We start from the raw sequence: 55702 nt of genomic DNA on the forward strand, positions 1-55702 counted from the left end.
GGTTGTTGGCTGTTCGGTATTCCTCTCCCACCCCCTTGTGGATGCGCCGAGGAGCGGAGGGCCAGACGGATCAGGGCAAAAACTTGTTTGAGCGAAGCGAGTTGTTTTTGACCCCGGCTGGACCGAGCACCGCAGGTTGCCCGAAGCGCAGCGAAGGGACGCAGGAACCAGGGTCGCCTTTTCTTTGCTTACTTTCTTTTGGCGAAGCAAAAGAAAGTGAGTTGCATGCCGGGCAACCCCCGGCCAGCAACCCTCAGCAAAGAGCGCTACGACAGCAACAAACTGCTGACCGATCAGCCATTCAGGCAGGAGACCGTTTGCAGACCGGGCAGCGAATGCAGAAGCGTCAGAGCCGCCCCGCACAAACCTCCCGAACACACCCCCGCAGCCACCGATGCCCAGGATCCGCATCCAGCCGCGGATGCCAGAGCAATGACACCGTGATCTCCGGCGTGGAGACCGGCAGCGCAAAACTGTGCATTCCGGCGCGCAGGTTCCCGGTGTGCCGTTCAGGAACCGTGGCGATCAGGTCGGAAGACCGGGCCAGTGCCAGTGCCGCCGCAAAGCCGCCGACGATGGTGGCAATCTCCCTTTCGAGCCCGAATGGGTGCAAGGCTTCATCCACCGGCCCTTTGCCCTGGCCCCGCCGCGAGACGTCGATATGCCTGCCGGCGGCGTAGCGGGCGGGCGTGACCTCGCCCTCGCCCAGCGGGTGTCCCATTCGCACGACGCCGATGAAGCGATCCCGGAACAAGGCCTGCACCCGCAGCTCCGGTGCTGCCGTCTTTCCCACCACGCCTGTTTCCAGGTCGACGGTCCCATCGCGAAGCGGCGTGCTGTCCTTGTCAAGCTTTTGTACGAAGCACAGCCGCACGCCGGGTGCTTCATTCGCAACGCGTGCAATAAGCTCTGGCCCGAAGTTCTCCACAAAACCTTCGCGCGTGCGCAGCGTGAACGTTCGGACCAGCTGTTTGAGCTTGAGCTTTTTGGCGGGGCGCAGCACCGCTTCTGCGTCTTGCACAAGCTGGCTGACGCGCTCACGGAGTTCGACGGCCCGCGGTGTGGGAACAAGGCCGCGCCCAGCCCTGACCAGCAGCGGGTCGCCGGTCGTTTCGCGCAATCGGGCCAGCGCCCGGCTCATCGCTGACGGGCTCAGCCGCAGGCGCCGGGCTGCGCCCGCCACGCTGCCTTCCGCGAGCAGCACATCCAGGGTGACAAGAAGGTTGAAATCAGGCGCAGCCATGCATCGACCATAGCGCAATTTGGCCGTCACATGGCGTTAAACGCACTCATAAAGTGCAAATGGTGCGTCTTCCGCCATGCCAGGTAAAAAACTACGCTCCCAGAGAGCTCCATTTCGGGGAGCCACAACCCCTTTACCTGCTTACCCGCTTGCCATTTTGCTCACTGGACTATCTTGACCACTCCTCTCACACCCACCCGCTTATCAAAAAATGCCAACGCGGAACCGGCGCCGCCGGTCCGATGGGTGCTGGCCAGCCTTTCGCTGTCCATGCTGCTGTCCTCGCTCGGGACCAGCATCGCCAACGTGGGTTTGCCAGCGCTGGCTCAGGCGTTCAACGCCTCTTTTCAGGAAGTGCAATGGGTGGTCCTGGCTTACCTGCTGTCCATCACCGCCCTGATCGTCAGTGCCGGAAGGCTGGGGGACCTGATGGGCCGAAGGCGGTTGCTGCTGGCCGGCATCTTCCTGTTCTCGGTGGCCTCGGTCCTGTGCGCCATCGCGCCTACGCTCTGGTTGCTGGTTGCCGCGCGGGCGGTGCAGGGCCTGGGGGCGGCCGTGATGATGGCGCTCACCATGGCGTTTGTCGGCGAGGCGGTTCCGAAGGCCAGAACCGGCAGCGCCATGGGGCTGCTCGGCACGATGTCCGCGGTCGGCACCGCACTGGGGCCATCGCTGGGCGGTGTCCTGATCGCCGTATCAGGCTGGCAGGCCATATTTTTTGTCAACGTGCCGCTGGGTATCCTGACTTTTTCCCTGGCGCGCCGCTACTTGCCTGCTGACTGTAAGGAACGGAAGAAGGATCGCCCCCATTTTGATCACTTGGGCACACTGCTGCTGGCCCTGACGCTCGCAGCCTACGCCTTGGCCATGACAACAGGGCGCGGCCATTTCGGTCCGCTCAACATGGCGCTGCTGCTGGCGGCTGTTATCGGCGTTGGCTTTTTCGTGCTCGTTGAATCGAAGGCGAAATCCCCTCTGGTCCGGCTCGCGACGTTCCGCGCTCCAGGCTTAAGCGCAAACCTCGCCATGAACACGCTCGTAGCGACGGTGATGATGGCGACGCTTGTCGTTGGCCCGTTTTACCTGTCCCATGGCCTCGGGCTCAACGCCGCGCTGGTCGGCATCGTCATGTCGGTCGGCCCGGTCATTTCCGCATTGAGCGGCGTCCCGGCCGGCCGCATGGTGGACCGCCTGGGTGCGCCGTTCATGGCCGTCGCCGGACTCATCGCCGTGGCTACCGGTGCAGCGGCGCTGGCCGCACTTCCAGCGATGTTCGGTGTTGCGGGCTACGTGGCCGCCATCTTCATCCTGACCCCGGGATATCAGCTGTTCCAGGCCGCCAACAACACGGCTGTCATGACGGATATTCCTTCGGACCAGCGGGGTATCATTTCCGGCATGCTCAACCTGTCGCGCAATCTGGGGCTCATGACCGGTGCCTCCGCGCTGGGGGCCGTGTTCGCGTTCGCCTCGGCGGCGGCGGACATCACGACCGCGGGTGCCGGCGCTGTTGCCACCGGCATGCAGGTCACGTTCGCGGTTGCGGCGGTGCTGGTTGCCATCGCAATCGCCATCGCTGTCGGGGGCCGCTTGCGCGTAAAACCCAGGCTCAGCCGGTAACTTTCTCTTCTTTCGTCACCAGCCAGATCCCATAACAAACCAGCAACAAGGCCAGGCCGTTTTTCCACTCCAGGAAGCGCTCATCCAGAAACACCGCCGACAGCAGTGTCCCAAAAATCGGTATCATGAAATTGAACACGGTGATCATGCTCACGCGGTTGTACTTCAGCAAAATCGTCCACAGCGAAAACGCGGCCGACGACAGCACCACCAGATACACCATCAGCAAAGTGGACTTGAGCGTGAAGCCCGACAGCGTGCCGCCGGTGGCAACACCGATCAGCAGCAGGGCAAGGCCGCCTATGGCCAGTTGCCAGCCCGTCAGCACCACCGAGTCCACGCGCTGCGACACCTTCTTGCCGTAAATGCTGGCGGCCGACAGCACAAAAGCGGCAATCACCACAAAGCCTTCGCCGAGCAGCGTGAAATCGAAAGCCAGCAGGCCTTCGCTGAAGTTCACCACCATGACGCCGGCAAAGCCCACCACGCAACCCAGCACCTTGTTGAAACTGAGCCGGTCATTCTTGTAGATGTAATGCGCCAGCAGCACGCTGAAGAAGGTGCCCGTTGCATTCATGATCGAGCTCTTCACGCCGGTGGCGTACGCCAGGCCGATGTAGAAGAACACGTACTGCAGGCTGGTCTGCGTGAGTCCCACCAGCGCCACCTGTCCGAAGGTGTGGCGGTCCAGCTGGAACACCGGTTTTTTACTGATGGCCGCGAACACCAGCAGCACCAGGCCGGCAAAGATAAAGCGCCAGCCCGCAAACACCAGCTTGGAGGGAATGTCGTTGGCCGCAATATGAAACAGCGCATAGCCGTTCTTGATGGCCGGGTAGGCGCTGCCCCAAAGCAGGCAGCACAGTGAAGCCAGCAGGAAAACCACTTTGCGTTGGGTGAAAAAAGTGGAGCTGTTCAAAACCGGGTCCGTTGAAAGCGAAGGAAGGCACGGCTGGGCGCTGCAGGCACTGAGACGCAGTCGCCCAGAAGACTCAGGGCAAGTGCACGAGATACCGCCCGGTGTGGATCGCCGCTGTTAGCTGTGATGTCCTTTGAGGTGCCTGCATCCATCGCGCTGCCGGTCGGCGGGCAGTAGGTCAAAAATTCTCCGGCACTTCTCTGAACAGGCACATAGGCAGAAAACTGCTGTTCGGCAGAGGCTTGAGCACAGCAAAATATTCCATTGACTCACTCGACTTGCTGCTAGCTACAAGGTACGTGGTCCCGCGATAAAAGAATGGATCCAAATGGGTATAGCGTGCCCGGAAACGAATAGGAGGTTGGCCGAGGGCTGCTGGTACAAAAAAGCCTGCGTCATCAGACTCTTGAGTCAATGGTGGGCACGAGTCAATGTCGTGATGCACTTTGTCCATCTGGCAAGACAGGAGTTGGGAACTTGCGCTGTTCAGTGGTGCAAGAGCGTGGAACTGTTGCCGCGAGTTACCAAGTTGAACCAACAGCACAGATCCATCCATGTAGGTGGATTCCAGGTTGGAGTTAAGAACCCGGTCTGGCTTTCCGTCATTGTTGAAATCAAAAAAACTCTCTTGGGTAAACCTCAGCGGGTATTGCTGCTTAATACTTTTATTGGTTTGAAGAGTTTCTGAGGCATCACTCCAGATAGGTCTTTTGAGTAGGACTCCCTCGGGGAGGGACTCGCTGTTCAGCATGGACGGCAGGGCTTTGGCCACTTCATCGCAAACAGGATGCGTCTTCCGCAAACTCTGTATGGAGCCAACGACAACAGGCTTGACCCCTTTTGGTGGGTATTCAATGGCATCAACCGGAAAACGAGATACCTCAGGGAAGTTGACGCAGGCTTCTGGCAGAGGACTATTTGTCTGCATTTTTTTGGAATCGCCTTCAGCGGGCTCGAAATTTTCCGGCGCCATCGCCTTTTGACACTGTCGAATTCGAGAGCCCCACACAGTTAAGCCAAATGCAGTCCGGCTGGAATCACTCTCCATGCAATGCCCGGCAAAACTGTGGCGTGAAAGGACCTTGCGTTTGTTCACCCAAACGGAGATGAAAACTGCAGGATCACCACCACACATGCCATAGGGGCGAGCAATGCCGGTTCCCACTTTTACCTTCACACGATTTCCCGAAGGATAGATACATTCCGCCGACCGCCCGGAGTTCAGTCGATAAGACACTGATTGAGAGGGAGATGCCCCGCGCGAAAAAGTCTTTGCAGACGCCTCTTCGCCTTGAGCGTCTACCGATGGATTGACAGATACAGATTCGTATTGAAAGGACTTGTAGTCTGAATAGTCACATGTCATCAGCAGTGCGCGAGAAAAATCCTCATCCTCCGCAAATGCGGTAATGCTTGAAAGCGCCACAAGTATCGTGATCAAAAATTTAATATGCTTACTCATCGACTATTCACTTTGCGTAGAAATTGCGACCGAAGGTATTGCTTGATTCCCCGGGCGGCTCTACAGCAGGCGCGCCAGGTACCGCCCGGTGTGGCTGGCCGGGTTGGCGGCGATGTCTTCCGGTGTGCCAACACCCACCACCGTGCCGCCGCCGGCGCCGCCCTCGGGCCCCATGTCGATCAACCAGTCGGCAGTCTTGATGACGTCCAGGTTGTGCTCGATCACCACAATCGTGTTGCCTGCGTCGCGCAGCTGGTGCAATACCTTGAGCAGCAGGTCGATGTCGGCAAAGTGCAGGCCGGTTGTCGGCTCATCAAGGATGTATAGCGTGCGGCCGGTGTCGCGTTTGCTCAGTTCCAGTGCAAGCTTGACGCGCTGTGCCTCGCCGCCCGAGAGCGTGGTCGCGGCCTGGCCCAGCTTGATGTAGGACAGGCCCACGTCGAGCAGCGTGTGCAGTTTGCGCGCAATGGTGGGCACGGCCTTGAAGAACTCGGCTGCCACCTCGACGGTCAGGTCGAGGATCTGCGCGATGTTCTTGCCCTTGTACTGCACTTCCAGCGTTTCGCGGTTGTAGCGCATGCCCTTGCAGACATCGCAGGGCACGTACACGTCGGGCAGAAAGTGCATTTCGACCTTGACCACGCCATCGCCCTGGCAGGCTTCGCAGCGGCCGCCGGCCACATTGAAGCTGAACCTTCCGGCGCCGTAGCCGCGTTCGCGCGCCGTGTTCATCTCGGCCATCAGCTCGCGGATCGGCGTGAAGAGGCCGGTGTAGGTGGCCGGGTTGCTGCGCGGCGTTCGGCCGATGGGCGACTGGTCAACGTTGATGACCTTGTCGAAATGCTCGATGCCTTCAATGGCTTCGTGCGGCGCGGGCTCTTCATGGGCTCGGTACAGCGTGCGCGCCACGGCGGCATACAGCGTGTCGTTGACGAGTGTGGACTTCCCCGAGCCAGAGACGCCGGTCACGCAGGTCAGCAGGCCCACCGGGAATTCAACGCTCACGCCTTTGAGGTTGTGGCCGGTGGCGTTGATGACGCGCAGCGCCTGCATGTCGCCCAGCGTGGCCTGGTGCACGGCCTCGCGCGCTGCGCGTCGTTCGGCGGCCGGACTTTGCGGAAAGCGCGAGACCTTCTTTTTCTCCGCCGCTTCCACCGCTTTGACTGTCGGCAGCCAGGGCGTGCGGCGTTTGGGTATGGCGATCTTCAGTGTTTGCGCCAGGTACTGGCCCGTGAGCGAGTCGGGGTTGTTCTTGACTTCGTCAAATGTGCCTTGCGCCATCACGCGCCCGCCATGAATGCCGGCGCCCGGTCCCATGTCGATGACGTGGTCAGCCGCGCGGATCATGTCCTCGTCGTGCTCGACCACCAGCACGCTGTTGCCGATGTCGCGCAAATGCTTGAGCGTACCGATCAGGCGGTCGTTGTCGCGCTGGTGCAGGCCGATGCTGGGCTCGTCGAGCACATACATCACGCCGGTCAGGCCCGAACCGATCTGCGAGGCCAGGCGTATGCGCTGGGACTCGCCACCCGACAGTGTCTCGGCGCTGCGGTCCAGGCTGAGGTAATTGAGCCCCACGTCGTTGAGGAACTTCAGGCGCAGGCCGATCTCGCGCACTACCTTGGCCGCAATTTCGGCCTTGGCACCCTGCATTTTCAGCGCGTTGAAATACTCGAAACTCTCGCGCAACGTTGAGTGGCTGATTTCATAGATCGCCTTGCGCCCGGGTTTGGTGCCATCGGTCACCGATGCGTCAACGCCGTCTTCAGGCGCGCTCACCAGGTACACGTGGCGTGCCTCGGTACGCAGGCGCGTGCCTTCGCAGTCAGGGCAGGGCTGCACGCTGCGATAGCGGGACAGTTCTTCGCGCACGGCGGCGGAATCGGTTTCGCGGTAACGACGCTCGAAGTTGGTGATGACGCCTTCGAAGGGATGCTTCTTGGCGATCTTCTTGCCGGCAAAGTTGCCCGAATCCATCACATAGCTGAACTTGATTTCTTCCTCGCCCGAGCCATACAGGACAACCTGCCGCACGGTGTCGGGCAGGTTCTCAAAGGCAGTGTCGATGTCGAATTTGTAGTGCTTTGCCAGGCTCTCAAGCATCGAGAAGTAGTAGCCATTGCGCCGGTCCCAGCCCTTGACGGCGCCGCTGGCCAGGCTCAGCGACGGGAAGGCCACCACGCGTGCCGGGTCGAAAAATTCCATATGACCCAGGCCGTCACAGGTGGGGCAGGCGCCGACGGGCGAGTTGAAAGAGAAGAGCCGCGGCTCCATTTCGCTCAGTGAATAGTCGCAGACAGGGCAGGAAAACTTCGCGCTGAAGAGGTGCTCTTTGCCGGTGTCCATTTCCATGGCAATCGCTTTGCCGTCGGCCAGGCGCAGTGCGGCCTCAAAGCTTTCGGCCAGGCGTTGCTGCAGGTCTGCGCGCACCTTGATGCGGTCAATCACCACATCGATGTTGTGTTTTTCGGTTTTCTTGAGCTTGGGCAGGTCGTCAAACTCATAGGCCGTGCCGTCGACGCGAAAGCGCACATAGCCTTGCGACTGCATCTCGGCAAATACGTCCACAAATTCGCCCTTGCGGTCGCGCGCCACCGGCGCCAGGATCATCAGCTTGGTGTCTTCGGGCAGCGCCAGCACCGTGTCGACCATTTCGCTGACGCTTTGGGCCTGCAGCGGCAGGTCATGGTTAGGGCAATAGGGCGTGCCGGCCCGCGCAAACAGCAGGCGCAGGTAATCGTGAATTTCAGTCACCGTACCCACGGTGGAGCGCGGGTTGTGCGAGGTGGCTTTCTGCTCGATGGAGATCGCGGGCGACAGGCCTTCGATCATGTCTACGTCGGGCTTGTCCATGAGCTGCAGGAACTGCCGCGCATAGGTGGAGAGGCTCTCAACGTAGCGGCGCTGGCCTTCGGCGTACAGCGTGTCAAAGGCGAGAGACGACTTGCCCGAACCGCTCAAGCCGGTAATCACCACCAGCTGGTTGCGCGGAATGTCGAGATCGATATTTTTAAGGTTGTGCGTGCGCGCGCCGCGGATGCTGATCCGCTGGGCCGCGAGCACTTTGGCAAGGTATTTGCTGTCGTCAGGAGAGTTCAAGATGTGGCAGCCGCAAAACTCTCCATCATAGACCGAAGCACCGTTTCAAGCACAATAGCCGGTTGGGCAAGCCACGGGCTGCCGTGGGCTTGCCGCTCCCAGTCGGTCAATCCCGGGTTATTGCCCCGTTTTGGAGCTTTTCTAGCTATTTTTTGGCCGCTTTTGCCCTTTTAATCCCCTTGACTGCGCCTACAGCCCCCATGTCGTTTCCCATGACCGCTACCGAGCGGCGCGCCAGCGTTTCGCTGGCTTCGATCTTTGCGCTTCGCATGCTCGGCCTCTTTTTGGTGCTGCCGGTGTTTGCGCTGGAGGCGGCCAAATACCCGGGGGGCGATGACCCGGCCCGGATTGGCCTGGCCATGGGTATTTACGGCCTGACGCAGGGCATCCTGCAAATTCCTTTTGGGATCGCTTCGGACTGGTGGGGGCGCAAGCGTGTCATCGTTTCCGGCCTGGTCATTTTTGCGCTGGGCAGCCTGATCGCCGCCTGGGCGCCCGACCTGAACTGGCTGATCGCCGGCCGGTCGTTGCAGGGGGCGGGTGCCATTTCGGCTGCCGTTACGGCGCTGCTGGCCGATTCCACCCGCGACGAAGTGCGTACCAAGGCCATGGCGCTGGTGGGCGGCAGCATTGCCCTGATGTTTGCGCTTTCGCTGTTGGCCGCGCCTCTGCTCGCCGGCGCTATCGGCCTGCACGGGCTGTTTGCCCTGACTGGCGCACTGGCACTGGGCGGCATTGCCGTGGTCGTCTGGTGGGTGCCACCCGAACCGGTGGAGCACGTCAATCGGCCGCGCGGCAGCGTGGTGGAGGTGCTAAAGGACACCGCGCTGCTGCGGCTGAATTTCGGCGTGTTCGTGCTGCATGCCGTGCAGCTGGCCATGTGGGTGGCGATTCCGGCTTTGCTGGTGAATGCCGGGCTCGACAAGGCCGCGCATTGGCAGGTCTACCTGCCGGCGGTGCTGGCCTCTTTTGGGGTGATGGGGGCTACGCTGTTTCCGCTGGAAAAACGGGGCTACCTGCGCGCCGTGTTCCTGGGGGCTGTCGGCCTGGTCCTGCTGGTTCAGCTGGGCTTGCTCTGGGTGGCGTCGTCTACCTCGGCGCCGGCCAGCCTGGGCATTCTGGCCGTGCTGCTGTTCCTGTTTTTTTGCGGCTTCAACGTCCTGGAAGCCACCCAGCCCAGCCTGGCCTCCCGGGTGGCGCCAGCCCATGCCCGCGGCGCGGCGCTGGGGGTGTACAACACCTTGCAGTCGCTCGGTTTTTTTGCCGGCGGCGCGGTGGGCGGCTGGATCACCAAGGTGCACGGTGCCCAGGGGCTTTTTCTGTTGTGCGGCGGCCTGATGCTGGCCTGGCTGCTGGTGGCCTGGCCCATGCGGGCGCCCGGCCGGCACGGGGCCGCGGCTGTTACAGACGGCCATGGCACCGCATCGGGCCAGCCAGTTAAACTCTAAGTTAGATCAGGAGAACACCCCATGGCATCCGTCAATAAAGTTATCGTCGTCGGCAATCTGGGCCGGGACCCCGAAATGCGCAGCTTCCCCAGCGGTGACCAGGTCGCCAACGTCACCATTGCCACCACTGACAAGTGGAAGGACAAGCAGACGGGTGAAATGAAGGAGGCCACCGAATGGCACCGCGTGGTGTTCAACGGCCGTCTTGCTGAAATCGTCGGCCAGTACCTGCGCAAAGGCTCGCAGGTCTATGTCGAAGGCAGCCTGCGCACGCGCAAGTGGACCGACAAGGACGGCCAGGAAAAGTACACCACCGAAATCCGTGCCGACCAGATGCAGATGCTCGGCAGCCGTCAGGGCATGGGCGGCCCCGGCGGTGATGACGGTGGCGGTTATGAAGCGCCGCGCCAGTCCGCACCTGCTGCACGCCCGCCGGCCGCCGCACCGCGGCCAGCTCCGGCAGCCAAGGCCGCCAGCGGCTTTGACGACATGGACGACGATATCCCGTTCTAAATACAAACAGTCTTTGTCGATGGAGGCCCACTGTTCGAGAGGAGAGTGGGCTTTTTGTTTGCAGGTGCCCGGATGATCAGCTCATCGCCTGACGGACAAGCAGCGTGTCTGTGAATTGCTCAAAGGCCACGACCTTCCCGCCCCGCAGGTGCCAGACATGGGCCACACGGGCCTGCATGTCCTTTCCCGTGGCGCGGTAAGTGCCGTGGTAGCTTCCCACCCCGAGGATGTGGTCACCACCGTCGACGAGGCTTTGCAGTTCGAAGCGATAACCGATCCAGTCCCTGCCCAGCACGGCAAAGACGTTGTCGACAACCGCTTGCGGCCCGACCCAGGTGCCCGCGCAAGGAAAGCCCGCCATCTCGGTCCAGCGTACCTGGGGCGAGACATGGGCCATCATCTCGCCGATGTTTCCCTGGGCCGAGGCCGCGTAGTGGGCACGGACGATGTCGATGTTCGACATCATGGCTTCAACCCCACTTCATCTCGCCCTTGGCGACTTTGGCACCGATTTGCAGCGCCACGCCCATGCCGGCGTTCGGGTAGCGCCGGGTCATGGCCGCGATGAGGGCGCCGCTGTCGGCTGACTTGGCCAGCACTTCCTCGAAAGCCACGAGGTAGTCGCGGGTGTATTGGATCGCGCTTGCGTCCACCGCCGCCGTGACCGCCATGTGGCCGGGGACCACCACGGCGGGTTTGCGCGCAGCCATGGCATCAAGCGTCTTCACCCAAGCCGCACGGGCCTCGGCGCCCTGCGTGTCGGCGGTCCACACGTGAACACCGGAGAACAGCAGCACGCCGCCGAAGATGGCGTTCAGCGAAGGCACCCAGATGTAGCGGCGGTTGGCCAAGCCATCCGCATCGACGATTTCAATGGCATGGCCTTCCAGGGTGAGGCTGCGGCCGTCGAAGGCCTGGGGCATCACGATGTCCGCCAGCGCCTGTGGGCCGTTTTCCTTGAGTTGGGGGCCCCAGGTTGCCAGTTTCTTTTCCACGTTGCCCTTGATGGCCGCGATCGTGGCCGGTGCCGCGATCACCTTGGCGTCGGGAAACGCCGCCTTGATAGGCGCCAGGCTGAAGTAGTAGTCGGGATCGCTCTGGCTGATGTAGATGGTCGTGAGCTTTTTGCCGGTGGCCTTGATGGCCTCGGCCAATGCCTTGCCGTCTGGAAGCGTAAAGCCCCCGTCGATGAGGACAGCCTCGCGTTCGCCGGAGATCAGTACCGGGGCACGGAAGAATCCGTGTTCGCCGGCGGGAAAGTGTTTCCAGGTCAGGTTGGTATTTGCAGCCATAGCGCTTTTCACTCCTAAGATGGCCGTCGCGACAGCCGCGCCGGCTACAGTTTTGATTGCTTCTCTTCGTGTTGTCATGGTTTTTCTTTCTTCTTGAACAGTTAACTGAAATGGGTTGCGGGGGTGGAGGCGGTGCCGGGCTCAAGCAGCCTCGAGCTCGCCTGCCAGCGCGCGCGGGTTGGAATAAAAATCGGCGTTATTCAAGACCCAGCGCTGCGCGCCGGATTCGGCTACCAGCGTAGGCACGCCGTGTGCGCCGAACTCCCGCATCAAGGCCTGTGCGCGATCCATGCGGGCTCGGTTGGCCGAGAGAAGATCTTCATCAGGCTTGTCCACCATTGCGGCAGCCTGCTCAAGCCCCAGCCCTTGCAGAAGGCCGGCCAGCGTTTCCAGTGAGGTCGTGTCCTTGCCATCCACGTAGCGCGCATTCTGGATCGCCTTGAGGGCTTCCAGTTCCCGATCCGGCGCCGTCAATGACACGGTCGTCAGCGCCACCGTGGCGGGGCCGCTGTCAAACAGCCGCTGGCGGTCACCGAGAACCCGCTCGCGATACAGCTCGGTGAAGCGCTGCCCCGTCAGGCGCTCAATGCGCTGGTCGTTGGACCAGGCATAGGCGGCGAATTCAGCATTCATGGGCCTGGCGCCCTGGCCGGAGAACAGCCCGGTCGGCAGCAATCCGATGCTGACAGCTGGAACTTCGCTCAAGGCCGAGAGCGCCGGCATGGCGCCGTAGCACCAGCCGCACAGCGGGTCGAACAGGTAATGGAGGGTCTTGGTCATGGGTTCTTTGCTCACTGGCTGTGATCGTAGGTACTATCCATTGACTGTTAAAGACATCTCTGATAAACACAATGTATGTTTAAAGCAAACAATCAAGATGAAGGTGGCCTCAGCGCGCTGGGAAACCTGAGGCGCCTGGCCTACTTCGCGGCTGTGGTGGAAACCGGCTCCTTCACCGCGGCTGCGGATCGCCTGGGGATCACCAAGGCGGTGGTCAGCCAGCAGGTTGCGCGGCTGGAGCGCGAATTCCGCACGTCGCTCCTTGTGCGCACCACACGCAAGGTGCAGCCCACCGAACTGGGGCAAGCCTTCTACCTGCGTTGCGCGCTGATCCTGCGCGAGGCCGGGGATGCCTTCGACGACCTGGCCGAAACCTCAGCGGAGCCGTCCGGCATGCTGCGGCTGACCGCCCCCTTCGACTATGGTGTCGGCGTGGTGGTGCCGGCTATCGCCGCCTTTACCCGGCGCTACCCCGCGTGCAAGGTCGATGCCGTCCTCACCGACCAGACGCTGGACCTCATGTCGGGCAACATCGAACTGGCGATACGTGTCGGTTGGCTTGCTGAAACCAGCCTGCAGGCGCGAAAAATCGGTTCTTTCCGGCAACTGCTCGTGGCGTCGCCGGCCATGACGCTGCAAGTGGCGCGGCTTACCGCCCCGCAAGACATCGCCGGCCTGCCTTTCATCGCCAACACCGCTCTTCGCGACCACCTGACATGGAATTTCTCGCTCAACGAGGGTGAGCGCCAGACCGTTAGCGTGCAGGCCTCGATTTTTCTCGACGCCACGCTTGCCGTGCGCGAAGCCGTGTTCCAGGGCGCGGGGCTTTCGGTGCTGCCGGACTATGCGGTAGCGGGTGATCTTGCGGCCGGCCGTCTCATCCAGGTCCTGCCGCAGTGGCATCTGCCTTCCGGCGGTATCCATGCCGTGTTTCCGGCCGCGCGCTTTCGTCCCGCGAAGGTCCGTGCCTTTGTCGAATTGCTGGCAGACAGAGAACAACAACGGCAGGCCGTCAGCGCGTCAAATGGAAGCTGACGCCCAGCCTGGCGCTTGGTCGACATGGTGACGATATTCCGCTCCGAGGATTGCTATTATTTTGATAGCTACTCGCGCACACTTGTTGTGCCCTGCAGCTATGTTTCGTTTAAGCCTGCGCTGAAGGCGCGTCGCGGACGACCAGGACGGGCACCGGCGCCAGCCTCAGGATCTGCTCGGCGCCACTGCCCAGCAGCACCCGTCCCAGGCCGCGCCGGCCGTGGGAGCCGACCACGATGAGATCGGCATTCCAGAGCCTGGCCGCCTCGGCCACCGACTCTCCCAGGCGTTTGCCCGGTTCATCGCAAAGCAACTGGCTTGCAGTGACTCCGGCCGACCCGGCGATGGCCGTCGCATCCGTCAGGACTTTGGCGCCGCTTTCGCGCATCATGCCGACCAGATCGGCCGACCAGGTGCCATAGGGGTCGACTCCACCCAGGTAAGCCGCCTCATTGAAGGCGTGCAGCAGCCGTACGCTGGCGCTGGTTTCCCGCGCCATCGCCAGGCCGGCGACAAGGGCCTTGTTGGAGGTGTCGCTGCCGTCCACGGGAATCAGGATTCGCTTGAACATGGTGAATGCCTCATGTGAGTTGAAACGTTATCCATGGTGGCGATTTTGGGGAGCAGCATGTTGATGCGGATCAAATGTGGACAGATTCGCGACGGACGGAAGGGCTTCCGGGCGCAGGTCAATCGATTTGCTGCGTTTCACGCATTGGCCGTAATAACCGGGTCTTGGCCCGTGGTGTCCCCGTGGGGGCTGACCTCTGTACCGGCACGGCCCGCCAGCATCTCCTCGATCTGGGCCAGCGAGCCTATCAAAGCCTTCTTGCCGGTCTTGAGCACAAAGCCGGTGGCAGCCTGTACCTTAGGGCCCATGGAGCCTGCGGGGAAGCTATGGCCCAGCAATTCCTGTGGCCTGATCTTGCCGATGGCGTGCTGTGCGGGCGTTCCCCAGCCCAGGTAGACGGCATCCACGTCGGTGGCGATCACCAGGCAGTCGGCCTCCAGTTCCCGCGCGAGCAGGGCGCCCGTCAGGTCCTTATCGATCACGGCATCGATGCCTTGAAGAGAATGCCCGCCGGCGGTGCGCACCACCGGGATGCCGCCACCCCCCGCGGCGATCACCACTGCCTCATGCTGCAGCAGCCAGCTGATCGGGTCCATGCCCAGCACACGCGTAGGGAGAGGCGAAGCCACGACGCGCCTGAAGCCTGCACCGTCCGGCGCGACATGCCAGTGCATGGCTTGCGCAAGCCGTTCGGCTTCCTCCTTCGTGTAAACAGGTCCTATAGGTTTGGTGGGCTTCCCGAAAGCCGGATCGGCGGGGTCGACTTCCACACGCGTAAGCAGGGTGACCACGGGGCGGCCGGGTGGAAGGTGGTTGGCAAGTTCCTGCTCCAGCAGGTAACCGATCATGCCTTCGGTTTGCGCACCCAATACGTCAAGCGGATAGGGCGCCACTGCCGCGTAGGCCGAGTTCTGCAGCGCCAGCAGGCCTATCTGGGGCCCGTTGCCGTGAGTCACCACCAACTCATGACGAAGCGCGACGCGGGCCAGTTGGGCCGCCACGCTCCGGATGTTTTCCAGCAGGTTCTGCGCGCTGAGCGACTGGCCCCGGCGCAGCAAGGCATTGCCGCCCAGCGCAATCACCAGCTTCATGCGAGCGTGGCCACAAGCACGGCCTTGATGGTGTGCATGCGGTTTTCCGCCTGCGTGAACACGATGGATGCATCGGACTCGAAGACCTCGTCGGTCACCTCTATTTCGCTGAGGCCGTAGCGTTCGTGGATCTGGCGCCCTACCTCGGTGTCCAGGTTGTGGAAAGCCGGCAGGCAATGCATGAAGCGGGTTCGCGGCTTGCCGGTAGCCTTCATCAAGGCGCTGTTGACCTGGAAGGGCAGCAACTGCTCAATCCTGAGCTTCCAGGTGTCGTCGGGCTCACCCATGGACACCCAGACGTCGGTGTAGAGAAAGTCAGCGTCCTTGACAGCCTCGGCCGGATCGTTGCTGAGGGTGATGCGCGCGCCTGTTGTCCTGGCCAGCTCGCGCATTTCGCTCACCAGCCCGGGCGGTGGCATCAGCGCGGCGGGTGCGGCGATGCGCACGTCCATGCCCATCTGCGTGCCGCCCACCAGCAGCGAGCAGCCCATGTTGAAGCGGGCGTCGCCCAGGTAGCAAAAAGACAGTTCATGCAGCGGCTTTTCGCCGAACTCCTGCATGGTCAGCAGGTCGGCCAGCACCTGGGTCGGGTGCGACTCATCTGTGAGCCCGTTCCAGACCGGGACGTGCGAGAAGCGCGCGATTTCTTCCACCACCGTCTGGTGAAAGCCGCGGTACTCGATGCCGTCGTACAGCCGCCCCAGCACCCGCGCCGTGTCCTTGAGAGAGTCCTTGTGCCCCAGCTGTGAGCTGACCGGGTCGATGTAGGTCACGTGGCCGCCCTGGTCGTGCACCGCGACTTCGAAGGCGCAACGCGTTCGGGTGGAAGCTTTCTCGAAAATCAGCGCGATGTTTTTGCCCTTGAGGCGCGCGAGCTCATTGCCCGCGTATTTCGAGCGCTTGAGCTCGGCGGCCAGGTCCAGCAGGAAGCGGATGTCCCGCGGGGAAAAATCCTTGAGGTCCAGAAGACTGCGGTTGTGAAGGTTGAAGCTCATGGGTAGCCGTCTTTCGTGGATGCCTCAATGGCGGGTCAGGCAGCGTCACGCTCAATCGGACAGGACATGCAGTGGCTGCCGCCGCGGCCCCGGCCCAGCTCCCCGCTGGGGATTGTGATGACCTCGACACCGGCCTTGCGCAGAAGGGTGTTGGTGTGGGTGTTGCGGTTGTAGGCCATGACAACGCCGGGCGACAGTGCCAGCACGTTGTTGCCGTCGTCCCACTGTTCGCGCTCGGCTTCATAGGCATTGCCGCCGGTGGCGACAACGCGCAGCTTTGCAATACCCAGCGCCTGGGCGAGCACGTCAAGAAAGGGGCCGGTTTCTGCCCTGACATCCAGCGCGCCGGCTTCGTTGCCGGGTCTGAGGCTGAACACGCGTATGGCCTGCACGATCTCGGGAAACACCGTCACCAGGTCGCGGTCGCAAAAAGTCAGCACCGTGTCCAGGTGCATGGCCCCGCGCGACTTGGGCAGCTGGGCGGCCAGCACCCGGGTCGCGGCGCCGCGGGCAAACAGGCTGCGCGCCAGCTGGCTCACGGCCTGCGGCGAGGTCCGCTCGCCCATGCCGATCAGCACCAGGCCCTGGCCCAGAGGCATGATATCGCCGCCTTCGAGCGAGGCCTGCGCGTGCGGCTGGCCCGGATCACCCCACCACTCGGCGACCTTGCCGGCAAACGCAGGGTGAAAACGGTAGACGGCCGCCATGAGCAGGGTTTCCTGCCGGCGTGCGGGCCAGTACATGGCGCCCAGCACCACACCGTCGCCTATCCAGCAACTGCTGTCGCGCGTGAAGAGGGTATTGGGAAGGGCGGGCAATAACAGGTCGGAGGCGCTCGCGCACGCGGCCGTAAGACCCGGCAACTTGAAGGGCAGGTCCACCGGCGTCAGCCCGCCAATCAGGAACTCGGCCAGGCGGGCCGGCGGCAGTTCTTGCAGCCAGGGTCGCAGCACGGCGGCGGCTTCCAGGTCGATGCCGGTCAGCTTGCGGTCCAGCAGCCAGTCGCGCACCGCTGGGTCGCTGACTGTGACTGCGAGAAGGTCGTGCAATTCCAGCACTTCCACGCCTTGCTCCGTCATGGCGCTGGTGAACGCGTAATGGTCGTTTTTTGCCTGCGCGACCCACATCACATCGTCGAACAGCATGCTTTGGCAGTTCGCGGGCGTCAGGCGCATATGCGCCAGGCCCGGCCTGCAGACCAGTACCTTGCGCAGCCGGCCCGTCTCTGAATGAACGCCGGCCATCACAGGCTCAACTGACCGGTGGCGAGCATCCAGCCGGCCACCGCTGCGAGCGCGAGCACGGCTGCGAGCATGGCTTTCTCGCCAGCGGTAAAGGGCTGTTTGTTGCCCTGCCGTTTGGCGATGAAATACAGGGCCGCGCCGGGGGCGTAGAGCAGAGCGCTCAGCAGGAGGTATTTGGCGCCGGCGGCATACAGCAGCCACAGGCAGTACACCGACGCGAGCGCGGCCACCGGCAGGTCCAGCGACCCGCCGGCGGTGCCTTCCCTCGTTGGGCCCTCACCGCGCAGCAGCACCTTCAGGCCGTAAAGCGCGCTGAACAGGTAGGGCAGCAAAATCATCGCGGTCGACAGCGAGATCAGGGCCAGGTAGGAAGCCTTGGAGACCAGCGTGACGATGAGGAAGATCTGAACCATGGCGCTGCTCAGCCACAGGGCATTGGCCGGCACGCCCTTGCCGCTTTGGCGGCCCAGCCATTCGGGCATCACGCCGCTGTTGGCCGGTGTGAAGAGCGACTCCGCAGCGAGCAATGTCCAGGCCAGGAAGCCACCGCCGACGGAAACGATGAGGCCGACATAAATCAGCACAGCGCCCCAGGTGCCCACGGCTTTCTCAAGCACGCTGGCCATGGAGGGATTCTTCAATCCGGCAAGTTCGGGCTGCGTGAAGATGCCAAGGGACAACAGCGAGACGGCCATCAGCAGTGCCAGGCAGATGAGGAAACCGATCACGGTGGCCTTGCCGACGTCCTTGCGCTGGCGCGCGCGTGCCGAGTAGACGCTGGCGCCTTCGATGCCGATGAACACCCACACCGTCACCAGCATGGTGCTCTTGACCTGGTCAAGTACGGAGCCGAGTTTGGCGCCGCCCCAGAAGTCCAGGCTGAAGGTGGGCGCCTGGAAAGCGGCGGCGGCCAGCACAATGAACAGCAGCAACGGAATGACTTTGGCGACTGTGACAATCGCATTGACCCAGGCAGCGGTGTTGATGCCGCGCAGCACCAGCGCGTGCACGATCCAGAGGACTATCGACGCTCCGGCCACGGCCGCGGGCGTGTTGCCTTCGCCGAAAGCTGGAAAGAAATAACCGAGCGCACCGAAGGCGGCCACCAGATAGCCGACGTTGCCGATCCAGGCGCTGATCCAGTACCCCCAGGCGGAGTTAAAGCCGATGTACTCGCCTGACAGCGCGCGGGCATAGGCATAGACGCCGTTGTCCAGTTCGGGCTTGCGCAGGGCCAGCATCTGGTAGACGCGCGCCAGCACCAGCATGCCCACGCCCGTGACCAGCCAGCCGATCAGGATGGCACCCGCGCCGGCGCCCGCCGCCATGTTTTGCGGCAGGCCGAAAATGCCGCTGCCGATGATGGAGCCCGTCACCAGCGCGACCAGCAGCCCCAGGCCCAAACCGCCCTGCGCCTGGCGTGTGGTGGGAATAGCCCGCGGCGGCGACACGGGGGAGCGGGTATTTGACAGTGTGTTCATGGCAGGCCTTCCGTAAAAGATGATCGGCTACTTGACCAGCAGCACCGGCACGTCAACGTCCGCCACTACCCGCTGGGCAACGCTGCCGAGCAGGGCGCGGCCCAGCAAACCATGGCCATGGGTGCCCATGACCAGCATGTGTACCTTTTCACGTTTCACCGCCTGCGCGATTTGTGTGGCCGGTGTGCCGGCGACCCAGGAGGCCCGGAAAGTGATGTCATGGCGTTTGAGAAAGCGTTCTATAGGCTCCAGCACTTTCTGGGCTTCGTCGCGGTGGTAGGCATGTACCGTGGCGGCGCCCACCATGGACTTGACGCGTGGAGGAACAGCGATCTGTACATTGAGCACGATCAACTCCGCGTCGGGCCCCATCAGGGTTTCGTGCGTGACCAGAAAGGCGAGGGCTTTTTTTGTGAACTTGCTGCCGTCAACGGCCAGAAGGACTTTCATGGTTGTCTCCGGAAAATGGAAAAAAATGAGACGGCGCGCGCTCAGCGCAGGACAAGGACGGGGATGCTGCTGTGCGTGAGCACCTGCTGGGTCTCGCTTCCGAGCAGGATGCGAGAGAGGCCCTTGCGGCCGTGCGAGGCCATGACGATGAGGTCGCACTTGTTCTTTTTGGCTGCGGCCAGGATGGCGGTGGCTACGAGGTCGGACTTGGCGATCACGGATTTGGCCTGGACGCCCGCAGCCTCGGCGGCCTTTTGCGCCGCGTCGGCAATGGCCTGACCCTTACCGGTCCATTCCTTTTCAATGCGCCCGACTTCCTGCGGCGAGATGGAGGCGCCACCTTCGAAGTAGCTCATGGGATAACGCGGAACAACGTTAACCACCACGAGGCCGGCATCCAGAGACACGGCAAGGGCGATGGCGTCCTTGACCGCTTTTCTGGAAAGCGTGGAGCCGTCGGTGGCAACAAGAATGCGCTTGTACATGGTGGGTTCTCCTGTGTTGATTCGTTTGCAGTCTAGGAGCGCCGCGGCGGCCCGGTCTTGATTCATGTCAAGGGCGCGGCAGATGACGTCGGCCCTCCACTGTGGCGCTTCCGGTGAGATCTTTCGATGTGCGCAAAACCGCATCGGCCGGGAAGCTATCCGAAGCAGCTTCAGGGCGCGGCGGAAATCCTCTGCGGCGGCCCGGGCAAGACGAGTCCGACGGGAGCGGTGCGCGGATACCGGTAAATCGTGTCATTCAGGTAGCCTGCCACTTCCACGATATCCGCCTCGTCCCATTGCAGCCCGGTGTTGCCTTGCCAGAGGCGAACCTGCACTTTCAGGCTCTCCCAGTCATGGGCGCGCCGGTTGTTGCGCCAGTGCATCTCCGAGGTGTGGCAAGCAATGCAGTGCGTCGTGTACAACAACTCCCCGCGGGTTTGTACGGGCATCGTCTGGCCATGCGCCGACAGGCCGGCGAACCCGATGGCGGCCAGCACAAGATACCGGCCGGGAAATGCTTTGGTGGAGGGTGATGGCATGGGGTGACTGTGCGCGCAGTATCGGGTGCCGTCTGTTCGCCAGCAGACTTAGACCACGGCCCCAAACAGCGCGCCCACACCCGCGGTAATGCCCATGGCCAGCGCACCCCAGAAAGTCACGCGCCATGCGCCGGGCAGGATCCCCGCGCCGCCCGCGTGGGCGGCCATCGCGCCCAGAAAGGCCAAAAATGCCAGGGAGGTTCCCGACACCCACCAGATCAGTGTGGCGCCGGGCGCTATCGCGGTAACGACCAACGGCAAAAGGGCGCCACATGCAAAGCTGGCCGCCGACGCGAGCGCGGCCTGTATGGGCCGGGCGGCCATGCTGTCGTGAATTCCCAACTCGTCGCGCGCGTGTGAACCCAGGGCGTCATGAGCCATGAGCTGCTCCGCAACCTGCCGCGCAAGCGCATCGTCCAGCCCGCGCGCGACGTAGATGGCGGTCAGTTCGCGGTGTTCGGCCACGGGGTCTTTTTCAAGTTCGGCCCGCTCCCGGGCCAGGTCGGCCTTCTCGGTATCGGACTGCGAATGCACCGACACGTATTCGCCCGCGGCCATCGACATCGCGCCGGCCACCAGGGCTGCCACGCCCGTCATCAGCACATTGCCGTGTGTGGCGCTGGCGGCGGCCACTCCCACTATCAGGCTGGCGGTCGATACGATGCCGTCATTGGCACCCAGAACGGCAGCGCGAAGCCATCCGATGCGTGAAGTCCTGTGCCATTCAATATGTCTCATGCACTCATCCTTCGTTTAGGGGGTAGTTTGAATCAGCGGCGGCCGGGAAGCATGCGAGCCAGCGTGTTGTCACGCAGCCGGTAGTGGTGATACAAGGCCGCCAATGCATGCAAGCCCACCAGGAAATACCCCGCTGTCGCTCCCGCTTCGTGGACTTCCTTGATCCAGCCCGCCGCATCTTTGCTCTCGGCCATCAGCGCGGGCAGTTGCAGCCCAAAAAAAGGAATGGGCTGACCACGGGCGCTGAGTATCAGCCATCCCGCCAGGGGCATCCCTATCATGAGCAGATAAAGCCCCGCCTGCACCAGCCAGGCCAGGCGGCTTTGCCACAGCGGCGGTGCCGGGGCTACGGGTGGGGCGCGATGCCGGAGATTGACCGCCAGGCGAAGCCAGGCCAGCACAAAGACGGACAGGCCCAGCATGTAGTGCCAGGCCCTCAGCCCGTTGCGCATGTCGCTGCCCTTGGGAAAGGCGTCACTGAGCTCCATGCAGAGGTAGACCGCCGCCAGCAAGACAAGCATGAACCAGTGCAAGCCGATGGAGAGCGCACCGGAGCGGTTTTCCGGGTGGGGTTTTGACATCATGGTGTTTCTCCGGCGTCGTCAGGGTGAAGTCTTCACTGCGGGCCGCCGGCCGCGGCGGTTCGCGTTTGCGCATGTCTGCGCCATGCCCGGCTGGCCAGTTTGCGCAATTCGGCGTGCCACAGGACCGTGCTGGCCATGGCGGCGCACAGCAGCCATTGTTCAAACGTAAGGGGCACCGTGCCAAAAGCGTAGTTCAGAAACTCCAGGTTGACCACCGCGATCTGCAGGCCCAACGACAAGCCCAGCGCGGCCCATAGCCATGGGTTGGAGAAAAGGCCGCGAAACGCGGAGGCGGATTCCGAGCGCGCGTTGAAGGCATTGAACAGGTGCGCCAGCACCAGCACGGTGAAGCCGGCGGTGCGGGCGACGGCCAGGTCCTGGTTGCCCTCGATCAGCCCGCCAGGCAACAACATGTCCATGGTCAGGAGCGTCACCACCGCGATGACGGCGCCGGTCTGCAATATCCCCGACCACATGCGGCCATCGATCACGCGCTCATCGCGGGTGCGGGGCTTTCGCGCCATGACGTCGCCGACCGCGGGGTCTATGCCCATGGCCAGCGCCGGCCAGGAGTCGGTGATGAGGTTGAGCCAGAGGATCTGTGTGGCCAGCAGGGGCAGTACCACCGCAACGCCGGGGGCTTGAAGCCCGATGACGCCGGCACCCACCACACCCAGGAACACCGTCAACACCTCCCCCATGTTGGAGGACAGCAGGTAGCGCAGGAATTTCCGGATGTTGTCAAAAATGCCGCGCCCTTCGCGCACCGCCTCCACGATGGTGGCGAAGTTGTCGTCGGCCAGGATCATCCGGGCGGCCTGCCGTGTCACTTCGGTGCCGGTCAGGCCCATCGCGATGCCGATGTCCGCGGACTTCAATGCGGGGGCATCGTTCACGCCGTCGCCTGTCATGGCCACCACCTGGCCGTCGGCCTGCAGCGCATCCACGATGCGCTGCTTGTGCGCCGGCGCGACACGCGCATACACCGACGTCTGGCGAACCGCGGCGGCAAATTCCGCATCCTCCAGACTGTCCATCTCAATGCCGGTCAGCGCGGGCGATTGCGCGCCGCGGATTCCGAGGTCCGCGGCAATGCGCAGCGCCGTGCGCGAGTGGTCGCCCGTGATCATGATGACGCGGATGCCGGCACGCTGGGCCTGGCGTATCGCCACGGCCGCTTCCTCGCGCGGCGGATCCATCAGGCCGGCCGTGCCGACGTAGACCAAGTCTTCTTCCAGTGATGTGGATGCCGGGTCTTCACCGGCGTGCAGTGGACGGAAGGCAACGGCCAGTGTGCGCAAGGCCGCGTCCGAGAGGGTGTCGACGTTGCGGAGCAGGGCGGCCTTGCGGGCGGCATCCATCATCACGGTTGCCGCGCCCACCTTCACATGGGTGCAGCGCTCGATCAGCACGTCCGGCGCGCCTTTGCTGATGAGCATGGCGGCGCCACCTTGGTCATGGTCACGCTCAATCACCGACATCATTTTCCGGTCCGACGTGAACGGAATCTCCCTGATGCGGTCATAGCGGCCGGCGCGTGCCTGGAGTGAAGGGTCGAGCTTGCGCGCGGCGACCAGGAAAGCCGCCTCCGTGGCATCGCCCTGAATCCGCCAGATGCCGGCGGAGTCCTGCCGCAGGCCGGCATTGCCCGCCAGGCTGCCGCCCAGCAGCGCAAACGCCACCTCTTCCCGCAGCGGCCCGGCGGCGAGTTCGCCGCCGGCCTGCTCGACGCGGCCCTCAGGTACATAGCCCACGCCCGTCACCTCCACCATGCCGGATGCCGTTGCAATGCGCGTCAGGGTCATTTCCGCGCGCGTCAGTGTGCCTGTCTTGTCCGTGCAAATGACGGAGGCGCAGCCCAGTGTTTCCACGGACGACAGGTTTTTGATGATCGCCTTGTGCCTGGCCATGCGCTGCACCCCCATGGCCAGCACCACCGACAGGATGGCGGGCAGGCCTTCCGGAACCGCCGCCACCGCCAGCGCCACGCCGAGAAGCAGCACAGCGATGACGTCGCCGGCCGTGCGCAGTTCTGACAGCATCAGGATGGTGGCCACCACCACGGTGGCAATAATGAGCACCGCGATGCCGAGCATCCGGCCCAGCCGGCTTACTTCCCGCGTCAAAGGGGTAGGCGCTTGTGACGTCGCCTCGAGCATGGCGGCAATGGCGCCCATTTCGGTGTTCATGCCGGTAGCCGTGACTACCGCGCGGCCCGTGCCCTGGGTGATGGCCGTGCCCCTGAAGACCATGTTCACGCGGTCGCCCAGCGCGGCCGGGGCCCGCAACGAAGCGGTGCTTTTCAGCACGGCGAAGCTTTCCCCGGTCAGCGAGGCCTCGTGGACACGCAGGGCGGTGGCGGCCGCCAGCCGCGCGTCGGCGCCCACCACGTCCCCCTCATTCAGGACCAGCAGGTCGCCCCGCACCAGCGACGCCAGCGCCACTTTTTGCACGCGGCCGTCCCTCATCAGCGAAGAACTCGCCTGCGTGAGTTTGGCCAGGGCCACCACCGCGCCGCGCGCCTTGGCCTGCTGAACGTAGCCCAGCGCGGCATTGAGCAGGACGACGACGGCAATCACCAGCGCGTCAATCGGCCAGCCTTGCCGCCCGTCCATGGCCCATGCGAGCAGCGAAATGGCAATGGCCGCTAGCAGTAAATAGATCAGGGGGTCCTGGAACTGCGAGAGAATGCGCCGCCACGCACTCACGGGCGGCGCGGCGTTGAGGGTATTGGGCCCTTGCGCGCCAAGCCGCCGTGACGCCTCGCCGGAAGAAAGGCCGCGCAGCAGATCCGCGCCCGTGCTCGCGGCGACGTCCTCGATCTCGCGCACCGACGGGTCGCAGGGTGTTTCGGGCTGCGGGCTTTCTTCAGCGGCGCGGGGAATTTTCATCGTTGTCTTTTTTTATCCGGTTTTGCCCAGGCGGCGGCAAACGGCAAGCCAGCCTGGAGGCTGCACTCGGCAGGTGCCAGTCTGGCGGCTGCGGAAGGTCCGCCGCTTGTCCTGGATCAAGGCGATGCCACTTCGGCAAACCCTGCATTGCTGTTATCGCAAACATCCGCCTATCGGACTGTTCGATAACGTACAGAGAGGCGCCGCACCCGCCCAGGCTTGATCCATATCAAGGGCGCGGCATGCCGTGCTGGCTACCCTTGCGTCATGCAAACCGCCATCGCCCCGGCTTCCGCCGGTCTCTTGCCGCCCGCCGCCGCATGGGCCGTGCTCGACGAGTCGGCCGAATGGGAGGGCTTTAGCCGGCCGGTCGCGGGGCGCGAGGGCTGGTGGGAGTCGTACCTGGCGCTGGAGGGCATGCACTGCGCGGCCTGTGCGCTCACGGTCGAGGAGGTTTTGCGCAAGCTGCCCGGCGTGGATACGGTCCAGGTCAACGGCGTGACTGCCACGGCGCGGCTTCAGTGGCATCCGCAGACCACGCAGCCTTCTTATTGGATTGCGGCATTGCACCAGGCCGGTTACGGCGCCTTGCCGGCAGGCGACCTGCTGCTGGCCGGCCGCAGGGTGCAGGCTCAGCGGGTGATGTTGTGGCGCTGGCTGGTGGCGGGTTTTTGCATGATGCAGGTCATGATGTACGCGGCACCGGCCTATCTGGCGCCGGCGGGCGAGATCACGCCCGACATCCAGGCGCTGCTGGGCTGGGCCTCCTGGGTGCTGACCCTGCCGGTGCTGCTGTTTTCCTGCTGGCCGTTTTTTGCGGCGGCGCTGCGCGATGTGCGCAACCTGCGCATCGGCATGGACGTGCCGGTGGCGCTGGGCGTGCTGATCGCCTTCGGTGCCAGCACGGCCGCGACCTTTGACCCGGCGGGCCCCTGGGGTGACCATGCCTCGTACGACTCGGTGCCCATGTTCGTTTTTTTTCTGCTGTCGGGCCGACTGCTGGAGCAGCGCCTGCGCGACCGCACCGCCGGTGCGCTGGAGGCGCTGATGCGGCGCCTTCCGGACAGCGTGGAGCGGCGGGAAGCCGATGGCAGTTTCCGCGCGGTGGCCGTGCGCCGCCTTGTCGCCGGCGACTTGATTCGGGTGCTGCCTGGTCAGGCTTTCCCCGCTGATGGGGCCGTTGAGGGCGGTGAGAGCCGGGTCGACCAGTCGCTGCTCACCGGCGAATCCAAACCCCTGCTGCGGCGGGTGGGCGATGGTGTCATTGCCGGCAGCCACAACCTCACGGGTGTGCTGCAGGTGCGCGTGCTGCGCGTCGGGCCGGAAACCCGGTACGCCGAAATCGTGGCCCTGATGGAGCAGGCCTCAGTCGAAAAGCCAGGCCTGGTGCAACTGGTGGACCGCGTCGCCAGTCCCTTCCTGGTGGCCGTGCTGCTGGCGAGCGCCGCCGCAGCCGTGTGGTGGTGGCCTTTTGGTCAGGCGCATGCGATGGCGGTCGCGGTCGCGGTGCTCATCGTGACCTGCCCTTGCGCCTTGTCGCTGGCCACGCCGGCGGCCATGCTGGCCGGCGCGGGCGCACTGGCCCGGCGCGGCGTGCTGGTGCGCAAATTGCAGGCGCTGGAAAGCTGCGCTGCCATCGACACCGTGATCTTCGACAAGACCGGCACGTTGACAGAAGACCGCATGCAAGTCGTGATGGCCCATACGCCTGCCGGTGTGAACCGCGACGAGGCGTGTGACTGGGCGGGGGCGCTGGCCAGGCACTCGCTGCATCCGGTCTCGCGCGCCATCGCCGCCCGCTTTCCCGCAGCGGACTGGGTGGCCAGCGAAGTGGAGGAGGTTACCGGACGGGGCCTGCGCGGCAAGGTGGCCCGGTTGGACGGCAGTGAGCCGCATTACCTCAACCTGGGGGAGGCCTTTTTTTGCGGCGTGCCTGTGCCGGGCCGCGATGTGCCGGTGTTGCAGGCCCATCTGTCCGATGGCGAGCACTACCTCGCGGGTTTCGAGCTTGACGAAGCGATGCGGCCAGACGCGGCCCAGGCCGTGGACGCGTTGCTCAAGCTCGGTGTCCGCGTGCAGCTGCTTTCGGGCGATACGGGCCAGGCTGTCGCCCACCTGGCGCGCCGGGCAGGCATTGAGTGGTGCTTTGGCGAATGTACGCCTGAGGTCAAACTGGAACATGTGCGCCGCCTTCAGCGCGAGGGCCATCGCGTCATGATGGTGGGTGACGGCATGAACGACGGGCCGGTACTGGCCGTGGCTGATGCGTCCATGGCCATGGGTCAGGCCGTGCCGGTGGCTCAGGCAAGGTCGGATTTCATCATGACCGGCAACCGGCTGCTCACGGTGCCAGCCCTTGTCGCGCAGGCGCGGCGCACCCGGGCGGTCGTGCGCCAGAACCTGTTGTGGGCAGCGGTTTACAACGCGACCTGCGTACCGCTGGCGGTTTTTGGCTATATGCCCACATGGCTGGCCGGCTTCGGCATGGCGGCCAGCTCGCTGCTGGTGGTGGCCAACTCGGCCAGGCTGGCGCGCACCCCGCCGGAGAACTAGATGGATATCCTGTTCCTCTTGATCCCACTCTCAGTCGTGCTGGCCTTGCTGATCATCGGCGCACTGGGCTGGGCGGTATGGCGAGGTCAGTTCGAGGCGCTTGAGCAGGAAGCCGAGCGCATTCTGCACACTGATTGACCTGCATCAAATGGCGCGACCCGTGCCGCATCGACACTTTGAAGCATCAAGACAAAAGGTGCTTCATGAACGAAGAAACGACACGAGGGATCGCCTATCACGACAAGGTGGTTCGCCAGTTTTCACTGGCAGCTGTGCTCTGGGGTGTGGTCGGCATGGCTGTGGGCCTTTTCATCGCCGCGCAGCTGGCATGGCCTGAACTGAACTTCGGCATTCCCTGGCTGAGCTACGGCCGGCTCAGGCCGCTGCACACCAATGCGGTCATCTTCGCCTTCGGCGGCTGCGCATTGATCGGCAGCAGCTACTACGTGGTCCAGCGCACCAGCAGCGTGCCGCTGTTTGCACCGCGGCTGGCAGCCTTTACCTTCTGGGGCTGGCAACTGGTCATCCTGGGCGCCGCGATCAGCCTGCCGCTGGGTTACACCACCGGCAAGGAGTACGCCGAACTCGAATGGCCCATCGACATCCTGATCACCCTGGTCTGGGTGTCCTATGCCATCGTCTTTTTCGGCACGCTGGGAATCCGCAAGGTCCGGCACATCTACGTGGCCAACTGGTTCTACGGCGCCTTCATTCTTGCGGTGGCGGTGCTGCATGTGGTCAACAGCGCGGAGATTCCGGCCGGCTGGATGAAATCCTATTCCGCTTATGCGGGTGTGCAGGACGCGATGGTGCAGTGGTGGTACGGCCACAACGCCGTGGGTTTCTTCCTCACCGCGGGCTTCCTGGGCATGATGTATTACTTCATCCCCAAGCAGGCGGAGCGGCCGGTCTACAGCTACCGCCTGTCCATCGTCCACTTCTGGGCGCTGATCTTCACCTATATGTGGGCGGGTCCGCACCACCTGCACTACACGGCCTTGCCCGACTGGACGCAGTCAGTGGGTATGGTGTTTTCGCTGATCCTGCTGGCGCCCAGTTGGGGCGGGATGATCAACGGCGTGATGACCCTGTCGGGCGCCTGGCACAAGCTGCGCGAAGACCCCATCCTGCGCTTTTTGATCGTGTCGTTGTCGTTCTATGGCATGAGCACCTTCGAGGGCCCGCTGATGTCCATCAAGACCGTCAATGCGCTGTCGCACTACACGGATTGGACCGTGGGCCACGTGCATTCGGGTGCCCTGGGCTGGGTGGGCCTGATTTCCATGGGCACGCTGTATTACATGATTCCCCGCCTGTTCGGGCAAAAGCAGATGTATTCGGTGCGCGCCATCGAGGTGCATTTCTGGACGGCCACCGTGGGCATCGTGCTCTACATCGCCGCCATGTGGATCGCCGGCGTGATGCAGGGTCTGATGTGGCGCGCCATCAACGCCGACGGAACCCTGACCTACACCTTCGTCGAATCGGTGAAGGCCACCTATCCCTTCTACGTGGTGCGTTTCTTTGGCGGGCTTTTGTACCTTGGCGGCATGGTACTGATGGCCTGGAACGTCTGCATGACGGTGGCCAAGGGCCGCCCCGTCCGGGTGCCGGTGCCGGCGCTGGCTCACGCATAACAAGAGAAGAAAGCACATCCCATGAAAGACGAAACCCCCTCTGCGGCCGGCTTCTCGCACGAGAAGATCGAAACCAACAACTTCCTGATGATCATCCTGATCCTGCTGGTGATCGCCGTGGGCGGCCTGGTGGAAATCGTGCCGCTGTTCTTCCAGAAGTCGACCACCGCACCGCTTGAAGGCGTGAAGCCTTATGGTGCGTTGCAGCTGGCCGGCCGCGACATCTACCTGCGCGAGGGTTGCTACAACTGCCACTCGCAGATGATCCGACCGTTTCGCGCGGAGACGTTGCGCTACGGGCACTACTCGGTGGCCGGCGAATTTGTCTACGACCATCCCTTCCAGTGGGGCAGCAAGCGCACGGGTCCCGACCTGCACCGCGTAGGTGGCAAATACACCGACGAATGGCACCGTATCCACCTGAACAATCCGCGCGACCTGGTCCCTGAATCCAACATGCCGGCCTATAGCTGGCTGGAGAAGAAGCCCGTCGACCCCGCCGACATGGCGCCCCGCATGACAGCACTGCGCAGGGTGGGGGTGCCTTACACCGACGCCGAAATCGCCGAGGCCGCTGGTGTGGTGAAGGGCAAGACGGAAATGGATGCCCTGGTGGCCTATCTGCAAGTTATGGGCAAGGCCCTGAAGTAAAGGAGAGCGACATGGACGTCAACACGCTGCGCATCATCGCTACCCTGCTGTGTTTTGCCACCTTCGTCGGTCTGCTGGTGTGGGCCTATTCCAGCCGTAACCGCACGCGGTTTGAAGAGGACGCAAAGATCCCCTTCCTGCAGGACTAGGGGGTAGCGCCATGCAAGACCTCTTCACCGGTTTTTTATTCACTGCACAACACATCGGGTGTGAGCCATGAGCGATTTCACAGACAACTTCTGGTCCTGGTATGTGGCCGCGCTGACCTTGATCGGCATCCTCGGTGCCCTGGTCCTGCTGTGGGCGACGGCCCGCAAAAAAATACCCCAGAACAGCGACAACACGACGGGCCACGTCTGGGATGAAGACCTGCGCGAGTCCAACAACCCGATGCCGCGCTGGTGGATGTGGCTGTTCGTGATCAGCGTGATCTATTCCTTGCTCTACCTGGTCGCTTACCCGGGCCTTGGTGCTTACCCGGGCGAAATGGGCTGGAGCACGCGTGGCGAATACAACACCGCGATGGACAACGCAGACAAGGAGCTTGCACCGCTGTACGCCGGCTTCACCGCCAAAAGCGCGGACGAGCTCGCCGGCGACGCCAATGCCATGGCGGTGGGCGAGCGCCTCTTCATGAACAACTGCGCCCAGTGCCACGGCTCGGACGCGCGCGGCAGCAAGGGCTTTCCCAACCTCGCCGACACCGACTGGCTGCACGGCGGCTCAACCGAAAAAATCAGGGAGACCCTGACCGTGGGCCGCAAGGGCCAGATGCCGCCCATGGCAGCCGCTGTCGGTACAGCGGATGATGTCAAGAACGTGGCGAATTACGTCCTTAGCCTGTCCGGTGGTCCCCACGATTCACTGCGCGCGCAGCTCGGCAAATCCAAATTCACCGCCTGCGCGGCCTGCCACGGCATGGACGGCAAGGGCAATACCGCGATAGGCGCGCCCAACCTGGCCGACGACATCTGGCTGCACGGCTGGGGAGAGCAGGCCATCGTCGACATTGTGAACAAAGGCAAAACCAACGAAATGCCTGCGCAGGCCGGCAAGCTCACGGAAGCGCAGATCCATGTGTTGACAGCTTACATCTGGGGGCTCTCCAACAAAGCCGCTGCGGCAAAACTTTGAGGCGACAGTGACCCAGCTGCCTTTGCGAAAAATCATTCCCATCGTGCCAGCGGCAGAGCCGGCAGGGGAGTCGCTGTACGAGGCGCAAAAGAAAATCTACCCGCGTTCCGTGAGCGGGCTGTTTGCGCGCTGGCGCTGGGCATTCGTCATCTTGACGCAGCTGTTTTTCTACGGCTTGCCGTGGCTGCAGTGGGGGCAGCGCCAGGCGGTGCTGTTCGACCTGGAGGCGCGGCGCTTTTATCTCTTCGGTTATGTGCTGTACCCGCAGGACTTCATCTACCTGACCGGCCTGCTGGTCGCCAGCGCTTTGTCGCTGTTCCTGTTCACGGCGGTTGCGGGCCGGCTTTGGTGCGGCTTTGCCTGCCCGCAGACGGTGTACACCGAAATCTTCCTCTGGATAGAGCGCAAGGTGGAGGGCGACCGCACGGCCAGGTTGCGGCTGGACGGCGCCCCGTTCTCGCTGGAAAAACTGGTCAAGAAGTGGTTCAAGCACATCCTCTGGATAGGTGTGGCGATGTGGACCGGCTTTACCTTTGTCGCTTATTTCGTGCCGGCCCGCGAGCTGATCCTGCAGTTCTTGCAGACCAAAATGGGCGGCTGGGAAATCTTCTGGGTCTTGTTCTACGGTTTCGCCACTTACGGCAATGCCGGCTTCCTGCGTGAGCAGGTGTGCAAATACATGTGCCCCTATGCGCGCTTCCAGAGCGCGATGTTTGACAAAGACACGTTGATTGTGAGTTACGACCCCGCGCGGGGTGAACCGCGCGGCGCCAGGTCGCGCCATGCCGACGCCGCGGCATTGTCCCTGGGCGCCTGTGTCGATTGCACCCTGTGCGTGCAGGTTTGCCCGACAGGCATAGACATCCGCGAGGGCCTGCAGTATGAGTGCATAGGCTGCGCGGCATGCGTGGATGTGTGTGATGGTGTGATGGACAAAATGGGTTATACGCGGGGTCTGATCCGCTTCACCACCCAGAACGCGCTCGCCGGAAAATGGGGTGCTTCACGCATGCTGCGGCAGGTGCTGCGCCCGCGCGTGCTGGTCTATACGGCGCTGCTCGGCGTACTGTGCCTGACACTTCTCTGGAGCCTGGTGGCGCGCATGCCGTTGAAGGTCGACGTCGTGCGGGACCGTGCCGCGCTTTCGCGCATCGTGGCGGGCGGGCGGCTGGAAAATGTTTACCGGCTGCAGATCATGAACGCCACCGAGCAGCCGCAGCGCTACACGATTGCGGCCGCCGGACTGGAGAGCCTGACGGTCGCCTCTGAGGCTGAAGTCAGCGTGGGCCCCACCGAATCCCGCTGGGTCGCGGTGCGGCTGCAGATTCCCTACGGCTCGGCGTCGGCCGGCTCGCACGCCATCGTGTTCCGTGTCGGCGATGAAAGCGGGCGTGCCCACGTCGAAGAAAAATCCGTGTTCCTTGTTCCGCGATGAATCGCGATGAAAGGCCCCTCATGAATTCCATTCCCACCCAAGCCACTCCATGGTGGAAGCACGGCCATGTCTGGCTGGTGATTTCCGGGCCCGCCGCAGTGGTCGTGGCAGGCGTGGTGACAGCCTTCCTGGCCGTCAAGTATCCGGATGCCGTGATAGGCGGACAGGAGCCGGCGCGGGCCTCGCGCACCAATGCGCTGCATCAACCCAGGGCACTGGCGCCGGCCCTGGAGGGGCGCAATCACGCGGCCACACCCGACAAAACGGCTCGTCCCTGATCGCCTGCAACGCAAAGAGGAGACCCCATGATTTCAGCCAACAAGATACTGGGCATCGCCTGGCCGGCCTTTCTGTCGGCCTGCCTGCTGGAACTGCTGCTCTTCGGACTGTTCGACCCTGAGGAAATGCTGCGTTACGGGCAACCCGCGGGGCTGTCCCGGCTGGCACTGCAGACCGCCGCCTTTTTTGTGTTCTGGCTTGCCTGCGCGGCCTCCAGCGCCTTGACGGTGCTGCTGATGGGGCCTGTGCCGGCTTCCGCAGAAAGGGCCGGGCGGTAAGATCGGGTTCCACTCCCGAAGCTGCCCCATGTCCCTGTTCCCCCACGTCGGTGACGCGGTGCCCAAGCGCCGGCGCTCCATGGCCATCGCACTGGCCGTGATGGCAACCCTGACGCTGCTGGCCGCCGTCCATCTGGCGTCCAGCCCACAATCGCTGCCGGGCCTGCCGCTGGTTGCAGCGCTGGCCGCCGCCACATGCGGCATTGCCTGGCTGCTGGCCGGGCGTGACGCGGCGCGAGACCGTATCGGCAAGCAAGCGCTGGAGGGCGCGGACGCGAGGCTGGCCGGTCTGCTGGATTCGGCCATGGACGCCATCATCACTGTGGACAGCAAGCAGAACGTGCTCTTGTACAACAAGGCGGCCGAGAAGATATTCGGCTGGCCCACGCGCGAGATGCTGGGCCAGCCGCTCACACGGTTGATTCCACAGCGGCACCAGGGGGCACACGGCGAGCAGGTTCGGCGTTTCGGTCAGACCGGCACAACCTCCAGGCGCATGGGAGATGGCACGGTGCTGTATGGGCGGAGGTCCAGCGGCGAGGAGTTTCCGCTGGAAGCTTCCATCTCGCAGCTCGATACCGCGCATGGCAAGCTTTACACCGTGATCCTGCGCGACGTGACTGAGCGGGTCCGCGCGAGCGAGGAACTGAGCGCCTTCGCCTCGGCGGCCCACGCCATCCGTGAAAGCGAAAAAACACGGATCGCGCGCGAGCTGCACGACGAACTCGCGCAGTCATTGACGGCGATCAAGATGGACGCCACCTGGATTCGGGAAGCCTTGCCCCCGGATGCAGGTGCCGTGCGGGCCAAACTGGACGACATGCTCGGCTTGCTGGACACCACGGTGGCCGCCACGCGCCGCATCGCGTCAGATTTGCGGCCGTTGCTGCTGGACGACCTGGGCCTGGTGCCGGCCATCCAGTGGCTCACCCATAATTTCACCCAGCGTCACGGCGTGGTGTGCAAGCTGTCGCTGGACGAGGAGGTTGAGCTGGCCGAACCGTATGCCACGGCGGTGTTCCGCATTGTGCAAGAGTCGCTCGTGAACGTGGCAAAGCACGCGAGTGCGTCGCAAGTCGATGTACGCATAGCGAGGACTGATGCGGCCGTGGTCCTCGACGTGAGCGATGACGGTGCCGGGTTCGCGCCGGACGCCCCGCGCAAGCCCGGCTCGCTGGGCCTGATGGGTCTGCGCGAGCGGGCCCGCCTGCTGCAGGGGACGGTGGACATAGACACCGCGCCTGGCCAGGGAACTCGTATACGGGTCAGCATCCCGGTGCCCGAAACAGGAGACATCACGTGATCAGGATTGTGATTGCCGACGACCATTCCATCGTGCGGGAGGGGCTCAAGCGTATCGTGTCCTCCATCGAGGACATGGAGGTCGCCGGCGAGGCCGGCAACGGGACGGAAGTCATGCAGCGCGTGCGCGAGCTGGCCTTCGACGTGCTGGTGCTGGACCTCTCCATGCCGGGGCGCAGCGGCATGGAGCTCATCAAGCTGATTCGCGGCGAAAAGCCGCAGCTGCGCATCCTGGTCCTGAGCATGCACCAGGAGCTGCAGTACGCCGTGCGCGCCATCAAGAACGGCGCCAGCGGCTACCTGACCAAAGAGAGCGCGCCGGACCAGCTGGAGCAGGCCATACGCAAGGTGGCTTCAGGCGGCGCCTTCATCAGCGCCGAAGTGGCCGAGCAACTCGCGCTGGGTGCGATGCCCGGCAGCCAGGCAGTGCCGCATGAAAGCCTTTCGAATCGCGAGTTTGAAGTGTTGCAATTGCTGGTGGCCGGCGTTTCCCTGACGGACATCGGGACGAAGCTGAACCTGTCGGTCAAGACCGTCAGCACCCACAAGACCAACCTCATGCAGAAAATGGGCTTGCAAAACCAGAGCGAGTTGATCCGTTATGCGCTCAAGCATGGACTGACCGAGCCACTGGACCCCTGAGGCCCACCGGTCTGCTGCGGAAAGCGGCCTTGTGTTGACAACGATCAACACAGCCTCGGGCGCCTCTCCCTACAGTCAGGGTATCCAAACTCTGCACCGGAGGTGTTCCATGAGCAATGAACTCAAACAACTGCTGGTCCATGCCGACGCCTCGCCGCAATTCGCGCAACGCCTTGAATTTTCCTGCCGGCTTGCCGCGCAGTACGGCGCCGGCATCACGGCGCTTTATGCCTCGCCTTCGGCCTCCGAGGCGCTTCCCGTTGCCTCCGGCATGGGGACCGGCCTGGCCGTGAGGCGGGAGAACGTACAGGACACCGAACTGGCGCGGGCGCGCTCGGTGTTCGAACAGATCCGGCCTGCGGGGCTGCCGGCCGCATGGGCTGAAGTCCATGAATTTCCGCTGCTATCGGCCTTTGCCGGGCAGGCGCTCTATGCCGACCTGCTGGTGCTGGGCCAGCACGGCCCGGGCGAGGGTTGGTCCACGCTGATGCCGGCGGATTTTCCGGAGGCTGTGATTGCCCTGAGCGGGCGGCCGGCACTGGTGCTGCCCTACACGTCGGCAAAACCGGGTTTGCCGGGCAATGTGGTGATCGCCTGGAAGCCCACCCGCGGAGCCGCACGCGCGGTGACCGCGGCCCTCCCCATCCTGCGCAACGCAAACTCGGTGCATATCCTGAGCTGGGGCGTTGATGCCGTGGCGGCTACGGGCGCAGGTCCGAATATCGTCTCTTACCTGAAGGCCCACGGTGTCCAGGCCAGCTGGCACCGGGAAAATGTGGAAGGCGCGGAACCCGGGAACCTGGGCGACCTGCTGCTGTCGCGCGCATTCGATCTGCAGGCGGACTTGCTGGTGATGGGCTGCTATGGCCGCGCCCGCGCCTATGAATGGGTATTGGGCGGCGCATCCCGGACCGTGCTTAAAAGCATGACGCTACCCGTGTTGATGGCGCATTAAGCGGGCGCGCTGGTCGGTACAGGCTCGGAAATTTCCGAGTCTGGATCGGAGCGCCGGTGCCGGCGAACCAGCCTTATCCGAGCCGGCCTTTCAGCAAAAGACGATGTCCCTGCCGCGCCGCCTGCGCGACAGTAAGGGCATGCAACACACCGCTTCACCCACCCGGGTCTTTCTGGCCGACGACTCCGCGCTGAGCCGCCGCAGCGTTGCCGAAATGCTTACCGCCCGGGGCGTGGTGGTCGCGGGCCAGGCCGATACGCCGGAGTCTGCGGTCTCGGGCATCCTGGCGACGCAGCCCGATGTGGTGGTGCTTGACGTGCAATTCGAGAAGGGCACGGGCATGCAGGTGCTGCAGTCCATCCTCAAAACCACGCAAGACATTCCTTTCATCATCCTCAGCAACCATGCCGAGGCCGCCTACCGTGCGCGCTACCTGGCTGCGGGCGCTGCCTGTTTTCTCGATAAACACGCCGAGTTTTACCAACTCGGGGACACCGTGGCAATGCTTGCGCAGCCGCGGCGTGTGGATCAGTCCGTTTCTTCCTCCCAATCCAAGGAGTCATCATGCCCATAGCCTGTTCATCCGCCAGCGGCACTTCATCCGTCAGCGGCATTTCATCCGCCGCTATCCTGCCACTGAAGACTCACTGCTCGAACTGCAACCTGCGCGACCTCTGCCTGCCCTGCGGCATGAAGCCCGCCGATGTGGATGGACTGGACGATCTCCACTTCAGCCGGACGAAGGTCAAGGCGGGGCAGACGCTCTACCACGAGGGCCAAGCTTTCCGCAACATTTATGCGGTGCGTATCGGCACCTTCAAATCCAGCCTGACGCTGGCAGATGGCCGTGAGCAGGTCAGCGGCTTCCAGATGGCCGGTGAACTGATGGGCCTGGACGGTATTGCCAACGGCGCGTATGCCAGCAACTCCACTGCACTCGAAGACACTGAAGTCTGCACCATTCCCTACGACCAGATCAGCGGCCTGGCTGCGACCAGTGCCGACATGCAGCAGGCCGTCAGCCGGCTGATGAGCCGGGAAATCGTCAAGGAGCACAGCCTGATGATGCTGTTGGGCAGCATGAATGCCGAAGAGCGGCTGGCTGCCTTCCTGCTCAACCTGTCACAGCGGCTCAAGTTGCGTGGCTACTCAGCCAGCGAATTCCACTTGCGCATGTCGCGCGCCGAAATCGGCAGCTACCTGGGCATGAAGCTGGAGACCGTGAGCCGCACCTTTTCCGCCTTCCTGCAGCAGGGCATCCTGGAAGTCGACAAACGCCACATCCGCATCCTCGACCACGCGGCCCTCAAACACGTCTTCGATACCCAGGTTCACTGAACGACCATCGACTGGGTGGCCGGGGTACCGGAAAAATCCGTCCATTGCCGCCGCTCGAAGTCATAAAGCTTGCAGCGGCGCGCCGTATCGAAGTACCAGTGCCAGGAAAAAGGCTGTACGACGATGTGGCCAGGCAGCCTGGCCTCCAGCATGGCCTGCGCCTGTTTCAGGCGGTACAGCGGCACGCCCATGTCTACGTGATGGGCCGTGTGCTCCATGATGTGGTGCAGCGCCGCGCCGAAAAACGAGTTGAAGGTCAGGTGCACGGTGGTGGAGACAAAGGGGTTGGCGTCCGACCAGCTTTTTTTGTTGTCATACCAGGCGATCTGGGTGTGCGTGTGGTGCACGTAGACCACAAAACCTATCAGGCCGTTCCACACTAACAGCGGCAGGAAAAAGCCAGCGGCCAAAAGCCAGAGCGCCGACTGACCGGTAGACCCTGCCGCGATCACAAGGCCTGCGATCCAGGCTGCGGCAGCGGCAGTGACCAGCAAGCTGTCCGCGACAAAAATGCCGCGCCGCGTAGGCATCATGGCTTTGGACGGGAAGTAAAGCCGCTTCCACCAGATTTCCACGAGGTAGTAGAGCCAGGGCGCCCAGCCGCTGCGGTAGGCGCGCTCCAGCCACTGTTTCCAGACGGGCATGCTTTCATAGGCCTCAAGGGTCGCGGGCTGCCATACGAAATCAAAGCCGCTGAGGTTGGTGTAGCCGTGGTGCACGATGTTGTGCCCGACATCCCACAGGCTGTAGGGCGTGAGCGAGGGCAAAAAAAGCAGGCGGCCCAGCCAGCGGTTGAGTTTGCGGTGTGGGGTGAAGCTCTGGTGGCACGCGTCGTGGCCGAGGATAAACAGCCTCGCGATCATGAAGCCGGCCAAGAGGGCCATGAGCACCTGGAGGGCAGGGTGGCCCGCGAGCACTGCCCCGGCCATGCATGCAGCGAACAGGGCAAAGTCCATCAGGGCCAGCGCCAACGCGAGGCCGGTGTTTTTGGTCGAGACAGGAAGAAGCCAGGAACGCAGGACTTTTCGGTGCGGAAGGACGGTGGCTTGGTTTTCTTGGATTGCTTGTGAGAGGGACATGAGATGAAGGGTTGGCAGCCGGGGCCGTTGACCCAAGGCAATGGGGAAGCCGCCAGCTTACGGCGCGCCCTTCGCGGCGATTTGACGCAGGTCAAGGACGGGGCAAACGCGTCCGGCGGCCGCACCTTGCGCCCTCGTTGATCCACATCAACGCAGCCGGGGCGGAGAGGCGGCACAGTGGAGGCCTCACATTCCTGAACCATCCCATGCCCGCTGTTCTACCCCAGGCCCTTCGCCAGTTCGACATCTCCGGCCCGCGCTACACGTCCTTTCCGACGGCGGACCGTTTTGTCGAGGCCTTTACCGCCGTCGATCACGGCCGCGCGCTGGACGACAGGCGCGCGCGGGCCGAGACCTCGGCGGCACCGCTATCGCTGTATGTGCACATCCCCTTTTGCGAATCGCTGTGCTACTACTGCGCCTGCAACAAGATCATCACCAAGCAGCACAGCCGTGCCACCGCCTACCTGGGCTATCTTGAGCGCGAAGTGGCCCTGTACACGGCGCGCCTGGGGCAGGGACAGCCTGTCAGCCAGCTGCACCTGGGTGGGGGCACGCCGACTTTTTTGTCCGACGCGGAACTCGCACAGCTCATGGACATGCTCAGACGCAACTTCGACATCGCGGCCGGTGCGGAAATGGCCATCGAGGTAGACCCACGCACCGTGGACAACACGCGCCTGGCCGCGCTGGCGGCCCTGGGCTTTAACCGCCTGAGTTTCGGCGTGCAGGATTTCGATGCCGACGTGCAAAAAGCCGTGCACCGCGTCCAGCCCGCCGAACAGGTGTTCGCGCTGGTTGCGCAGGCGCGCGTGCTCGGGTTTGAATCCATCAATGTGGACCTGATCTACGGCCTGCCGCGGCAGACGCAGACGTCTTTCGCGCGCACCATACGCCAGGTCGAGGAACTCAGGCCGGACCGCATTGCCCTCTATGCCTATGCCCATTTGCCGGAGCGCTTCAAGCCGCAGCGGCACATCCCGCCGGCGCTGCTGCCCGCGGCCGAGGACAAGGCCGCCATGCTGGCCGAAGCGATGCAGCGTTTGCAGGGCGCGGGTTACCGCTACATCGGCATGGACCACTTCGCGCTTGAGAACGATGCGCTGGCCGTGGCCAGCCGCGAGGGCCGGCTGCACCGCAACTTCCAGGGCTACAGCACCCAGCCCGACCGCGACCTGGTGGGCCTGGGCGTATCGGCCATTGGCGCGGTCGGCGCCACCTACAGCCAGAATGCCAAAACCCTGGAGGAATACTGCGACTTGCTTGACCAGGGGCGCTTCCCGGTCACGCGCGGCCTGGCACTGAGCCGGGACGACCTGGCGCGCCGCGCGGTGATCATGGCCATCATGTGCCAGGGCCAGGTGTGGTTCGAATCGATAGAGCTCGCCTGGATGCTGGATTTCAAGACCTACTTTGCGGCGGAACTGGAGCGCTTGCGCGAACTGGAGGATGCCGGGCTTGTGCTGCTTTCCAGCACCGGCATCGAGGTGACGGCCGAAGGCCGGTTCGTGTTGCGCGCGGTCGCCATGGTGTTTGACCGCTACCTGCAGTCCGACCTCAACCGCAGTCGTTTCTCGCGCATTATTTGATCGCAGCGCTGCCCATGTCTTACGCCCTCGCCACGACGGCCCTGCTGATGGGCCTTGCCGGAGGACCTCATTGCGCTGTGATGTGCGGCGCGGCCTGTGGCGGCCTGCGGCGCGTGGGCCCGCAGCGGCAGGCGCATTCACCGCTGGTCTTTCAGGCCGGGCGGCTTGTCGGCTATTCAAGTGCGGGCGCGGCGGCAGCGATGGCAGTGCAAAGTTTTGCGTGGATGACAGAACAGGCCGCCGTGGTCAAGCCGCTCTGGGTGCTGTTCCATCTGGCCGTGCTGGGTTGGGGAATGATGCTGATGGTGAAGGCCAGCCAGCCGGCCTGGGCCGACCGCGCAGGCCGCTCCGCGTGGTCCAGGGTGGGTGCCGTGGCCGCATCACGGGGCGGGATGTTCTCGGTGGGCGCGTTATGGGCCTTTATGCCCTGCAGCCTGCTTTATTCGGCGCTGCTGGTGGCGTCCCTGAGTGGCGGGCCGTTGCAAGGCGCGCTGGCCATGGCGGCTTTTGCCGTGGGCAGTGGCGTCTCCCTGCTGCTGGCGCCGCAACTACTGGCCGGGCTGCGGCGCGCCGGCAACGGCCTGGGCGGTCAACTGGGTGTGCGTCTGGCCGGGGGGGTGCTGATGCTGGCCGCGGTGTTCGGCTTGTGGAGCGACATGACGCATCGCATCGCGCAGTGGTGCGGCCTGGCCTGAGGCTGTCCTTGCCGCTGGCTTGTGAATTGCATCAGGTGAGAGAGACCGACTCCAGGTAACAGGGCAGGTGGCATGGCCAGTGCAGTTCGCGTTCGATGCGCTGGCGCATGGCATCGGCTGCGGCCGGCTCGCCGTGGGTGATGAAAGTCTGCTTCGGTACCGACTTGAAGCCGCGCAGCCAACCCATGATTTCGGCGGCATCCGAATGGGCCGACAGGTCGTCCAGCATCGCCACTTCGGCGCGCACCGGCACGTCCTGGCCGTGGATACGCACGGTAGGCGCGCCGCCGGAGATGAGTGCGCCGCGCGTGCCGCCGGGCTGGAAGCCGGCAAACACGATGGTGTTGCGCTTGTCGGGCGCGAAGGCTTTGAGATGGTGGACCACACGTCCGCCGGTAGCCATGCCGCTGGCGGCAATGATGACCATGGGGCCGTGCCTGGCATTGAGCAGGCGCGACTCCTCCGGCGACTCGACGATGTGGGCGGTATGCGCCATGGCCTCGCACTCCGCGGGTGTTAGCCGCAGCTCGGCCTTGTGTTTCAGGTACACCTGCGTGGCATTGGCCGCCATGGGACTGTTGAGGTAGATCGGCAGGTTGCGTTGTATGACACCTTGCGCCTTGAGCACCTGAACGCAGTGCAGCAGGCTTTGCGCGCGCCCCACCGCAAAAGCCGGGATCACCACCACCCCGCCGCGCGCGGCTGTGCGGTTGATTACCTGGCCCAGCGCCGATAGGGGGTCCGAGTCCTTGTGCAGGCGGTCGCCGTAGGTGGACTCCACCACCAGATAATCGGCGCCGTCCATCCGTGTAGGCGGCTTGAGCACCAGGTCGTTGGGGCGGCCTATGTCCCCGGAAAACAGGATGGAGCGCGAGCCGTTGTCCAGTTGCACGAACGACGAGCCCACCATGTGGCCGGAAGGAGTCAGGCTGGCGTTCAGGCTCGGTGCCGGGTGCCAGTTTTTTCCGCTGGGTACCGGGTGCAGCAGCTTGATGCAGCGTAGCGCATCCTCGCGTGTGTACAGGGGCAGCGCCGGTGCGTGCTTCGAAAAGCCGTGGCGATTGGCGTATTCGGCTTCTTCTTCCTGCAGGTGGCCAGCGTCGGGCAGCAGGATGCGGCACAGGTCGGCCGTGGCCGGGGTGCAGAACACCTTGCCCTTGAAGCCCTGGCGCGCCAGCAGTGGCAGGTAGCCGCTATGGTCAATGTGGGCGTGCGTCAGGATCACGGCGTCAATGGAGGCCGGGGCCACAGGTAGCGCGGACCAGTTGCGCAGGCGCAATTGCTTGTAGCCCTGGAACAGCCCGCAGTCGACCAGCACCGTGGACTCCCCGTACCGGATCAGGTATTTGGAACCTGTCACGGTATCTGTGGCACCGAGGAATTGAATCTTCATGCCAGCAGCTTAGATAAAAATGGTGTGCGGGTGTTTGATGTAGCGCAATAGCCTGCACGCTGCAATGCATCGGGAAACCCGGGTCGATGCCGGCTGATGCGAACTCATTTGCTATGAATTTAATAGCTGCTTGCGCTCATCCAGTAATGATTTGAGGCTGTTTTTCTTCCAGAAGGGACGGCCTGACTCCTGCGCCCCGCTGCCTTCGAGTGTGACGAATACAGCACGGCGGTCGCAGGTCTCGCCCTGGCCGCGCGCGCGTCTTGCGCTCGCCGCGGCGCTGAGCGCCAGCGCCGCGAAGCCGCGGGCGGCCACAAAGGCCAGGAAGGCCGTGCCGCCAAGAGGCCGGGCGAGCAAGGCGCTGATGAGGCCCGGGCGGCAGGGCTCCCAGTGCAGCGTCACGCCCTGCGCGGTTCCTGCGGGCTCAATCACCGCGTTCTCATCGGCGCCTAGGCGCACGCGCTGGCCGGCCTCAATGAAATGATCGCCGGAATCATTGTGGCGCGTCAGCCAGAGCCGGCCCCGCAGCACTGTCAATTCACCGCCGCGCCGGGGCAGGCGCAGCGCTTGTCCCGGCGCCAGGCGCCGGGTTCCACCGTGAAATACGGCGCCGTTGGATGTCGCATTCATCATCGACCTCTTGAGGTGTTGCCGCGCCGTCGCCGGGTTCAGAGCCCGGCAAGGGCGTGCAGCGCGGGGTTGTCGATCTGGCCGGCAAGCAGCTTCGCCGCCGCCGCGCTCGCGCCGTCGCCGAGCGCCGCGCGGTGCAGGCAGGCGTGCACCGTCAGTTCGCGCATGCCGCTACGCGCAGCGAGGTCCTGCATTTCGTTGATCCAGGCCGAGGCCTGGGGCATGGCTTGTGCCACAGCGACATCACACAGCGCGTCGAGGGCATATGCCTTGGCCCACAGGTAGGCGTCAGGAAGGCGTACGCAGCGCGTCAGTGCGTCAGCAAGTATTTCAACGGCGCGCTGCGGTTCCCCGCGCGCCATCGCCACACGCCCCAGGCCCCGGCCGGCAATGCCTTCCCAGCACGGGTCACCGAGCTGGCAACCGAGGGCGAAGGCATGCTCGAATCGGCTCGCGGCGGCATCCACGTCGCCGCGCAGCAGGTCGATTTCGGCCCGCAGCGATTGCGGCCACGGCACAAAGGCGGTCCAGCCTTGCCGGGCCAGTGCCACCGAGCGGTCCAGGGCGTCGGCGGCCGCCTCGGGTTCGCCGTGCAGCAGTAGCGCGCGGCCCAGCATGGACAGCGCGTAGGCAAGTTGCCGGCTGTCGCCGACGGCCGCAGCCAGCGCCTCAGCTTCGCGCAGCTGGCTGATGGCGGCCGTGTAATGCGCAGTGTCGCTGAGCGCAGCGCCGTACACGGTGGCGATGCGCGCCTGCTCCGCGTGGTCGCCGGCTGCCAGCGGCGTCGCGCGTTGCAGCCAGGCGAGCGTGCGTTCATAGCGGCCGCGCAGGAATTCGACGTAGCCGAGTTCGCGGCACGCGGCGGCGGCGAGTGCCGGCGAAGCCTCGTGGCCGACCTCCAGTGCTTCGTGAAGCGCAGTGGCGCCTTCTTCGTCGCGTCCGCGGGCGGCATGCACCAGCGCACCGCCCAGGGCCACGCGGGCGCGCGCACGCAGTGCCGCGTCGCCGGTGGCATCGGCTTCCACGATCGCGCGGCGCAGGCATTGCAGGCCGGCATCGAGCGCGCCGGCGCTGATCGCCGCCTCCCCGGCTTCCAGCTGGGCCAGCGCCGCGGCGCGCCCGGTGGCGGGCCGCGCGGTGGGCGCTGCGGTGAGCGTGCGCAGGGCCGCGTCCAGCGTGGCGCCGGGTTGCACGCCGAGTTCGCGCTGGAACAATTCGCGGCAGGCTGCGGCCTGGCGCGCCGCACCCACGCCGTCGCCCGCGGCCGCGAGGCTGCGCACCAGCAAAGCCTGGTAGTTCTCGTCAAGCGGGTTGTGCCGTACCAGCCGGCCGGCCAGTGTGGCTGCTTCTGTCATGGCGCCCGCGGCCATGCGAGCCAGTGCGGCTTCGCGCAGCACGGCTTCGGCGGCGGCCTGCAGATGGCGCCGCTCCGTGGCGAGCCAGACCTCGAAGGCCGGGCTGCCTGAAAAATTCATGCCTTCCAGCAACTCGTGATCCAGGCCGGGCACGCACAGGGCTTGCGCCCAGCTGCCCGACAGCACGGCGCTGAGGTCGACGTAGGTGGCAGGCTCCAGCAAAAGTGCCAGCAGATCGCCGCGCAACTCTGCGGTGCCGAGCAGGCGCCGCAGCTCACTGAGGTTCCAGCGCAGGGCGGCCAGCGGGTCTTCTGCGTCTTCGAACAGCAAGCCCGCCAGATGTTTGCGGCTGACCGGTGCATCACTGCGGACCAGGTAGGCAAGCAGGCCCCAGACCTTGTGCCCGCGCGGCGCCGGCACAGGGCTGCCGCCTCGCTCTATGCGCGGCGGACCAAGCAGGTAGATGGCAAGCCCCGGAGACGGCGGATTGTCGGGGGCTTGCGGATTCACCGGCAGACCTCAGGCTTCAGCGGTGGTGGGGTCGATGACCGTGGTGATCTGCGCGACGGAGTTCGCCGGGAAACCGCCGCGGCGCGCATGTTCCCTCACGAGCTCCTCATTGGCCGCGCGGTAGATGCAGTACATCTTGCCGCCTGTCACATAGCTTTGCACCCACTGCACATCAGGCCCCAGTTCCTGCAGCACACCGCAGGATTTCTGGGAGATGGATTGCAGCTCGGCGGGCTTCAGGGCCCCGAGTCCGGGGATGACACGTTCGATCACGAATTTGGGCATAACAGGCTCCGTTAAGTTGGTGGAGACCCGAAGATAGGCAGTGTACGTGTGAGCCAGCGTGTGAGGAAATCGCCGGGAAAGGATGTCGGCCTAGTCCATATGTGCCTGTTTGCTTACAAGTTGGGCGGCTCAGGCGGTGCCATTCGTGGATAGCATCGGAGTGTCCGCCGCGCTCTTGGCTTCTGTCCGGCTGCGGCGGCCCGTTCAGGTAGCTTCACACAAAAAACCAATGATGAACCACTCGTCCTCGCCACGCAGCCTCTTTCTGGCGTCTACCCTTTTTTTGGGCGGCCTGTGCGCCATGTCGCCGGCCCTGGCGGGCGGCAACACCGAACCACTGACCGACATCCTTTCTTCGCCCGGCAGCGCGGGCCTGGGCCTGGTGACGCGCATTGAACGTTCGCCCTACAAGGATGCAGGCACACGTTACGACCTGCTGCCGCTTTACCTGTATGAGGGCGAGCGGCTTTTCCTGCATGCCAACCGGGGCGGCATCAAGCTGCTCAACGGCACCGAGCGGCGGCTGGACCTTTTTGTGGAGCAGCGCCTGGAGGGCTTCCCGACCGAGCGCCTGCCCGCCAGCCTGGCCGGCATGTCGCCGCGCGACTCGGGCCTGGACCTGGGCCTGGCCTACCGCTGGCGCCAGCCCTGGGGAACGCTGCAGGCCGAGCTGGTGCATGACATCAGCAACACCTACAAGGGCAATGAGTTCCGCCTGGGCTACACCTACGACTGGCGCTCGGGCCCCTGGATGCTGCGGCCCAGCCTGACCGTGGGGGTGCGCGACGCCAGGCTCAACAACTATTACTACGGCGTGCAGGCCAGTGAGGCAACGGCCGGGCGGCCTGCTTATGCGCCGGGCTCGGGCGTGCAGACCTCGATTGGCCTCTACGGCTCTTATGACCTCACCGAGCGCTGGCGCCTGCTGGCCGGTGTGTCGGCCACCTTGCTGGACAACAAGACAAAGAACAGCCCCATTGTGCAAAAGAGCGTGCTGCCTGCCGTGTATATCGGCGCGGCCTATGACTTTGGCGGCCACAAGCGTGAGTGGGCAGAAGACGGCTCGCCCACCTACTTCAAGCTGCTGTACGGCAAGTCAACCGAAGATGGCTGCCATCTGGCCAAGATCATCACGGCGCAGTGCCTGTCGACGGCGAAGGTCAATTCGACCAGCATTACCGGCATCCAGGTCGGCAAGCCCTTCCTGAACAACGTGAACGGCTGGCCGCTCGACTTCATCGGCTATGTGGGCCTCACGCACCACAACGAGCGGGGCCTGCAGGCCAATGGCGTGCAACTGGACCTGTTCATGAAGGCCGTCTACTCGGGCTTCCCATGGAGCGACCGGGTCAAGACGCGGCTCGGTCTGGGCGTGGGCGTGTCCATGGCACAGCGGGCTCCCTACATTGAGTCCTCCAGCCTGGCGGCCAACGGCAAGTCGGCTTCCCGCATGCTCAATTACCTGGATCCGACCATCGACGTGAGCCTGGGCGACCTGATCGGCTACCGGCCGCTCAAGGACACCTTTATAGGCTTTGGTGTGTCGCACCGCTCCGGCATTTTTGGCTCGTCGCGCCTGCTGGGCAATGTCAACGGCGGCTCCAACTACATCTACACCTACGTTGAAACCGCGCTTTGAGTCGTATTTGCTATTGATTTAATAGCTGCTTGCGCAAGTCCATAAAGGCTTGCGGCCTGATTTGAATGAAAATCAGGCGTAGGCTGCCCGGACCGGCACAGCCGGCTGGTTCTGCACATTGCTGGCAGCAATCACGCCGCCACCCAGGCAGACATCGCCCTGGTAGAGCACAGCCGACTGGCCCGGCGTCACCGCCCACTGGGCATCGGCAAACACCAGTTCGCAGGCCGCGCCGGTAGCGCTGCGCAGTTTGCAGGGTGCGTCGGCCTGCCGGTAGCGTGTCTTGGCCGCCATGACACCGGGCGTCGGTGCATGTCCCGCCACCCAGCTGCAGTCCTGTGCCTGGAGCACCGTGGATTGCAGCCAGTGGTGATCATGGCCCTGAACCACCCATAGCGTGTTCGTTTCAAGGTCCTTGCGTGCCACAAACCAGGGTTCGTGCTCGCCCACGCCGCGCAACCCGCGTGCCTGCACGGCCTTGAGCTCGGCTCCCTTGGCCTTCACGCCGCCTATGCCCAGGCCCTGACGCTGTCCCAATGTATAGAAGGACAGGCCCACATGCTCGCCGAGCACGCGGCCCTTGTCGTTCTTGATGGGGCCTGGCTCTTTGGCGATGTAGCGATTCAAGAATTCGCGGAAAGGCCTCTCGCCGATAAAACAGATGCCAGTGGAGTCTTTTTTCTTCGCGTTGGGCAGGCCGATCTCGTCGGCAATGCGCCGGACTTCGGTCTTGCGCAACTCACCCACCGGGAACAGCGTTTTGGAGAGCTGTGCCTGGTTGAGCCGGTGCAAAAAATAGCTTTGGTCTTTGGCTGGATCAAGGCCCTTGAGCAGTTCGTGCAGGCCGGTGGCTTCGTTGTGGCGAACCCTGGCGTAATGCCCGGTCGCGATTTTTTCGGCGCCCAGGCGCATGGCATGGTCCAGAAATGCCTTGAACTTGATTTCGGCGTTGCACAGGATGTCGGGGTTGGGCGTGCGGCCGGCCTGGTATTCGCGCAGGAACTCGGCGAAGACGCGGTCCTTGTAGTCGGCTGCGAAGTTGACGTGCTCGATCTCGATGCCGATCACGTCGGCCACGGCGGCGGCGTCGACAAAATCAATGTTGGACGAGCAGAACTCGCTGTCGTCGTCATCTTCCCAGTTCTTCATGAAGATGCCGATAACCTCGTGGCCCTGCTGTTTGAGCAGGTGCGCCGTCACCGCGGAGTCCACGCCTCCGCTCAGGCCGACGACGATCCGTTTCCGCTTGCCGTCGTGGCTGTATGTGTTGATTTGCGGGTTGCCCATGGCTCTATTGTAAAAAGATGAAAGCGTTTGCGCCTGTCTGGGCTTTTCGGCCCTGTTGGCCGTGCGGCCGGCGGCACAATGGAATGCCCTTTCTTGCAGGAGCTGCCACTTTGCAACGACGTCAATTTCTTTCCCGCACCGGGCAGGCCGTCACGGCCGCCGGCATCGCCACCGGGCTGCCATGGCTTTCGTCACTGGCCCAGGCCGCGGGCCTCAAACCCGTGGGCAAGGCCCAAGCCTTCGACTACGCGATGCTCAAGGGCCAGGCGCGCGACCTGGCCGCCAAACCTTACCGGCCCCGGTCGACGACGTTGCCGTCCGGCATTTCGGACTTGAACTGGGACCAGCACCAGGCCATACGCTTTCGGGACGACCATGCCTTGTGGGGCGATGACAAGCTGCGCTTCGTGGCGAAGTTTTTCCACCTCGGCCTGTACTTCAAGACGCCGGTGCGCATGCACGAAGTGAGCAATGGCCAGGCGCAGGAGCTGGCCTATGACCCGGCCATGTTTGATTATGGGAAAAGCGGCGTGCGGGGCGACAAGCTTCCCGCCGATCTCGGTTTTGCCGGCTTCCGGCTGAATTTCCACACCGATCCGGTGCGTGACGTGGCGGCCTTCCTTGGCGCAAGCTACTTTCGCGCGGTGGGCGGCGAATGGCAGTACGGCCAGTCGGCGCGGGGCCTGGCCATCGACACGGCGCAAACTTTCCCGGAAGAGTTTCCGGATTTCATCGGTTACTGGCTCGAAAAGCCGGACCCGAAAGCGGCCTCGCTGACCGTCTACGCCCTGCTGGACTCGCCGAGCGTCAGCGGCGCCTACCGCTTTGTGATCACGCCGGGCGACACGCAGGTCATGGACCTGGACGTGGCGCTGTATCCGCGCAAAACCATTGACCGCATGGGCATCGCGCCGTGCACCAGCATGTTCCAGACCGGCGAAAACGACAAACGCATGGGCTGGGACTGGCGCGGCGAAATCCACGACACCGACGGCCTGGCCATGCACAGCGGCACGGGCGAATGGCTGTGGCGTCCACTGACCAATCCGGCGCAATTGCAGTTCAACGCCTTTCAGGACGACAACCCGCGCGGTTTTGGCCTGATGCAGCGCGATCGCAACTTTGACCACTACCAGGACGACGGCGTGTTCTATGAAAAACGCCCGAGCCTGTGGGTTGAGCCCAAGGCGGGCTGGGGTGCGGGCGCGATACAGCTGGTGGAAATTCCGACCGCGGACGAAACCTTTGACAACATCGTGGCCTTCTGGAACCCCAGGGACAAGCCGCAGGCAGGGCAGGAGTTGCTGTTTTCCTACCGGCTGCACTGGGGGGGCGAACCGCCCGCCGCGCAAGGGCCGCTGGCGCGCTGTGTGGCCACACGTACCGGCCTCGGCGGCGTGGTCGGGCAAAAGCGCACCGCCTACACGCGGCGTTTTGCCGTCGATTTTGCGGGCGGCGACTTTGCCTTGCTGAACCGCGGGGCCCAGGTCAAAGCCGTGATCACCGCTTCGCGCGGCACGATTGAATTGACGTCGGCCCGGCCGCTGGACGCCATCAAGGGGTGGCGTGCCATGTTCGACCTGCGCCCCGATGGCGACAGCACGGCACCCATCAACCTGCGCATGCATTTGCAGGTCGACGGCCAGTCATTGACGGAGACCTGGTTGTACCAGTGGACGCCGCCGCCGGTGGCGCAACGAATTCTTTATTGAGGATTGCGCTGGCTGTCAGCGGGAAAGCGTTCCCGTTGGCGCCGCCAAATCGTGCATGGCTCGCGGCGCTTCCTACTTCTGGCTCAGCGGTGCATGCACGCTGGCATCCGTGGTCACCAGATCAAGCGGGAAGCGCCTGCCTGCCAGGTAATCTTCCATGCAGGTCAACAAGAGGGGGCTTCGGTGCATGTGAGCGCTCGCTCTTATTTCGTCGGCCGTCAGCCAGACCGTGCGCACAATGCCTTCATCCAGCGCTTGGCCTGCCACGTGCTCGCCCAGTTCGCCGCAGAACGCAAAGCGCAGGTAGGTGATGTCTTCGGATTCTTCCTGCCCGATGAGGGCCCGCTCAAAGCGGGAGAGATAGACCCCCACAATGGCAGTGGGCGTGAAATGGAAGGCGGTTTCTTCCAGTGTTTCGCGCACACAACCCTCAAAGGGACTTTCACCGGGATCCAGGTGGCCGGCGGGGTTGTTGAGCTTCAGGCCGTCCCGCGTTTCCTCTTCGACCAGCAGGAACCTGGAGACACCGTCGATCTTTTTTTCAATCACCGCAGCGACCGTGACGCTGGGTTTCCATCGTTTAATCATGCGCCGGATTATCCGTGGCCTTGATGACCGGGGTCCTGACCGGCCGGCCAGGTGTGTTTGCTAGCCGAAAATCCGGCAGCGAAACTCTCGCGCAAATGTGCCACAAGGCATTGCACCGCCTTGGGCACTTGCTGCGACCAGGGCCTGAGGGCGTAAATGCGCTCGCCGAAAAATCCCTGCACCTGCCACTCAGGCAGCACCTGCACGAGCGGCGATGGCGCCGCGCTGCCACCCGCGGGTGCACTGAAATCCGGCAGCAGGCCGATGCCGAGGCCCGCCACCAGCGCTTCGCGCAGCACTTCGCTGTTGTTGGCCTTCAGTGTGCCCGTGATGTTCACGCCAACCTGCTCGCGGGATTTGCGCTTGCCGCTGCGCACGAAGGTCCAGCTGGCGGTGTTGTGGTTGCCCAGGTAAAGCAGGCAATCGTGCGCGGCCAGGTCTGACGGCTGCGCAGGCACGCCGCGGCGCGCCAGGTAGTCGGGGCTGGCCAGCAGGATGGAGCGCGTTTCGCACAACACCCAGGCCACATGGGTGTCGGGCGGCGCATTCGTGTGTCGTATCGCCAGGTCGAAGCCTTCATTGGCAAGGTTGACAAAGCGGTCGGTGAGTTCCAGTTCGATATGGATCTCGGGATAGCGCTTGAGGAAGGCCGCAACGCAGGGCGCCAGGTGCTGACGCCCCAGCGCGACCGGCGCTGTCACACGGATCAGCCCGCGCGGGGTTTCGACCAGGTCCTTGACGGCGGAATAGCTTTCGCTGATGCGGTTAAACGCCGGCTGCATGTCGTTCACCAATTGCTGGCCGGCCTCCGTCAGGCCTACGGAGCGCGTGGTGCGCCGCACCAGCGTCACGCCGGCGGCGCGCTCCAGCTCACTGATGCGCATGCTGGCCGAGGCCTTGGACATCCCGAGGCGGCGCGCCGCTTCGGTAAAGCTGCGTGTAGCCGCCAGGATGGTCAGCAGGTGAAGATCGGCGACAAGGGGCGATAGCTGGTCGGAAGACATGGAGGTCGAGAGGCCTATTGTTCAAAAATATGAACAATGTAATCACAAAACGGGGCATTATCAATTCGGCTGCGCAGCCCTAGACTGCGGTGAACCCCCAACGGCCAGTACGGCGCCGCCACCTTTCAAGGATTGCAAATGTCTTTATCCCCTGCTGCCTCCGCTTCACAAGCCACCATCGGCCACTACCTGAATGGCCGTGTGGCCGCGCCATCTTCCGGGCGTAGCCAGGAAGTCTTCAACCCTGCAACGGGCGCGGTGTCGGGTTATGTCGCGCTTGCCAGCGGAACGGAGGTCGATGCGGCCGTGGCGTCAGCCCAGGCCGCCTTTCCCGCCTGGGCCGACACGCCGCCGCTGCGCCGCGCACGCGTGATGTTCAAGTTCCTGGAACTGCTCAACCTGAACAAGGACAAGCTGGCCCACATGATCACCGCCGAGCACGGCAAGGTGTTCACCGACGCCCAAGGCGAGGTCTCGCGCGGCATCGACATTGTTGAATTCGCCTGCGGCATTCCGCAGCTGCTCAAGGGCGACTTCACCGACCAGGTTTCCACCGGCATCGACAACTGGACGCTGCGCCAGCCGCTGGGTGTGGTGGCCGGCATCACGCCCTTCAATTTTCCGGTGATGGTGCCGATGTGGATGTTCCCGGTGGCGATTGCCGCCGGCAACTGCTTTGTGCTTAAACCCAGTCCCATCGACCCCAGCCCCAGCCTTTTCATGGCCGACCTGCTCAAGCAAGCCGGCTTGCCCGATGGCGTCTTCAACGTGGTGCAGGGCGATAAAGAGGCGGTCGACGCCCTGCTGGTGCACCCGGACGTGAAGGCCGTGTCCTTTGTTGGCTCCACACCGATCGCGAACTACATCTACGAAACCGGCGCACGCCACGGCAAGCGCGTGCAGGCACTGGGCGGCGCGAAGAACCACATGGTGGTCATGCCCGACGCCGACCTGGAGCAGGCGGTGGACGCATTGATCGGCGCGGGCTACGGCTCGGCCGGCGAACGCTGCATGGCGATCTCTGTGGCTGTGCTGGTGGGCAATGTGGCCGAAAAACTCATTCCCATGCTGGAAGCGCGCGCCAAAACACTGGTGATCAAAAACGGTGTGGAGCTTGACGCTGAAATGGGCCCCATCGTCACATCGGCCGCGCACCAGCGCATTACCGGCTACATCGAGACGGGCGTGAAAGAAGGCGCCAAGCTGCTGGTGGACGGCCGCACCTTCACGGGCGCCAAGGCCGGCCCGGGCTGCGGCAAGGGCTTCTGGATGGGTGGCACGCTGTTTGACCATGTCACGCCCGACATGCGCATCTATAAAGAAGAGATTTTTGGCCCGGTGCTGGGCTGCGTGCGCGTGAAGGACTTCGCCGAAGCGGTGAACCTGATCAATGCCCATGAATTCGGCAACGGCGTGAGCTGCTTCACCCGGGACGGCCACGTGGCCCGCGAATTCAGCCGCCGCATCCAGGTCGGCATGGTCGGCATCAACGTGCCGATCCCGGTGCCCATGGCCTGGCATGGCTTTGGTGGCTGGAAAAAAAGCCTCTTCGGCGACATGCACGCCTATGGCGAAGAGGGCGTACGTTTCTATACCAAACAAAAGTCCATCATGCAGCGCTGGCCAGAGAGCATCGGCAAGGGCGCCGAATTCGTGATGCCGACAGCCAAATAGAAATAGCACGCCAGCCATCAAGGCAAACCGGCCCCAACCGCCATGTATTGGCAGGCGGGGCTTTTTTTATTGCGTGGCTTGACTCGGGTCAAAAACTGTAGACTGCCCTGACAAAAAATTGCAGAAATCTCATGTAAGCTTCATGACAGGTACAAAAAAGCGGATACGCAGACAAAGACACCGAGACAGATCGCGCGCAAGCTCGCCTGCGGGCTGACGTCAATCAAACCAACACCAACGTACTGAGGAGAGACCCATGCTCATTGGGGTACCCGCCGAAATCACGGCCGGAGAAACACGCGTCGCCATCACGCCCGAAACGGCCAAAAAGCTCAAGGCACAAGGGCACACCGTCCGTGTGCAGTCCGGCGCCGGGGTGGCCGCCAGCGTTCCCGATGAGGCCTACACGGCGGTCGGCGCGGAGATCACCGACGCGGCGGGCGCTTACGGCGCTGATATCGTGCTCAAGGTCCGCTGCCCGCTGGACAGCGAAATGCCGCTGGCCAAAGCCGGTGGTGTGCTGGTCGGCATGCTCAACCCCTTTGATGCCGCCGGCCTGCAGCGCCTGGCTACTGCCAAGCTGACGTCCTTCGCGCTGGAGGCCGCGCCGCGCACCAGCCGCGCGCAAAGCATGGACGTGCTCTCGTCGCAAGCCAACATCGCCGGCTACAAGGCCGTGATGATGGCCGCGGCCGAATACCAGCGCTTCTTCCCCATGTTGATGACGGCGGCCGGCACGGTCAAGGCCGCCCGCGTGGTGATTCTGGGCGTCGGCGTAGCCGGCCTTCAGGCCATTGCCACCGCCAAGCGCCTGGGCGCGGTGATTGAAGCCAGCGACGTGCGTCCCAGTGTCAAAGAGCAGGTCGAATCCCTGGGCGGCAAGTTCATCGATGTGCCTTATGAAACCGACGAAGAGCGCGAAGCTGCTGTCGGTGTGGGTGGCTACGCCAAGCCCATGCCGCCAAGCTGGCTCGAACGCCAAAAGGCCGAAGTCGCCAAGCGCGTCGCGCAAGCCGACGTGGTCATCACCACCGCGCTGATCCCGGGCCGCCCTGCGCCCGTGCTGGTCACCGAAGACATGGTCAAGGCCATGAAACCCGGCAGCGTGATCGTCGACCTGGCCGCACCGCAAGGCGGCAACTGCCCGCTGACCGAGCCCGGCAAAACGGTCGTCAAGCACGGCGTGACGCTGATCGGCCAGACCAATGTGCCGGCCCTCGTCGCCGCCGACGCCAGCGCACTCTACGCACGCAACCTGCTCGACTTCCTCAAGCTCATCATCACCAAGGAAGGCACGCTCAATGTCGACCTGGAAGATGACATCGTCGCCGCCTGCCTGATGACGCAGGGCGGCGAGGTCAAGAAGAAGTAACCCATTCGGGACCCATCGGATCAATTGGATTTAATCGGCCAGCCGGGTTCAAGCCGGCGCGGCCCTCACGGAGAAGACCATGGATGCAGTGTCACCCACCATCATCAACCTGATTATTTTTGTACTGGCCATCTACGTGGGTTACCACGTGGTGTGGACTGTCACGCCGGCCCTGCACACGCCGCTGATGGCGGTGACCAATGCGATTTCGGCCATCGTGATCGTGGGCGCCATGCTCGCGGCCGCGCTGACCGAAACGCCGCTGGGCAAAACCATGGGCGTGCTGGCCGTGGCGCTGGCGGCCGTCAACATCTTCGGCGGCTTTCTGGTGACGCGCCGGATGCTGGAGATGTTCCGCAAGAAAGAAAAGAAAGTAGCCGCGCCCGCTGAAGGAGCCGCCAAATGAGCATGAATCTCGTCACGCTGCTGTACCTGGTGGCCTCCGTCTGCTTTATTCAGGCGCTCAAGGGCCTGTCACACCCCACCAGCTCGATCCGCGGCAATCTGTTCGGCATGGTCGGCATGGCCATTGCCATGCTGACGACAGCTGCGCTCATCGTTGAAATTTCAGGCGGCAAAGCCCTGGGCATGGGTTACGTTCTGTTGGGTCTGGTGGTCGGCGGGGGCTATGGTGCCTGGCGCGCCAAGACGGTCGAAATGACCAAGATGCCCGAGCTGGTGGCCTTCTTCCACAGCATGATCGGTTTGGCTGCGGTCTTTATCGCCGTGGCCGCCGTGGCCGAGCCCTACGCTTTCGGCATCGCGCCCAAAGGCAGCCCCATCCCCACCGGCAACCGGCTGGAGCTGTTCCTCGGTGCGGCCATTGGCGCCATCACCTTCAGCGGCTCGGTGATCGCCTTCGGCAAGTTGTCGGGCACCTACAAGTTCCGCCTGTTCCAGGGCGCACCGGTGCAGTTTGCCGGCCAGCACAAGCTGAACCTGGTGCTGGGCCTCATTACCATCGGCCTGGGGCTGGTATTCATGTTCACGGGCAGCTGGCCAGCGTTTTTCGCGATGCTGGCGCTGAGCTTCGTTATGGGTGTGCTGATCATCATCCCTATCGGCGGCGCCGACATGCCGGTCGTGGTGTCCATGCTCAATAGCTACTCGGGCTGGGCGGCGGCCGGTATCGGTTTTTCGCTCAACAACTCCATGCTGATCATTGCCGGCTCGCTGGTCGGTTCGTCGGGCGCCATCCTTTCGTACATCATGTGCAAGGCGATGAACCGCTCCTTCTTCAACGTGATTTTGGGCGGCTTCGGCGGTGAGGCCGGCACGGCCGCCACCGGCGCCAAAGAGCAGCGCCCCGTCAAGTCGGGCTCTGCCGACGACGCTGCCTTCATCCTGGGCAATGCAGAGACCGTGATCATCGTGCCGGGCTACGGCCTGGCCGTGGCGCGCGCTCAGCACTCGGTCAAAGAGCTGGCGCAAAAGCTCATCGACAGGGGCGTCAACGTCAAGTACGCGATTCACCCCGTGGCGGGCCGCATGCCCGGCCACATGAACGTCTTGCTGGCCGAGGCCGAAGTGCCTTATGACCAGGTACATGAAATGGAAGACATCAACGCCGAGTTCGGCCAGGCCGACGTCGCCATCATCCTGGGCGCCAACGACGTGGTGAACCCTGCAGCGCACGTCAAGGGCAGCGCCATCTATGGCATGCCCATCCTGGAGGCCTACAAGGCCAAGACGGTCATTGTCAACAAGCGCTCCATGGCGGCTGGCTACGCGGGCCTGGACAACGAACTCTTCTACATGGACAAGACCATGATGGTGTTCGGAGACGCCAAAAAGGTGATCGAAGATATGGGCAAGGCCATCGAGTGATCGCGGGCTGCCGGGTTTTCCCGCGGCGGCGAGCCGCGGGCGCACCCCGATTTAGAGAGGCTTCCCTCCTTATTTCCCGGGCTTCCTAGGGAAAACGCAATAGCCACGAAGAGGGCACGCCATGAGAATCCATGGCAGTAAGCAATACGTAATGGAGAAGACAAACATGAATGCAGCGACCCTTGACCGCCCATGGCTCAAAGCCTATCCGCCGGGCGTTCCTACCGATATCGACGCGTCCCAGTACCCGTCGCTGGTCGCATTGATGGAGGAAAGCTTCAAGAAACACGGCAGCCGCGTCGCCTACAGCTTCATGGGCAAGGACGTGACCTTCGGCCAGACCGACAGCCTGTCGCTCGCCTTCGGTGCCTACCTGCAA

At 63.7% G+C, this 55702-nt stretch carries 53 protein-coding genes (1 of these 53 cut by a window edge); 27 read left to right on the plus strand and 26 right to left on the minus strand.

Going from position 1 to position 55702, the window contains the following annotated elements; genetic code table 11:
- Positions 1–346: 346 nt before the first annotated feature.
- Positions 347–1243, minus strand: a complete 897-nt coding sequence (locus AC1DY9_RS09640; protein WP_477666401.1) for a LysR family transcriptional regulator — start codon at positions 1241–1243, stop codon at positions 347–349.
- A 174-nt stretch (positions 1244–1417) separates the two neighbouring features.
- Here AC1DY9_RS09640 and AC1DY9_RS09645 point away from each other — a divergent pair, with 174 nt between their 5' ends.
- Complete coding sequence (locus AC1DY9_RS09645; RefSeq protein WP_477666402.1) at positions 1418–2863, plus strand: MFS transporter; 1446 nt, start codon at positions 1418–1420, stop codon at positions 2861–2863.
- On the opposite strand, the gene AC1DY9_RS09650 is transcribed toward AC1DY9_RS09645, so the two are convergent.
- The 3 genes from AC1DY9_RS09650 to uvrA all read right to left on the minus strand — a co-directional run bounded on the left by AC1DY9_RS09650 (position 2853) and on the right by uvrA (position 8343).
- Entirely contained in the window at positions 2853–3782 is a 930-nt protein-coding gene (locus tag AC1DY9_RS09650) for a DMT family transporter (protein WP_477666403.1), read from the minus strand. The two genes, AC1DY9_RS09645 and AC1DY9_RS09650, sit on opposite strands and share 11 nt — an antisense overlap.
- Positions 3783–3960: 178 nt before the next feature.
- Positions 3961–5244 carry a hypothetical protein gene (locus AC1DY9_RS09655; protein WP_477666404.1) on the minus strand — a complete coding sequence of 428 codons (1284 nt, stop codon included), beginning with the start codon at positions 5242–5244 and terminating at the stop codon, positions 3961–3963.
- A gap of 60 nt (positions 5245–5304) precedes the next feature.
- Positions 5305–8343, minus strand: a complete 3039-nt coding sequence (gene uvrA / locus AC1DY9_RS09660) for an excinuclease ABC subunit UvrA (RefSeq protein WP_477666405.1) — start codon at positions 8341–8343, stop codon at positions 5305–5307.
- A 212-nt stretch (positions 8344–8555) separates the two neighbouring features.
- On the opposite strand from uvrA, the gene AC1DY9_RS09665 reads away from it, so the two are divergent.
- Complete coding sequence (locus AC1DY9_RS09665; RefSeq protein WP_477666756.1) at positions 8556–9791, plus strand: MFS transporter; 1236 nt, start codon at positions 8556–8558, stop codon at positions 9789–9791.
- Between the two features lie 21 nt (positions 9792–9812).
- Positions 9813–10304, plus strand: coding sequence for a single-stranded DNA-binding protein (gene ssb / locus AC1DY9_RS09670; RefSeq protein ID WP_457281543.1), 492 nt, complete (start codon positions 9813–9815; stop codon positions 10302–10304).
- 76 nt (positions 10305–10380) lie between these two features.
- On the opposite strand, the gene AC1DY9_RS09675 is transcribed toward ssb, so the two are convergent.
- From AC1DY9_RS09675 to AC1DY9_RS09685, 3 genes are all read right to left on the minus strand, one after another.
- Positions 10381–10770, minus strand: a complete 390-nt coding sequence (locus tag AC1DY9_RS09675; protein ID WP_477666406.1) for a nuclear transport factor 2 family protein — start codon at positions 10768–10770, stop codon at positions 10381–10383.
- A gap of 4 nt (positions 10771–10774) precedes the next feature.
- Positions 10775–11674 carry an MBL fold metallo-hydrolase gene (locus tag AC1DY9_RS09680; protein ID WP_477666407.1) on the minus strand — a complete coding sequence of 300 codons (900 nt, stop codon included), beginning with the start codon at positions 11672–11674 and terminating at the stop codon, positions 10775–10777.
- Between the two features lie 63 nt (positions 11675–11737).
- Entirely contained in the window at positions 11738–12376 is a 639-nt protein-coding gene (locus AC1DY9_RS09685; protein ID WP_477666408.1) for a DsbA family protein, read from the minus strand.
- 75 nt (positions 12377–12451) lie between these two features.
- Here AC1DY9_RS09685 and AC1DY9_RS09690 point away from each other — a divergent pair, with 75 nt between their 5' ends.
- The gene (locus tag AC1DY9_RS09690; protein ID WP_477666409.1) at positions 12452–13411 is read left to right on the plus strand and encodes a LysR family transcriptional regulator; all 960 of its coding nucleotides are present in this window, start codon (positions 12452–12454) and stop codon (positions 13409–13411) included.
- Between the two features lie 109 nt (positions 13412–13520).
- Here AC1DY9_RS09690 and AC1DY9_RS09695 read toward each other — a convergent pair whose 3' ends face one another.
- From AC1DY9_RS09695 to AC1DY9_RS09745, 11 genes are all read right to left on the minus strand, one after another.
- Complete coding sequence (locus tag AC1DY9_RS09695; protein WP_477666410.1) at positions 13521–13982, minus strand: universal stress protein; 462 nt, start codon at positions 13980–13982, stop codon at positions 13521–13523.
- A gap of 137 nt (positions 13983–14119) precedes the next feature.
- Positions 14120–15073: a carbamate kinase gene (gene arcC / locus AC1DY9_RS09700; protein ID WP_477666411.1), complete on the minus strand. Its 954-nt coding sequence runs from the start codon at positions 15071–15073 to the stop codon at positions 14120–14122.
- Positions 15070–16068, minus strand: a complete 999-nt coding sequence (gene argF, locus AC1DY9_RS09705; protein ID WP_477666412.1) for an ornithine carbamoyltransferase — start codon at positions 16066–16068, stop codon at positions 15070–15072. Before argF ends, arcC begins: the two co-directional genes overlap by 4 nt.
- Positions 16069–16103: 35 nt before the next feature.
- Positions 16104–17312 (minus strand): arginine deiminase, encoded by a 1209-nt coding sequence (locus tag AC1DY9_RS09710; RefSeq protein ID WP_477666413.1) that lies wholly within the window; start codon positions 17310–17312, stop codon positions 16104–16106.
- Positions 17312–18793: an arginine-ornithine antiporter gene (arcD, locus tag AC1DY9_RS09715; protein WP_477666414.1), complete on the minus strand. Its 1482-nt coding sequence runs from the start codon at positions 18791–18793 to the stop codon at positions 17312–17314. Before arcD ends, AC1DY9_RS09710 begins: the two co-directional genes overlap by 1 nt.
- Positions 18794–18820: 27 nt before the next feature.
- A complete protein-coding gene (locus AC1DY9_RS09720; RefSeq protein WP_457281533.1) occupies positions 18821–19243 on the minus strand; it encodes a universal stress protein in 423 nt (140 codons plus the stop codon).
- A 41-nt stretch (positions 19244–19284) separates the two neighbouring features.
- Positions 19285–19728 (minus strand): universal stress protein, encoded by a 444-nt coding sequence (locus tag AC1DY9_RS09725; RefSeq protein ID WP_477666415.1) that lies wholly within the window; start codon positions 19726–19728, stop codon positions 19285–19287.
- Positions 19729–19898: 170 nt separating this feature from the next.
- Positions 19899–20267, minus strand: a complete 369-nt coding sequence (locus AC1DY9_RS09730) for a cytochrome C (protein ID WP_457281531.1) — start codon at positions 20265–20267, stop codon at positions 19899–19901.
- Between the two features lie 48 nt (positions 20268–20315).
- Positions 20316–21005: a VIT1/CCC1 transporter family protein gene (locus AC1DY9_RS09735; protein WP_477666416.1), complete on the minus strand. Its 690-nt coding sequence runs from the start codon at positions 21003–21005 to the stop codon at positions 20316–20318.
- A 32-nt stretch (positions 21006–21037) separates the two neighbouring features.
- Positions 21038–21586 (minus strand): cytochrome b, encoded by a 549-nt coding sequence (locus AC1DY9_RS09740; RefSeq protein WP_477666757.1) that lies wholly within the window; start codon positions 21584–21586, stop codon positions 21038–21040.
- A 35-nt stretch (positions 21587–21621) separates the two neighbouring features.
- Positions 21622–24480, minus strand: coding sequence for a cation-translocating P-type ATPase (locus AC1DY9_RS09745; RefSeq protein WP_477666417.1), 2859 nt, complete (start codon positions 24478–24480; stop codon positions 21622–21624).
- Positions 24481–24747: 267 nt separating this feature from the next.
- Here AC1DY9_RS09745 and AC1DY9_RS09750 point away from each other — a divergent pair, with 267 nt between their 5' ends.
- The 14 genes from AC1DY9_RS09750 (at position 24748) to AC1DY9_RS09815 (ending at position 36684) form a co-directional block, all read left to right on the plus strand.
- A complete protein-coding gene (locus tag AC1DY9_RS09750; RefSeq protein WP_477666418.1) occupies positions 24748–27033 on the plus strand; it encodes a heavy metal translocating P-type ATPase in 2286 nt (761 codons plus the stop codon).
- Positions 27034–27171: a cbb3-type cytochrome oxidase assembly protein CcoS gene (gene ccoS, locus AC1DY9_RS09755; protein ID WP_431095040.1), complete on the plus strand. Its 138-nt coding sequence runs from the start codon at positions 27034–27036 to the stop codon at positions 27169–27171.
- Positions 27172–27236: 65 nt separating this feature from the next.
- On the plus strand, positions 27237–28670 hold the full coding sequence (gene ccoN / locus AC1DY9_RS09760) for a cytochrome-c oxidase, cbb3-type subunit I (protein WP_457281527.1): 1434 nt from the start codon (positions 27237–27239) through the stop codon (positions 28668–28670).
- Between the two features lie 21 nt (positions 28671–28691).
- Positions 28692–29321 (plus strand): cytochrome-c oxidase, cbb3-type subunit II, encoded by a 630-nt coding sequence (gene ccoO, locus AC1DY9_RS09765; protein ID WP_457281526.1) that lies wholly within the window; start codon positions 28692–28694, stop codon positions 29319–29321.
- A gap of 11 nt (positions 29322–29332) precedes the next feature.
- On the plus strand, positions 29333–29470 hold the full coding sequence (locus AC1DY9_RS09770) for a cbb3-type cytochrome oxidase subunit 3 (protein ID WP_457281525.1): 138 nt from the start codon (positions 29333–29335) through the stop codon (positions 29468–29470).
- 67 nt (positions 29471–29537) lie between these two features.
- Positions 29538–30455: a cytochrome-c oxidase, cbb3-type subunit III gene (gene ccoP / locus AC1DY9_RS09775; protein ID WP_457281524.1), complete on the plus strand. Its 918-nt coding sequence runs from the start codon at positions 29538–29540 to the stop codon at positions 30453–30455.
- Between the two features lie 7 nt (positions 30456–30462).
- The gene (gene ccoG / locus AC1DY9_RS09780) at positions 30463–31890 is read left to right on the plus strand and encodes a cytochrome c oxidase accessory protein CcoG (RefSeq protein WP_477666419.1); all 1428 of its coding nucleotides are present in this window, start codon (positions 30463–30465) and stop codon (positions 31888–31890) included.
- 20 nt (positions 31891–31910) lie between these two features.
- Positions 31911–32168: a nitrogen fixation protein FixH gene (locus tag AC1DY9_RS09785; RefSeq protein WP_477666420.1), complete on the plus strand. Its 258-nt coding sequence runs from the start codon at positions 31911–31913 to the stop codon at positions 32166–32168.
- 27 nt (positions 32169–32195) lie between these two features.
- Entirely contained in the window at positions 32196–32447 is a 252-nt protein-coding gene (locus AC1DY9_RS09790) for a hypothetical protein (protein ID WP_457281521.1), read from the plus strand.
- A gap of 28 nt (positions 32448–32475) precedes the next feature.
- Positions 32476–33750 (plus strand): PAS domain-containing sensor histidine kinase, encoded by a 1275-nt coding sequence (locus tag AC1DY9_RS09795; RefSeq protein WP_477666421.1) that lies wholly within the window; start codon positions 32476–32478, stop codon positions 33748–33750.
- Positions 33747–34391, plus strand: a complete 645-nt coding sequence (locus tag AC1DY9_RS09800; protein ID WP_477666422.1) for a response regulator — start codon at positions 33747–33749, stop codon at positions 34389–34391. Before AC1DY9_RS09795 ends, AC1DY9_RS09800 begins: the two co-directional genes overlap by 4 nt.
- Before the next feature lie 109 nt (positions 34392–34500).
- Entirely contained in the window at positions 34501–35346 is an 846-nt protein-coding gene (locus AC1DY9_RS09805) for a universal stress protein (RefSeq protein ID WP_477666423.1), read from the plus strand.
- 103 nt (positions 35347–35449) lie between these two features.
- Positions 35450–35920, plus strand: a complete 471-nt coding sequence (locus AC1DY9_RS09810; protein ID WP_477666424.1) for a response regulator — start codon at positions 35450–35452, stop codon at positions 35918–35920.
- The gene (locus tag AC1DY9_RS09815; RefSeq protein ID WP_477666425.1) at positions 35911–36684 is read left to right on the plus strand and encodes a helix-turn-helix domain-containing protein; all 774 of its coding nucleotides are present in this window, start codon (positions 35911–35913) and stop codon (positions 36682–36684) included. Before AC1DY9_RS09810 ends, AC1DY9_RS09815 begins: the two co-directional genes overlap by 10 nt.
- Here the strand turns inward: AC1DY9_RS09815 and AC1DY9_RS09820 are convergent.
- Positions 36678–37763, minus strand: coding sequence for a fatty acid desaturase (locus AC1DY9_RS09820; protein WP_477666426.1), 1086 nt, complete (start codon positions 37761–37763; stop codon positions 36678–36680). The two genes, AC1DY9_RS09815 and AC1DY9_RS09820, sit on opposite strands and share 7 nt — an antisense overlap.
- Positions 37764–37969: 206 nt before the next feature.
- On the opposite strand from AC1DY9_RS09820, the gene hemN reads away from it, so the two are divergent.
- Positions 37970–39352: an oxygen-independent coproporphyrinogen III oxidase gene (hemN, locus tag AC1DY9_RS09825; protein WP_477666427.1), complete on the plus strand. Its 1383-nt coding sequence runs from the start codon at positions 37970–37972 to the stop codon at positions 39350–39352.
- A 14-nt stretch (positions 39353–39366) separates the two neighbouring features.
- Positions 39367–40047 carry a sulfite exporter TauE/SafE family protein gene (locus tag AC1DY9_RS09830; protein ID WP_457281513.1) on the plus strand — a complete coding sequence of 227 codons (681 nt, stop codon included), beginning with the start codon at positions 39367–39369 and terminating at the stop codon, positions 40045–40047.
- Between the two features lie 31 nt (positions 40048–40078).
- Here AC1DY9_RS09830 and AC1DY9_RS09835 read toward each other — a convergent pair whose 3' ends face one another.
- From AC1DY9_RS09835 to AC1DY9_RS09850, 4 genes are all read right to left on the minus strand, one after another.
- Positions 40079–41440: an MBL fold metallo-hydrolase RNA specificity domain-containing protein gene (locus tag AC1DY9_RS09835; protein WP_477666428.1), complete on the minus strand. Its 1362-nt coding sequence runs from the start codon at positions 41438–41440 to the stop codon at positions 40079–40081.
- A 111-nt stretch (positions 41441–41551) separates the two neighbouring features.
- Positions 41552–42070: a DUF2917 domain-containing protein gene (locus AC1DY9_RS09840; protein WP_477666429.1), complete on the minus strand. Its 519-nt coding sequence runs from the start codon at positions 42068–42070 to the stop codon at positions 41552–41554.
- 38 nt (positions 42071–42108) lie between these two features.
- Positions 42109–43935 carry an AfsR/SARP family transcriptional regulator gene (locus AC1DY9_RS09845; RefSeq protein WP_477666430.1) on the minus strand — a complete coding sequence of 609 codons (1827 nt, stop codon included), beginning with the start codon at positions 43933–43935 and terminating at the stop codon, positions 42109–42111.
- A gap of 9 nt (positions 43936–43944) precedes the next feature.
- The gene (locus tag AC1DY9_RS09850) at positions 43945–44220 is read right to left on the minus strand and encodes a DUF4242 domain-containing protein (protein ID WP_457281509.1); all 276 of its coding nucleotides are present in this window, start codon (positions 44218–44220) and stop codon (positions 43945–43947) included.
- 232 nt (positions 44221–44452) lie between these two features.
- On the opposite strand from AC1DY9_RS09850, the gene AC1DY9_RS09855 reads away from it, so the two are divergent.
- On the plus strand, positions 44453–45859 hold the full coding sequence (locus AC1DY9_RS09855; protein WP_477666431.1) for a MipA/OmpV family protein: 1407 nt from the start codon (positions 44453–44455) through the stop codon (positions 45857–45859).
- Between the two features lie 72 nt (positions 45860–45931).
- On the opposite strand, the gene mnmA is transcribed toward AC1DY9_RS09855, so the two are convergent.
- On the minus strand, positions 45932–47146 hold the full coding sequence (mnmA, locus tag AC1DY9_RS09860; protein WP_477666432.1) for a tRNA 2-thiouridine(34) synthase MnmA: 1215 nt from the start codon (positions 47144–47146) through the stop codon (positions 45932–45934).
- Positions 47147–47256: 110 nt separating this feature from the next.
- Here mnmA and AC1DY9_RS09865 point away from each other — a divergent pair, with 110 nt between their 5' ends.
- Positions 47257–48858, plus strand: a complete 1602-nt coding sequence (locus AC1DY9_RS09865; RefSeq protein ID WP_477666433.1) for an OpgD/OpgG family glucan biosynthesis protein — start codon at positions 47257–47259, stop codon at positions 48856–48858.
- Positions 48859–48930: 72 nt separating this feature from the next.
- On the opposite strand, the gene AC1DY9_RS09870 is transcribed toward AC1DY9_RS09865, so the two are convergent.
- Both AC1DY9_RS09870 and AC1DY9_RS09875 read right to left on the minus strand, forming a co-directional pair.
- On the minus strand, positions 48931–49446 hold the full coding sequence (locus tag AC1DY9_RS09870; RefSeq protein WP_457281505.1) for an NUDIX hydrolase: 516 nt from the start codon (positions 49444–49446) through the stop codon (positions 48931–48933).
- An 8-nt stretch (positions 49447–49454) separates the two neighbouring features.
- Complete coding sequence (locus AC1DY9_RS09875; protein WP_477666434.1) at positions 49455–50450, minus strand: LysR family transcriptional regulator; 996 nt, start codon at positions 50448–50450, stop codon at positions 49455–49457.
- Between the two features lie 138 nt (positions 50451–50588).
- Here AC1DY9_RS09875 and AC1DY9_RS09880 point away from each other — a divergent pair, with 138 nt between their 5' ends.
- From AC1DY9_RS09880 to AC1DY9_RS09900, 5 genes are all read left to right on the plus strand, one after another.
- Positions 50589–52124: a CoA-acylating methylmalonate-semialdehyde dehydrogenase gene (locus tag AC1DY9_RS09880; protein WP_477666435.1), complete on the plus strand. Its 1536-nt coding sequence runs from the start codon at positions 50589–50591 to the stop codon at positions 52122–52124.
- Between the two features lie 256 nt (positions 52125–52380).
- Positions 52381–53496: a Re/Si-specific NAD(P)(+) transhydrogenase subunit alpha gene (locus tag AC1DY9_RS09885; protein ID WP_477666436.1), complete on the plus strand. Its 1116-nt coding sequence runs from the start codon at positions 52381–52383 to the stop codon at positions 53494–53496.
- 79 nt (positions 53497–53575) lie between these two features.
- On the plus strand, positions 53576–53902 hold the full coding sequence (locus tag AC1DY9_RS09890; RefSeq protein ID WP_011485418.1) for an NAD(P) transhydrogenase subunit alpha part 2: 327 nt from the start codon (positions 53576–53578) through the stop codon (positions 53900–53902).
- On the plus strand, positions 53899–55323 hold the full coding sequence (locus AC1DY9_RS09895) for an NAD(P)(+) transhydrogenase (Re/Si-specific) subunit beta (RefSeq protein WP_477666437.1): 1425 nt from the start codon (positions 53899–53901) through the stop codon (positions 55321–55323). The genes AC1DY9_RS09890 and AC1DY9_RS09895 overlap by 4 nt, the downstream gene beginning before the upstream one ends.
- Positions 55324–55489: 166 nt before the next feature.
- Positions 55490–55702 carry the 5' portion of a long-chain-fatty-acid--CoA ligase gene (locus tag AC1DY9_RS09900; RefSeq protein WP_457281500.1) on the plus strand. It continues 1476 nt past the right edge of the window, so the window shows 213 of its 1689 coding nt (coding positions 1–213); it begins with the start codon at positions 55490–55492; its stop codon lies off the right edge, out of view.

The sequence above is a fragment of the Polaromonas sp. P1_F6 genome (genome assembly GCF_056405695.1).

Excerpts from the sequence above, each read along its gene's own strand:
- AC1DY9_RS09640 (WP_477666401.1), bottom strand. The coding sequence starts at position 1,243 with ATGGCTGCGCCTGATTTCAACCTTCTTGTCACCCTGGATGTGCTGCTC.
- AC1DY9_RS09895 (WP_477666437.1), top strand. The coding sequence starts at position 53,899 with ATGAGCATGAATCTCGTCACGCTGCTGTACCTGGTGGCCTCCGTCTGC.
- AC1DY9_RS09750 (WP_477666418.1), top strand. The coding sequence starts at position 24,748 with ATGCAAACCGCCATCGCCCCGGCTTCCGCCGGTCTCTTGCCGCCCGCC.
- AC1DY9_RS09655 (WP_477666404.1), bottom strand. The coding sequence starts at position 5,244 with ATGAGTAAGCATATTAAATTTTTGATCACGATACTTGTGGCGCTTTCA.
- AC1DY9_RS09840 (WP_477666429.1), bottom strand. The coding sequence starts at position 42,070 with ATGAATGCGACATCCAACGGCGCCGTATTTCACGGTGGAACCCGGCGC.
- AC1DY9_RS09680 (WP_477666407.1), bottom strand. The coding sequence starts at position 11,674 with ATGACAACACGAAGAGAAGCAATCAAAACTGTAGCCGGCGCGGCTGTC.
- AC1DY9_RS09675 (WP_477666406.1), bottom strand. The coding sequence starts at position 10,770 with ATGATGTCGAACATCGACATCGTCCGTGCCCACTACGCGGCCTCGGCC.
- ccoN (WP_457281527.1), top strand. The coding sequence starts at position 27,237 with ATGAACGAAGAAACGACACGAGGGATCGCCTATCACGACAAGGTGGTT.
- AC1DY9_RS09720 (WP_457281533.1), bottom strand. The coding sequence starts at position 19,243 with ATGAAAGTCCTTCTGGCCGTTGACGGCAGCAAGTTCACAAAAAAAGCC.
- AC1DY9_RS09805 (WP_477666423.1), top strand. The coding sequence starts at position 34,501 with ATGAGCAATGAACTCAAACAACTGCTGGTCCATGCCGACGCCTCGCCG.
- AC1DY9_RS09875 (WP_477666434.1), bottom strand. The coding sequence starts at position 50,450 with ATGTCTTCCGACCAGCTATCGCCCCTTGTCGCCGATCTTCACCTGCTG.
- AC1DY9_RS09785 (WP_477666420.1), top strand. The coding sequence starts at position 31,911 with ATGAATTCCATTCCCACCCAAGCCACTCCATGGTGGAAGCACGGCCAT.
- AC1DY9_RS09835 (WP_477666428.1), bottom strand. The coding sequence starts at position 41,440 with ATGAAGATTCAATTCCTCGGTGCCACAGATACCGTGACAGGTTCCAAA.
- hemN (WP_477666427.1), top strand. The coding sequence starts at position 37,970 with ATGCCCGCTGTTCTACCCCAGGCCCTTCGCCAGTTCGACATCTCCGGC.
- ccoP (WP_457281524.1), top strand. The coding sequence starts at position 29,538 with ATGAGCGATTTCACAGACAACTTCTGGTCCTGGTATGTGGCCGCGCTG.
- AC1DY9_RS09735 (WP_477666416.1), bottom strand. The coding sequence starts at position 21,005 with ATGAGACATATTGAATGGCACAGGACTTCACGCATCGGATGGCTTCGC.
- AC1DY9_RS09855 (WP_477666431.1), top strand. The coding sequence starts at position 44,453 with ATGAACCACTCGTCCTCGCCACGCAGCCTCTTTCTGGCGTCTACCCTT.
- AC1DY9_RS09810 (WP_477666424.1), top strand. The coding sequence starts at position 35,450 with ATGTCCCTGCCGCGCCGCCTGCGCGACAGTAAGGGCATGCAACACACC.
- AC1DY9_RS09770 (WP_457281525.1), top strand. The coding sequence starts at position 29,333 with ATGGACGTCAACACGCTGCGCATCATCGCTACCCTGCTGTGTTTTGCC.
- arcD (WP_477666414.1), bottom strand. The coding sequence starts at position 18,793 with ATGAACACACTGTCAAATACCCGCTCCCCCGTGTCGCCGCCGCGGGCT.
- AC1DY9_RS09815 (WP_477666425.1), top strand. The coding sequence starts at position 35,911 with ATGCCCATAGCCTGTTCATCCGCCAGCGGCACTTCATCCGTCAGCGGC.
- AC1DY9_RS09695 (WP_477666410.1), bottom strand. The coding sequence starts at position 13,982 with ATGTTCAAGCGAATCCTGATTCCCGTGGACGGCAGCGACACCTCCAAC.
- AC1DY9_RS09885 (WP_477666436.1), top strand. The coding sequence starts at position 52,381 with ATGCTCATTGGGGTACCCGCCGAAATCACGGCCGGAGAAACACGCGTC.
- AC1DY9_RS09870 (WP_457281505.1), bottom strand. The coding sequence starts at position 49,446 with ATGATTAAACGATGGAAACCCAGCGTCACGGTCGCTGCGGTGATTGAA.
- mnmA (WP_477666432.1), bottom strand. The coding sequence starts at position 47,146 with ATGGGCAACCCGCAAATCAACACATACAGCCACGACGGCAAGCGGAAA.
- AC1DY9_RS09740 (WP_477666757.1), bottom strand. The coding sequence starts at position 21,586 with ATGTCAAAACCCCACCCGGAAAACCGCTCCGGTGCGCTCTCCATCGGC.
- ccoO (WP_457281526.1), top strand. The coding sequence starts at position 28,692 with ATGAAAGACGAAACCCCCTCTGCGGCCGGCTTCTCGCACGAGAAGATC.
- AC1DY9_RS09710 (WP_477666413.1), bottom strand. The coding sequence starts at position 17,312 with ATGGCCGGCGTTCATTCAGAGACGGGCCGGCTGCGCAAGGTACTGGTC.
- AC1DY9_RS09730 (WP_457281531.1), bottom strand. The coding sequence starts at position 20,267 with ATGCCATCACCCTCCACCAAAGCATTTCCCGGCCGGTATCTTGTGCTG.
- AC1DY9_RS09725 (WP_477666415.1), bottom strand. The coding sequence starts at position 19,728 with ATGTACAAGCGCATTCTTGTTGCCACCGACGGCTCCACGCTTTCCAGA.
- AC1DY9_RS09690 (WP_477666409.1), top strand. The coding sequence starts at position 12,452 with ATGTTTAAAGCAAACAATCAAGATGAAGGTGGCCTCAGCGCGCTGGGA.
- AC1DY9_RS09745 (WP_477666417.1), bottom strand. The coding sequence starts at position 24,480 with ATGAAAATTCCCCGCGCCGCTGAAGAAAGCCCGCAGCCCGAAACACCC.
- ssb (WP_457281543.1), top strand. The coding sequence starts at position 9,813 with ATGGCATCCGTCAATAAAGTTATCGTCGTCGGCAATCTGGGCCGGGAC.
- argF (WP_477666412.1), bottom strand. The coding sequence starts at position 16,068 with ATGAGCTTCAACCTTCACAACCGCAGTCTTCTGGACCTCAAGGATTTT.
- AC1DY9_RS09880 (WP_477666435.1), top strand. The coding sequence starts at position 50,589 with ATGTCTTTATCCCCTGCTGCCTCCGCTTCACAAGCCACCATCGGCCAC.
- AC1DY9_RS09685 (WP_477666408.1), bottom strand. The coding sequence starts at position 12,376 with ATGACCAAGACCCTCCATTACCTGTTCGACCCGCTGTGCGGCTGGTGC.
- AC1DY9_RS09665 (WP_477666756.1), top strand. The coding sequence starts at position 8,556 with ATGACCGCTACCGAGCGGCGCGCCAGCGTTTCGCTGGCTTCGATCTTT.
- AC1DY9_RS09830 (WP_457281513.1), top strand. The coding sequence starts at position 39,367 with ATGTCTTACGCCCTCGCCACGACGGCCCTGCTGATGGGCCTTGCCGGA.
- arcC (WP_477666411.1), bottom strand. The coding sequence starts at position 15,073 with ATGAAGCTGGTGATTGCGCTGGGCGGCAATGCCTTGCTGCGCCGGGGC.
- AC1DY9_RS09850 (WP_457281509.1), bottom strand. The coding sequence starts at position 44,220 with ATGCCCAAATTCGTGATCGAACGTGTCATCCCCGGACTCGGGGCCCTG.
- AC1DY9_RS09790 (WP_457281521.1), top strand. The coding sequence starts at position 32,196 with ATGATTTCAGCCAACAAGATACTGGGCATCGCCTGGCCGGCCTTTCTG.
- AC1DY9_RS09890 (WP_011485418.1), top strand. The coding sequence starts at position 53,576 with ATGGATGCAGTGTCACCCACCATCATCAACCTGATTATTTTTGTACTG.
- ccoS (WP_431095040.1), top strand. The coding sequence starts at position 27,034 with ATGGATATCCTGTTCCTCTTGATCCCACTCTCAGTCGTGCTGGCCTTG.
- AC1DY9_RS09820 (WP_477666426.1), bottom strand. The coding sequence starts at position 37,763 with ATGTCCCTCTCACAAGCAATCCAAGAAAACCAAGCCACCGTCCTTCCG.
- AC1DY9_RS09795 (WP_477666421.1), top strand. The coding sequence starts at position 32,476 with ATGTCCCTGTTCCCCCACGTCGGTGACGCGGTGCCCAAGCGCCGGCGC.